Source organism: Bacillus inaquosorum KCTC 13429 (assembly GCF_000332645.1).
Taxonomy (GTDB): domain Bacteria; phylum Bacillota; class Bacilli; order Bacillales; family Bacillaceae; genus Bacillus; species Bacillus inaquosorum.
The window spans coordinates 288,358-343,179 of sequence record NZ_AMXN01000005.1 but is presented as its reverse complement, the minus strand read 5'-3'; the positions used below and the strand labels follow the sequence as shown (position 1 = coordinate 343,179).

The window sequence follows — 54,822 nt, the reverse complement described above, 5'->3', positions numbered from 1 at the left end:
GTAGGACGCCGCCAAGCTTTTATCTTAAATTATTATCATCGCGGGGTGGAGCAGTTCGGTAGCTCGTCGGGCTCATAACCCGAAGGTCGCAGGTTCAAATCCTGCCCCCGCAACCAAAATATATAAATGAAATAAGGAGTGCCCGAAGGGTGCAACCAAAATCATTTTATACAAATATGGTCCGGTAGTTCAGTTGGTTAGAATGCCTGCCTGTCACGCAGGAGGTCGCGGGTTCGAGTCCCGTCCGGACCGCCATTATTGTAAACGAAACGATCATGTTTTCGTTTTTTTTGTGTTTTCTTTTACTGTATCTTCTGCTTGGTGTCATAGCCAAGCTTTCTTTATATGGGCAACATCTTGGATATTCCAGCAAAATTCGATACACTAGGAAGAGCACATATAGGCATAAGCAGGTTGAAAAGGGGGGTTGGTTCATGGATGAATTTGATTTGATACATAGCATTACTCCGCGGACCATTCACCATTCTTCCGTTGATGTAGGAATTGGTGATGATGCAGCGCTCTACACTGCGAAACACGGTGTTCAGGAAATTGTTTGTGTCGATACTATGGTAGAAGATGTGCATTTTAAATTACACTATTCCTCACCTGAAGATATCGGGTATAAGGCGTTAGCTGTTAATATAAGTGATATTGCCGCGATGGGAGGTATTCCAAAATTTTATTTGGTATCACTTGCGGTACCTTCAAAATGGACGGAATCTGAAATCAAGGCGATGTATGAAGGAATGAATGAACTGGCGAAACTATATCATATGGATCTGATTGGCGGCGATACAGTCTCTACCTCTGACAAATTAGTCGTTACAGTCACTGTAGTCGGTGAAGTTGAAAAGGGACGGGCCTGTTTGCGCAGCTTGGCAAGACCGAATGATATTGTGTTTGTAACCGGTGAAATCGGTTCATCTGCAGCAGGACTTTCTTTATTATTAGAGGAGACTAATCCTCAAAACTCAGCTATTGACACGGCTTACTTTATCAACAGGCATAAACGGCCTCAGCCAAGAGTAAGCGTCGGCAGATTATGCTCGAGTTTTAAGCGGGCAGCTTTGAATGATATCAGTGACGGATTAGCTAGTGAACTGAATGAACTTGCAGAAGCCAGCTGTGTTTCAATTGAAATTGATGAGAGCATGCTTCCAGTCCATTCCGATTTGCCTAAGCTTCATCCTAACTGGAAAGAATGGGCTTTGTTTGGCGGTGAGGATTTTGAGCTGACAGGGACGATTTCAAAGGAAGAATGGGAAGTGTTGAAGCAGGAGTGTGAAACACGTCAACTGCCGATTACAAAGATTGGCCATGTCAGAGAAAAAACAGAATCCAATGTGATCCTAAAAACAGATAAAACAACAATGACCTTAGAGAAAAAAGGATATAATCATTTTAAATAAGACGGGTGACTCGTGTGAAGCAATTAAAGTGGAGAACTGTAAATCCTGAAGAAACAAAGGCGATTGCTAAGCTGACAGCATCGTTTGCTGAACCGGGAGACGTCCTAACATTAGAGGGCGATTTAGGAGCCGGAAAAACGACTTTTACGAAAGGTTTTGCGGAAGGACTTGGAATTACACGTGTTGTAAACAGTCCGACTTTTACAATTATAAAAGAATATAACGATGGTACACTTCCTCTTTATCATATGGATGTGTATAGAATGGAAGACGAAAGTGAAGATTTGGGGCTTGATGAATATTTTCACGGACAAGGTGTCTGTCTTGTTGAATGGGCCCATTTAATTGAAGAACAGCTGCCGCAGGAGCGACTGCAAATTGTCATTAAAAGAGCTGGTGATGATGAGCGGGAAATGACCTTTACTGCTGTCGGGAATCGGTATGAAATGCTTTGTGAGGAGATAAGTAGACATGACAATATTAGCGATTGACACATCAAATTATACGTTGGGCATTGCGCTGCTTCGAGGAGACACCGTCATAGCAGAACACATTACATATTTGAAAAAGAACCACTCTGTAAGAGCGATGCCTGCTGTTCATTCATTGCTGAATGATTGTGATATGACACCACAGGATCTTTCTAAAATTGTCGTTGCCAAAGGCCCCGGTTCATACACAGGAGTAAGAATAGGTGTGACGCTTGCCAAAACACTTGCCTGGTCTTTACATATTCCGATTGCTGCTGTATCAAGCCTTGAAGCGCTAGCGGCAAATGGACGGCATTTTGACGGTCTGATCAGTCCTATCTTTGATGCAAGACGGGGACAGGTGTATACAGGTCTGTATGAATACAAAAACGGGCTTTTGGAGCAAGTTGTTGCTGATCAAAATGTGATGTTAGCCGAGTGGCTGGAGATGCTAAAAGAAAAGGATCGCCCAGTTTTGTTTTTAGGTCATGATACTTCTATTCACAAGCAGTTGATAGAGGATGTGCTTGGGACAAAAGGGATCATTGGAGCTGCTGCTCAGCATAACCCGCGTCCATCAGAATTGGCTTTTTTAGGGGCGGAAAAAGAAGCAGCTGATGTTCACGGGCTTGTCCCGGAGTACTTGCGGCTGGCAGAAGCTGAAGCGAAATGGATTGAAAGTCAAAAGTAGGGTGATAGGATGAAAACAAAAGCGGCGGTCAGAAACATGCAGCTTGATGATATTGATCATGTATACGAAATCGAAACATCCTCTTTTACGTCTCCTTGGACGAAGGATTCGTTTTATCATGAGCTGATGGAAAATCCGTATGCTCATTATCTTGTGATTGAAAAGGACGGCCATGTTGCTGGGTATTGCGGGATTTGGATCGTGATGGACGACGCCCAAATTACAAATATAGCGATAAAACCGGAGTATCGCGGCCAGTCTTTAGGAGAAACGCTTTTTCGCTCAGCGATTGAACTGTGCAAAGAAAAAGACGCAAGACGGCTTTCGCTTGAAGTGAGGGTTTCTAATCATCCTGCTCAAGGCTTATATAAGAAGTTCGGGATGCAGCCCGGCGGAATAAGAAAGAACTATTATACTGATAACGGGGAAGATGCGTTAATTATGTGGGTGACGATAAATGAGTGAGCAAAAAGAGATTTACGTATTGGGAATTGAAACAAGCTGTGATGAGACAGCGGCAGCTATCGTAAAAAACGGAAAAGAAATCATGTCGAACGTAGTGGCCTCACAAATTGAAAGCCATAAGCGCTTCGGAGGCGTTGTTCCGGAAATTGCTTCAAGACATCATGTTGAGCAAATCACTTTGGTCATAGAAGAAGCTTTTCGTAAAGCCGGCATGACGTATAGTGATATTGATGCGATTGCCGTAACTGAAGGTCCGGGACTGGTGGGAGCGCTTCTTATCGGAGTGAACGCTGCTAAAGCATTGAGCTTTGCGCATAACATTCCATTAGTTGGCGTCCATCATATAGCCGGTCATATATACGCGAACCGTCTTGTAGAAGAGATTGTGTTCCCGGCACTGGCATTGGTCGTTTCAGGGGGCCATACGGAATTGGTTTATATGAAGGAACACGGATCATTTGAAGTTATTGGGGAAACTCTCGATGATGCAGCAGGAGAAGCTTACGACAAAGTGGCGCGAACGATGGGACTGCCGTATCCGGGAGGACCGCAAATTGACAAGCTTGCTGAAAAAGGGAATGACAATATTCCGCTTCCTCGCGCATGGCTCGAAGAAGGCTCTTACAATTTCAGCTTCAGCGGGTTGAAGTCTGCGGTGATCAATACGCTTCATAATGCGTCTCAAAAAGGACAAGAGATTGCTCCGGAAGATTTGTCTGCCAGTTTCCAAAATAGCGTGATAGATGTCTTGGTGACAAAAACGGCGCGTGCGGCAAAGGAATATGGTGTCAAACAGGTCCTTTTAGCCGGAGGGGTAGCTGCAAACAGAGGACTCAGAGCCGCATTAGAAAAGGAATTTGCCCAGCATGAAGGGATTAAGCTCGTCATTCCTCCGTTAGCGTTATGTACGGATAATGCTGCAATGATTGCTGCGGCTGGTACAATTGCTTTTGAGAAGGGCATTCGCGGTGCATATGATATGAATGGCCAGCCTGGCCTTGAATTGACTTCTTATCAAAGTCTCACGACATAATGGCGTGAGGCTTTTTATCTGTTATTAACAGATAATTCTCAATTTATCCACATATCTGTTAGTAATTATGAAGATATCGATGGATAAAGGGCTGAAGACACTGTTAATAAAGTGGATAAATTCAGAATATTTTGTGGATAATGTGTATAAAGCGCTTATTTCGTTTGCTTGTAAGGTTATTTTCTGTGGATAAAAAGCACCTCTAAAAAGAGGTGCTTGACTTTTTTAAGATTCTTCTGTGGATAGTTCTTCCCACTCGGACAAAAGAGTTTCCAGCTCCTGATTAAGCTTCTCGTTGTCTGCATGGATCGCTTGTACCTTTTCATGGTCTTGATAGACTTCAGGATCACAAAGCAATTCATCATTGTGACTAATGTTTTCTTCAATGTTTTGAACAGCGGTTTCAATTTCTTCAATCCGACGGAGCCGTTGGCGCTCTTTCTTTTTCCATTCTTTTTCTTCTTCATATGAACGTTTTGAGTCGGACTTTACCGCAGCAGGAGTTTTTTCGGTTTCCTCTTGCTGATTCATTTTCTCCAGTTCAAGCTGCTCTGTTTTTTTCTCGGTATAATAATCGTAATCTCCCAGATACTCCTCTATATGGTTTGGAGAAAGCTCCAATACTCTTGTGGCAATTCTGTTAATAAAATATCTGTCATGTGAGACAAATAACAGTGTGCCTGGATAATCAATCAGCGCGTTTTCGAGAACTTCTTTACTGTCTAAGTCCAGGTGGTTCGTCGGTTCATCAAGGATGAGAAAATTAGCTTTTTGAAGCATCAGCTTAGCAAGAGCCAATCTTGCTTTTTCGCCTCCGCTCAGTGAATGGACGGGTTTCAGCACATCATCTCCGGAGAATAAGAAATTGCCGAGACAAGTTCGGATTTCTTTCTCCGGAAGACCAGGGTACTCATCCCACAGCTCATCAAGGACGCGTTTAGAGGAAGTCAGTTCAGCCTGCTCCTGATCATAGTAGCCGACACTGACATTCGAGCCGTATGAGATTGTTCCATGATCTGGCTTTAGGGTGTCCATTAATGTTTTCAGCAATGTTGATTTACCGATTCCGTTAGGGCCGACAAGCGCGGCGCTTTCTCCTCTTGTGAGCATGAACGACACTTCTGTTAAAAGCGGCGGCTGGTTTTCATAGCTGATTGTGAGATCTTGAACGCGCAGGACTTCGTTTCCGCTCTGTTTTGTAATATCAAAATGAAAGTTTGCGGATTTTTCATCGCCGAGCGGTTTTGACATGACTTCCATTCGCTCCAGCTGCTTTCGGCGGCTTTGTGCTCTTTTTGTGGTAGAAGCTCTCGCCAGATTTCGGTCTACGAAGTCCTGAAGCTTTGCGATTTCATCCTGCTGCTTTTCATATATTTTAATATCTTTCTCATACTGCGCGGCTTTTTGGTCGAGATAAGCGCTGTAGTTGCCGTGATACTTTTTGCTTTCAGCTCTTGATACCTCGTATACTTGGTTTACCACCTTGTCCAAAAAGTAGCGGTCATGCGAAACGATCAGAATGGCGCCTGAATAGCCCTGCAAATAATGTTCAAGCCAGGTTAGCGTATCAATATCGAGATGGTTTGTCGGCTCATCGAGAATGAGTAAATCAGGCTGTGTTAACAGAAGCTTACCAAGGGCCAGCCTTGTTTTCTGACCTCCGCTGAGGCTTTGCACCTGTGTTGAATCGTCAAAATGGCTGAAGCCGAGACCATGCAGCACAGATCTGACATCTGCTTCATATTGATAGCCGCCTTTATCTCTGAATTCCTGCTGAAGCCGGTCATAGGTTTTCATGATGCTTTCCAATTCACCGGGATCAGCTGCCGCCATTTTTTCTTCGATAGCCCGCATTTCCTTTTCCATTGCTTTTAAGTGGTCAAAAACAGTCAGCAGCTCTTCTTTTATGGTAAGCTTAGAATCCAAGCCCGTATGCTGGGCAAGATATCCCATTGTAATATCTTTCGGTTTAATAATTTCGCCCTTTTCATACGAAAGCTGGCCTGCGATAATTTTAAGCAGCGTAGATTTTCCCGCGCCATTTCTTCCTACAATGGCAATGCGATCACGATTTCTGACTTCCAGCTTTATATTGTTTAAAATAGTATCAGCGCCAAACGATTTGGATAGCTGATTAACTTGTAAGATCATCATATTATTTCACCTCTGCTATAATAAGTTAAGTGTAGCTTATGAACCAGAAGTCAGCAAACAATACATTGGCCGAATAAGACATAGAGAAGAAAATAGTGTATGATCTGTTTAAGGAGAGTTTTAATATGAATGGATTTTCTCATTTTAATGAACAGGGCAGAGCCCAGATGGTGGACATCAGCGAAAAATCTTCGACTGTCCGTACTGCGGCAGCTGTTTCAAGCGTACACATGAAGAATGAAGTGTACGAGAAAATACAAAGTCATGATATCGGCAAAGGAGATGTACTGGCTGTTGCGCAGGTGGCAGGTATTATGGCCGCAAAGCAAACGTCGAATATCATTCCGATGTGCCATCCGCTTTCACTGAGCGGGGTAGATATATCGTTTGACTGGAAAATAAAAGAAGCAGAAGTTATACTTCATATAAAAGCACAGGTCAAAACGAAAGGGAGTACAGGTGTGGAAATGGAAGCGCTCACTTCTGCATCGGTGTGCGCTCTTACCGTTTACGATATGTGCAAGGCCCTTGATAAGGGAATGGTCATCGGCCCTACTTTCTTGCTGGAGAAGACAGGCGGGAAAAACGGTGACTTTAAAAGAGAACTATCCGAGTATAATTTGGAGGACCAAAAATGAATAAGGATCAATCAAAAATTCCGCAGGCGACGGCAAAACGGCTGCCGCTTTACTATCGCTTTTTAAAGAATCTGCATGCGTCAGGAAAGCAGCGTGTATCATCCGCTGAACTCAGTGATGCCGTAAAGGTTGATTCTGCCACGATTCGCAGGGATTTTTCCTATTTTGGAGCTCTTGGCAAAAAAGGATATGGATATAATGTGGATTATTTGCTGTCATTTTTCCGAAAAACGCTTGATCAGGATGAGATGACAGACGTTATCTTGATTGGTGTCGGGAACTTGGGAACGGCATTTCTTCACTATAATTTCACAAAAAATAATAACACAAAAATTTCTATGGCTTTTGATATAAATGAGAGTAAAATAGGAACTGAGGTAGGCGGCGTGCCTGTCTATAACCTTGATGACCTTGAACAACACGTAAAAAATGAATCAGTTGCCATTCTTACAGTGCCAGCAGTTGCCGCTCAATCCATTACAGACAGATTGGTCGCGTTAGGAATCAAGGGAATTCTTAATTTTACGCCGGCCCGTTTGAATGTGCCGGAACACATTCGAATTCATCATATAGATTTAGCTGTAGAGCTTCAGTCACTGGTTTATTTCTTGAAGCATTATTCAGTTTTAGAGGAAATCGAATAGAGGGAAAGGAGGAGCCCAAATATGCCGATCGGTCCTGGAAGCCTTGCTGTTATCGCAATCGTTGCTCTGATTATCTTCGGTCCCAAAAAGCTGCCTGAGTTGGGGAAAGCTGCGGGAGACACACTTCGTGAATTCAAAAACGCTACTAAAGGATTAACGAGTGATGACGAGGAAAAAAAGAAAGAAGATCAGTAAGTTAGGATGACACGAATGAAAGTGAATCAAATGTCGCTGCTGGAGCATATTGCTGAGCTTCGAAAACGGTTGCTGATTGTAGCGCTGGCGTTTGTCGTTTTCTTTATCGCGGGATTTTTTTTAGCGAAGCCGATTATTGTATATCTGCAAGAAACAGATGAAGCGAAGCAGCTTACGCTTAACGCGTTTAATCTGACAGACCCGCTTTATGTGTTTATGCAGTTTGCGTTTATCATCGGCATTGTCCTGACTTCGCCGGTTATTCTTTATCAGCTTTGGGCTTTTGTGAGCCCAGGCCTCTATGAGAAAGAGCGCAAAGTAACGCTCAGCTACATTCCGATCTCTATTTTGCTGTTTTTAGCGGGCTTATCTTTTTCATATTATATTTTATTTCCTTTTGTTGTTGATTTTATGAAGCGGATTTCTCAGGACTTGAATGTCAATCAGGTGATTGGAATTAATGAGTATTTTCATTTTCTCCTGCAGCTGACGATTCCGTTTGGACTGTTGTTCCAAATGCCAGTCATCCTCATGTTTTTGACCAGGCTTGGAATTGTGACACCAATGTTCTTAGCGAAAATCAGAAAGTATGCGTATTTTACGCTGCTGGTGATCGCTGCCCTGATTACACCGCCTGAGCTTTTGTCCCATATGATGGTCACTGTCCCGCTTTTGATTTTATATGAAATCAGTATTCTTATATCGAAGGCCGCTTATCGGAAAGCGCAGAAAAGCAGTGCTGCCGATCAGGACGTGTCTTCCGGGCAATAATAAAAAATCCATTTCTCATTGAGAAATGGATTTTCTTTATTTCTGGTTCTTTTTGATTTTAAAAGAAAAGGCGAACATCTTAAAAGAAATGCTGATGTTGTAAGCGGCGAACACCATCAGCAGGATGGAGTAAAATGACCACATGCTGCCTGGTGAGCTTGCGGCAAGATAAGTAAAGATGCACCCTACGGCAAAATAGATCATTCCCCAAACTACCGGGTTTCTCATAAAAATAATCCTCCAATAATCAATTGCATTTGTGTGCTCTGCTGTTCAAGGTACTTCTGAACAGGCTCAAGCTGCATGATGACGACAAATGTATTCATCATGACATGGGCGAATATCGGCACCCATATCCGTTTGGTTCTCGCATACAAGAAGGCAAAGGTAAAGCCCATTGCTGTATAAAGAAGAAGATGCTTTAAATCAGCGTGAACAATACCAAAAATAACCGAGCTGATCAGTCCGGCAAAGAAGAAATTCGTTTTTTCGTACAGTGTGCCGAAAATGATTTTTCTGAAGATGATTTCTTCTAATATAGGCCCGACGACAGAAGAAACCATAATCATGAGCGGGACTGCCTGAATGACATCCAGAATAGCTTGTGTATTTTCTGATTCTCTTCCGATGCCAAATACATAATATTCAATAGAGCCTGCTAATCCTTGCGAGAAGAGGGCAATGAAAAAACCGGCTATCGCCCAAAGGATAGAAAGTCCGACGGAGTCTTTCCGGCCGTTTCTCAGCGTTGTTTTCGGAACAGTTCTCAGAATGAGCAGAACGACAACGAGACAGGCGATAAAGCTGATAACGGACCATAATCCTTGTGCGTGCAGCATATTCTCATTTGTAGGCTGTCCTCCGGCATAACCGAATTTAAATAACAAGGGAATCCCGATTAATGCGGAAAACTGCATGATGATATATGTCAAAATAATAAACCAATACTGTTTTCTCAAATGGTATGTACTCCTTTGTTAAATGGGTTTCGTTCATCTACAGCTATTGTAACATAATCGGAACGGGGGTGAAAAAGCTAAGGGAAAAGGGAGCTGAAAAGAATCATGTAAGCGTGAAAAAATTTTTATCTTATCACTTGAAATTGGAAGGGAGATTCTTTATTATAAGAATTGTGTTAGCACTCTTTAGTGTCGAGTGCTAAAATTACATATTCATACTATTGAGGAGGTTATTACATTGTTAAAGCCATTAGGTGATCGCGTTGTCATTGAACTCGTAGAATCTGAAGAAAAAACTGCCAGCGGAATTGTGTTGCCGGATTCTGCAAAAGAAAAACCGCAAGAAGGCAAAATCGTGGCAGCTGGTTCAGGTCGCGTGTTAGAAAGCGGAGAGCGCGTTGCTTTAGAAGTAAAAGAGGGCGACCGCATTATCTTCTCAAAATACGCAGGTACTGAAGTGAAATACGAAGGTACTGAATACTTAATCTTACGTGAAAGCGACATTTTAGCTGTTATCGGCTAATTCTTAAATAAACAATACTTAAAACATTTGAGGAGGTCTTGTAAACATGGCAAAAGAAATTAAGTTTAGTGAAGAAGCTCGCCGCGCAATGCTTCGCGGTGTCGATGCACTTGCTGATGCTGTAAAAGTAACTTTAGGACCAAAAGGACGCAACGTGGTTCTAGAGAAAAAATTCGGTTCTCCGTTAATCACAAATGACGGTGTAACAATCGCTAAAGAAATCGAGCTTGAAGACGCGTTTGAAAACATGGGTGCTAAGCTTGTTGCTGAAGTAGCCAGCAAAACAAACGACGTTGCCGGTGACGGTACAACAACTGCGACAGTTCTTGCGCAAGCTATGATCCGTGAAGGCCTTAAAAACGTAACAGCAGGCGCTAACCCTGTAGGCGTGCGTAAAGGTATGGAAAAAGCTGTAGCGGTTGCGATCGAAAACTTAAAAGAAATTTCTAAGCCGATCGAAGGCAAAGAGTCTATCGCTCAGGTTGCTGCGATCTCTGCTGCTGATGAGGAAGTCGGAAGCCTTATCGCTGAAGCAATGGAGCGCGTAGGAAACGACGGCGTTATCACAATCGAAGAGTCTAAAGGCTTCACAACTGAGCTTGAAGTTGTTGAAGGTATGCAATTCGACCGCGGATATGCGTCTCCTTACATGGTAACTGACTCTGATAAGATGGAAGCGGTTCTTGACAATCCTTATATCTTAATCACAGACAAAAAAATCACCAACATTCAAGAAATCCTTCCTGTGCTTGAGCAGGTTGTTCAGCAAGGCAAACCATTGCTTCTGATCGCTGAGGATGTTGAAGGCGAAGCACTTGCAACACTTGTTGTGAACAAACTTCGCGGCACATTCAATGCAGTTGCTGTTAAAGCTCCTGGCTTCGGTGACCGCCGTAAAGCAATGCTTGAAGACATCGCTGTCCTTACTGGCGGAGAAGTCATCACAGAAGATCTTGGCCTTGACCTGAAATCTACTCAAATCGCTCAATTGGGACGCGCTTCTAAAGTTGTCGTTACAAAAGAAAACACAACAATCGTTGAAGGCGCTGGCGAAACAGACAAAATTTCTGCCCGCGTGACTCAAATCCGCGCTCAAGTGGAAGAAACAACTTCTGAATTCGACAGAGAAAAATTACAAGAGCGTCTTGCGAAACTTGCTGGCGGCGTAGCTGTCATCAAAGTCGGCGCTGCGACTGAAACTGAGCTGAAAGAGCGTAAACTTCGCATCGAAGACGCCCTGAACTCAACTCGCGCAGCTGTTGAAGAAGGCATCGTATCCGGCGGTGGTACAGCACTTGTAAACGTATATAACAAAGTCGCTGCAGTTGAAGCTGAAGGCGATGCTCAAACAGGTATCAACATCGTGCTTCGCGCGCTTGAAGAGCCAATCCGTCAAATCGCGCACAACGCTGGTCTTGAAGGATCTGTCATCGTTGAGCGCCTCAAAAACGAAGAAATCGGCGTAGGCTTCAACGCTGCAACTGGCGAATGGGTAAACATGATCGAAAAAGGTATCGTTGACCCAACAAAAGTTACACGCTCAGCTCTTCAAAACGCTGCGTCTGTAGCTGCAATGTTCTTAACAACTGAAGCTGTTGTCGCTGACAAGCCAGAAGAAAACGCTGGCGGCGCAGGAATGCCTGACATGGGCGGCATGGGCGGTATGGGTGGCATGATGTAATAAAGGTGTAAAAACCTTATTATATCAACGTATAAAATGATAATATGCTTTTCTTGTCCTCAGATTTGTCCTGGTTTTCTAAAAATGGGGCATATCATGCAAGAACAGTTCTTACTATAGGAGAAGGTCTTTCATCAGTTTGCTAAAACTGTTGGGAGGCCTTTTCTTCTATATTGGAGGCCATGTATAGATAATAAATGTGGTATTAATATCTGTATGTCCAAGCCGCTGCTGTATCAATATTCTTTTTAAAATTTTGTGGTGATATTTGATTAGTTTCAATAAATTAAAAATATTGTCGGCACAAAAGAAAAATCCACTTATATAATATAGAAGGAATACTAAGAAAAGTGCCTAATTTGGGTATACTGTCACGAAAATCATATGGTTGTATATGCTTTATGACCGTTATAATGTTATTCATTTTCTTTCTTACAAGGGAATAGGTAACACAAGAATTAATAGCGGTTCAGTTTACGTGTCGTTTATAAGATGTATATCATTATAAAACATTAGTGTACTATTTAACTTATTAATATTTCATATTCAAAAAGAAATGTCATATCATTTATAAATGAGATTAATATAAAGGAAAATTTAGATGACAATTGTGGCTAAGTAAAAATAGGAGTTAATAAGATTAATCTTGGTCTGTCGATGATTGAGGAGAATAAACTTAACGGGTTGGGAGTATAAGAAATTGAAATAGTCTGAGCATATCCATAAATAAAAGTTTTTAACTTTTTATAATCCCATGAAAAAAAGCCGCTTCACAAAGTGAGCGGCTCTACTTATTATTGCTTTTTCAAGGCGTTTTTTAAAGCTTCATACACACCATTAATGCCAGCACTAGTCCCAGTAAATACAAACTTATTCTTTTCAGGAATGTAGCTACCTCCGTAACCTTCCCATACAGAACTCCTATGAGACCAATCAATAGTGCCTAATTTTTTAATTTCACCTATCCAATCGATATTATTTTGATTATAAATCACTTCGTTTAAGTACTTACCAATCCCTTGTAGCGTAGCCGCTGTGCCAATAATGTACTTTTCTCGATTAGAAGCATCTTCTGGTAATACTTCAAATAGTAAATTAATAATCTCGTCAAGAGTATTGTGGAATTCATTATAAGTTTCCATGTTTAATTTGCTTTCTTTATCTTTATTTGCACCTGTAATTATATAACACAACATGTTTCTTAATGTGGAAAGAACCATAATTTGATTATTATTGCTCCGAATTTGGGTTTTTTCAGTTTCGATATTCAATCTTAATAATTGTTCGTTATTTTTAGCTAAATCTTTAGCTAATCTATTGTACTGGTCACTTGAATCAAAATTCAATGCAATTGATTTGTTAGGCTTCCCTGCTAAAAGATTTAAATCATGGAACAATTGTTGTTCTCCTTTTTGATCGATTCCAGTGAAAATTACGACAGGAATAGTCATATTCTCTAAAAGAATAAGCTTCTCTATAAGCCTATCTTTTTCATTTTTGTTACTTGAATTTTCAATATTCCCTTTTAAAGTAGCAATTGCTAATTTAATTGCTTCAGATCGATGTTGTCCATCATTTATAGAAAAAATAGTACTGATATCAACATCAATAGTGGATAATTCTTCATTATATTGAATGTCATCTTTACATGTTACCGTAATAGCACTTAAAAAAGTCATTCTTTTTTTATCAATGCCGTCTAAAATATACTTTGCAATTGATTTAACGCGTGGCTTATTTAATTTACGCTGGACTTCTGGAAAAACCTTAAAGAAACTTTCAAGTTTATTGAAAGGAATCATTGTTACATAAGTATCCTTTCCAAATTGACTTCCTTTTGAACCTTTAAATGAAATTTTAATAGAGTTTGCTACAGACATTTTACCACCCCAAAATTGTTATGTGTTAAATTTATCACTTATATGCATTTATTTCAATTTATTTTTTGTTTTTTGTTGTATATTTTTCAAAGCCGCTCAGAAAAACATGTACAGCCGCACAGGTGGAAATGTTTAACGATATTTAATTGTATTTGCTGTTATATAAATAATTGGTTTTAATTTCTTATGAAAAGTTTGACAAATTAAAAAACCTGTTGTTTAATATTGGTGACGAGCGGCTCGTAATTATGTGAGGAGTATATTAATATATTAACAAATTCTTACGATAGAAGAGGTCAGTTTGTATTTTGTTGGAATTTATAAAGTCATTTGATAACAACAATACAAAACGAAGATTTTTAAGTGCAACGAAGATAATTACTCTAGTATTGGAAATCAGCATAATTATTCGGTTCTTGAAGGAAGTGGTTTATGAATAGGGTTTAGTTAAATAACATACCTCGCACTCTACTGTAATTAGGGAATGAGCTTTTATAAGACCTACAGCTCCCTTTGTTGTCATGTGGAGTTCTGTTCATAAATTTATTAGATAAGATTAATAAAATTACAGTAAGTATAGGTCCTAAATAAAAGATATGAAATGATTTTAATTCTTGTGTCTAGAGCCAATTGGTGAAGACTGAAAAAATCACTCTTAATCAAACGTCAGAGAAATTTGTTGGCATTTTTATGTATAGTGAACTAGTTGAGTGAAGAGTTTGCAAGGTATGAAATTTTTAAGTCTAAGACTACATAAGAAAGAGAGTGGCATATATGGGGGTAAAAATAGATAAAGCAGTTTACACTAAAACAAAAGAACTCATGACGAATATAGAAGCAGATAAACAGGAATTGAATGGGGAAAAGTTCACATGTCCTTATTGTAATGTAGAATTATCATTCAGAAGATCGGGGAAGAGACAATTAGAAAATAGAGTGATTGACGTATCTCCTTATTTTCGATTGGAAAAAGGCATCGAACATGAAGAACAATGTGAATATAATACATTTGGACAGATTGAAATTATAGCCCGTAAACCAATGGCATTGAAAGAATTCATGGAAAAAAAGAAAAATGATCAATATGCTATAAGGCTGCAAGTTGTCAAGAAAGCGATGGCAGAACCTCCAGAAGAAGAGGTAGAAGGAACAACGGCAAATCCAAAAGGGAAAGGGGATGCTGCGAATAAGAATTATAAAAATAGTGGATCAATAACACCTTATCTAAGTAGAATGAAAGATATTATGATCCTGCGTTCTAAAATGGAAAAGAATACGGATGTTAAGAAACATTTAAAGTTAGAATATAAAAGTAAGACGATTAGTTGGGATAAATTTTATTTTGGTCCTGAATATAAAGATTTCCTAGTATTATCGAAGTATTTCAGAAATAAACCGGAGCCGAAGCACCCTATCTGTATAGAGGGAATGGTAAAGGATTATCAAATAAGAACGGACAAAAAGAATAAAAAATATTATTCTTTTATGTTAGAAAAACCTTATGTAAAGGATATTGATACAGAAGGATTTAGGCATGTTCCAAGTGTGAGTTTGAATATCTATGAGGAACATGAAACGTTAATCGATTATATGGAAGATAATTATAAAAAACATAATAAACAAATAATCGCTTATGGAGATCCTTATGTAAAGGTCAATACTTCAACACAGAATAATGTAAAATATCATAATATTACGATTTGGATTAATCGGACAGCCCAAGTTCATTTATTTAATAATGTTTATGTAAAATTATTTGGAGAATAAAAAAAGGCCATCTTATGGATGGTTTTTATTGTACTATTAATTACAACTCCCTTATATCTAGCTCCCCAATCCCCAGAATCCATCTGGATAAGCAACACTAAAAAAATTCCTGAAGTTGTCCTCGCCTTTTTTAAATTGTATTTTTCCTCATTTAATGTTTTGGTTAAAAACGTTGGTATTACAAGTTTCTTTAATATCTATTTTCTTTTATTATATATCAGATGAATGGGCGGCATGATGTAAAACCGACAAAAAACTCTTGATAAACAAGGGTTTGTCGGCAACGGACGTCATTTTTGATGCCCTTTTGATGCCATTTATAAATTTTCGAGGCTTCTCATGAGTTCACCGAGCTTGTGAGAGGCTTCTTTTTTTCTGTCTTTTGTAGTTTGATTTTTTCAGCACTGTTCTATATCGATTTTTAATAGTTTTGATAAATGGTAGGTAATCCCGATATGAACTATTCAATTGACCAAAATACAAAATTCTACCGGCTCAGGTTCCTGCTTACGTCTTCTTTGACAAACGGCTTACTGTTACTTCAGTAAACTACGTTTCTGTTATGAGACAAAAAAGGTATGAAAATTATTCGTCCCAACCTATGTTACTTCTCTCTCTATTGCAGACGACCATATTGGTATACTCTCATACGACAAAAAAAGACCAGTTATCTAAATAATAGTGCCACCAACACTCTTAGACGGTTTCCCCTAGGAAAGTACTGTCAAAGAGAAATCCTGTTAAAATGTCTATTTGTGCTGCTTTTTTTATCTACTAAAAGACAATGTTTTCCTTGCAATAAGGAAACTCGTCTTTTATGGTAAAGCGACAGAATAATGACATCCGATCCCCAATAATTCACTGTCGATAGAGTTAGATTCTTGATAAAATCCGTCCCTACTTTATAGAGACAGACAACCCAATTATCAACTCTGATATTATCAAGGAGGACTTAATAGTGCATTTCTCAAAAATGATAGATCGTTTGGCTTTATATGATTTACACAGAAAAAGAAGCAAAGATAAACATTTTTCTGCTGCTTGTAAAGCCGATGTAGATGATAGAGAGGAATTTTTCACTGCAAATATAGCTGATGTTTCAATTGATTTGAATGAATCTAAAAAAAATTATAGGGTTGGAACATTTAGTTATGAATCCTTAATTCAATCTGGGAATCTTGTTAATGATACTTTAAAAGGGGAGGTTTTTTTAAACGACAATGATATAGATCCACCCAATGTCATCTTTGTACACGGCTGGCGCATGGATTCGTACAATAGAATCAAAAAAATATTTCATAATCGTATAATGAACGATTTAGGCTGGAACATGTATTATTATTCTCTTCCATACCATTTTGAAAGAGAACCGGAAAATTCGCTGTATAGTGGCGAGTTGATGATTAGTGCAAATATTGATCGTACAATTGAGTCGACAAGACAGGCCATTGTAGATTTACGTGCGTTAATTCACTGGATAAAAGCAAATAAAAAAGGACCTGTTATCATAGTGGGAGTAAGCTTAGGGGGATGGGTTACTAATCTAATTGCAACCCTAGAATCCCAAATTGATGTAGTGGTATCAGCTTTTTATGCCAATCGCCTTTCTTATTCAATATGGAACACGATCCCAGGTAAATTCATAAGAGAAGAATTAGAACAAAATGGTGTGACCTATGAAGATTTAGTGACGTATTGGAATATCACAGATCCTAGTCAAGCCTTGCCTAAAGTTAATAAAGATAACATTCTGCTGATTTCTGCTAAACATGATCAGTATATTGACTTAAAAGATGCAGATTATTTATGGGAAAGTTGGGGGAAACCCACAAGATATGTTTACAATTGTGGTCATTCTGGTATTGTTCTTTGTCGCAAAAAACTGGCAAATGATACGCTTTCCTTTATACGAGAAAGAATACATACGGGAAAAACTGGTTCAGTACATTTGTAGATCTTAATAAGAAAGGAAATGCCAACTGCGACTTCAGTTGGCATTTCCTATTTATAATAAAGAAACTGAGTGAGATAGCTGACAGGACTACTATGCGTACTAGTCGTTTTCATTAGTCACCCTTGCCAGTTGTTCCACCTCACCCCGAATCCCAATAGCAGGCTCCCAAGAATCAATTAAACGAATCGCTTTTTGATTGAATTCCATCGATTTCGTTTCCTCTCCTTTACGGTACAACAACTGTGCCATCCCATAATAATAATAGATCAATTCAACCTGATTCGCGTTTTGTTTGTCATAAAGCATCTGCTCAAAGGCTTCTTCCGCTTTTTCAAACTGATCACACTTCACGTAAGCAACACCCAGATTGAAATAGGCTTCTATCGTTTTTTCGCCGCCGTACGTGGAGCTTATCTCATTTGCCGCTTCGTATAATTGAATGGCTTCTTCATCATGACCTCTCACAAAGCTTAGGTCTCCGCGAACGAGTAGAACTCTGTGTTGAATCGTTGGAGAAATCGGTTGATCTTCGATTTCGTTTAAAATCGTTGCTGCTTTTTCTTGTTGCCCGGCTTTTAAAAACAGCCTTGCTTTGAGTGCGTGTCCCCATACTTTTAAATCGTGGGCATCGAGATCTTCTGCGTCTGATTGTTCCAGAATCTTCAGTCCGGCCTCAATTTGCTGAAGCGCCCCATCTAAATCATTGACTTCCATCAGTGCCCAGCCTGCTGTGTCGATTCGGAAGAATGCTTCTCGTGTGTGTTGGCCTAATTGGTGGGCGGCATCGGCGGCTTTGCGTCCGTATTCGATTCGCAGGGGCAGGTTGATTCTGCTTAGAAAATGGCTGATGCGGGTGATGAGTTCGATTAGGGTTTCTTTTTGTCCGGTTTCACTTGTCCATTGGATGACCTTTAAGATGTTTGGCCATTCTTTTTTCATTTGATCTAAATTCCTTCCCAGAAGGTAGCTCCAATAGATAGAGTTGGGCTGTTCCCGTTTTAAATGGGTTTCGGCATAATCAATATAATAGTGAGCCCAGCGGCTGCGGGCTTCTTTTTCATATTCATGCTGTTCGGACAAGTGCTGTTCTCCGTAAGCGACAACGGTTTGATGCGCTAAGTATTGTGTCCTTCCCTCGCTTCGTTCCGGCTGAATCAGGGCATATGACCGCATTTGTTCCATAGCGTAATGAAAACGGCGGGCGTCTAATCCGGCCGCTGCCGCCAGACTTTTATCATCCGGCGGCTTGCTGAAAAAGCAAAGTGCCTGCCATAGCTTTCGCGTATCTTCGTTGCATCTGTCCCATGTGCGGCCAAAGAGGAACTCAAACAATTCCAGCAGTGTGTAGCCTGCTTTTCCAAGCTCATGAATCAACTGCTGAGCGGGTATGTCATCGTCTGACATATAGGCAATGCTGAGTGCCATGGCTTTCGGGTTTCCGGCAGTCGCTGAAATGAATTCGTTTTTCAGGTCAGATGATAGATGGAACAGCTGCTCCAGCTTTTCCCGTTTATGTGGAAGGTTGCATGTTTGTAAGCAGCGGTGCACTTCTTGCTGAAAAAATTCAAGGGCATCTGTTTGGTCAAGGCCGCTCAGCTGGATGGCCGCCATTTCTCCGAAGCTTTCTCGATAGGTTTGCTTTACGTTTTCCCGTGCTGTAAGGAGAACTTTTACGCCTTGCGGAAGGCTGGTGATAAATTCGTGAATGTCACGTTCTGCGGTATCAATGCTGTCAACGATCAGCAGTACCGGTTTTTCTTTTGTGTAATTGGCTAACGCATTGCGGACGACGAATCGTTTTTCATTGATTGATTTATCGATTTGTTCAGCGCGTCCGAGCTGATAGGCGATCGTATTTAAAAAATCGCTAAAGCTTAAACCTTTCCAATCGGCGCTGACCCAGATGATGCTGTTGAATGCCGGCCAATCTGAAGAATTGCCGACACAGGAATAGGCAGCTTCAAGAGCGATTGTGGTTTTACCCATGCCGGCCCAGCCTGTGATTAAACAGACTGGTGACGGAGAAAGCATCCATTGTCGTATTGCTTCCATATCAAAGCTGCGTCCGATGAAGTTTCCGGACCAGCGTGACGGTAAGTTATGCGTGATAGGCTGTTCTGTAAGTGCATTCGTTTCTTGGCTGGTTCTGTCATGAAACAGCCGCTTTACTGCTAGTTCAATATCGTTATCACTTGGAGCTCCGAATGACCCGTCTTTTCGCAGCGTTTTAGCTTTTTTCAAACAAGACGCTGCCCATACAGGCAATGCGGGTTTGATAACAGGGATGGTGGTGGTTTCCAGCAGGCCGGTCAGCCACTCGATATCCAAGTCGGTCTTTTCGAGAATGATCCAGATCATTCCGAACAGTTTTCCGTCGTCAATTCTTCCGGGAATATAGTTTGCACCCATCTGTCCGATCCAGCTTTTGATCGTGTTAGAGGAGACCCCCAGCTGGAGTGCGATTTTATCTATATAAGAATGTCCTGTTTTTTCATTCTTTTTCCTTCTGACTTTATAATCAGGATGAAGTTTTAGTGATTTGACGCCAGGTGCCAGCAGTTGTGCAAATTGTTTTCGGTTTTCAAGTTCAGCCATAAGCCTGCACCTCCTATTAGTACTATTTTATCAATCCAGCGTTTTTTGTATATGAGAAAATAGTAAAGTACAGTGCGGCTGTCCTTTTATACAGCAGAAAAGGCTGTTGAACGTGCTGAAAAGCAGATAAAATGAGGGCAGTAACAGAGAAAACAAAAATGTATGCACTTACATTTTTGTTTTTTAAAGAAAGGAATTTGCCAAATGACTCACACAGTACCTCAAAGCATGAAAGCGGCTGTTATGCACAACACAAGAGAGATCAAAATTGAAACATTGCCTGTGCCTGACATCAATCATGATGAAGTGTTGATTAAGGTGATGGCTGTCGGGATTTGCGGATCAGATCTGCATTACTATACAAATGGCAGAATAGGCAACTATGTAGTGGAAAAACCATTTATCCTTGGCCATGAATGCGCGGGAGAAATTGCCGCTGTCGGATCGTCTGTCAATCAATTTAAGGTGGGAGACCGTGTCGCTGTTGAACCGGGTGTCACGTGCGGACGCTGTGAGGCGTGCAAGGAAGGACGCTATAACCTTTGTCCGGATGTACAGTTTTTGGCTACACCGCCGGTAGATGGCGCGTTTGTTCAATATATTAAAATGCGTCAGGACTTTGTTTTTTTGATCCCAGACTCACTTTCCTATGAAGATGCGGCTTTGATTGAACCGTTTTCTGTCGGCATTCATGCAGCGGCGAGAACGAAGCTTCAGCCGGGATCAACAATTGCGATTATGGGAATGGGCCCTGTGGGGTTAATGGCTGTTGCGGCAGCTAAAGTATTTGGGGCAGGCACAATTATCGTGACCGACTTAGAGCCGCTGCGGTTAGAAGCTGCGAAAAAAATGGGAGCGACTCATATTATCAATATCCGTGAACAGGACGCGCTTGAAGAGATTAAAACGATCACAAATGATAGAGGCGTTGATGTTGCTTGGGAAACAGCGGGGAATCCAGCGGCATTGCAATCCGCACTGGCTTCTGTGCGTCGGGGCGGGAAACTGGCGATTGTCGGTTTGCCTTCTCAGAACGAGATTCCGCTCAATGTGCCGTTTATTGCGGACAATGAGATTGATATTTACGGGATCTTCCGTTATGCCAATACGTATCCAAAGGGAATCGAATTTCTTGCTTCCGGCATTGTGGACACGAAGCATCTTGTAACCGACCAATATTCGCTAGAGCAGACGCAAGAGGCGATGGAGCGTGCGCTTCAATTTAAGAATGAATGTTTAAAAGTGATGGTGTATCCAAATCGCTGAGTGAACAGGGAGGGTCTTTGTATTCTCCCTCTTGTTTACTGGAAATGAAAACGGATTCTTGGGGTGGGAAATGATGATTGAAACAGAAAAAGTCACGACATTGAAGGCGAAGCATCACGGTCTGTCCTGGTTTGAACGAATCGGATATGGATTCGGCGATATGTCATATAACATTATTTTTCAGTTTGTAAACGCATACTTATTATTCTATTATACAGACGTCGGCGGCATTCAGCCTGCGGTGATCGCCACTTTGTTCCTTGTTGTGAGGGTGCTGGATGCTATTTTTGACCCGATTATGGGATTGATTTTAGACAAAACGAACACAAGGTGGGGAAAGGCAAGGCCATATCTGTTGTGGGTGGCATTCCCTTTTGCGCTTTTTACCTTTTTATGTTTCACGACGCCTCATTTCGGTGAGACGGGGAATATGGTATATGCGTACATCACCTATATTCTGCTTGGGATGTCCTTTAGTATGCAAACGATTCCGGTGAACAGCTTAACGGGGCGGATGACGAATTCTGTGGAGGAACGAACGGTTCTGACAACAACCCGGATGATTTTGGTGTATATCGGCATTCTTTTATCTATTTCCTGTGCGACACCGCTTGCAACTGCTATCGGAGGAGAGAATCAGGCGTTTGGATTTCAGATGACAGCGCTTATCTATGCGGCGGTCAGCATCGTTTTGAATCTATTCAGTTTCTTTACTGTGCGGGAGCGGATTCAGCCAAAAAAGAGAAAAAAACAAGGGATCAAAAAGACGTTATCCGTTTTATTCCGAAACAAACCTTTGCTTATATTAATTTCATCATTTTTGGCTTTTGCAATCGGGTTTAATATTAAGCTCAGCACGATGGTGTACTATTTTACGTATAACGTAAACCATAAAGAATTTGTATTTTTGGGAACCGTTTTATTTTTCGGAGCAGCGCTGATCAGCAATTTGTTTATCCCTTTCTTTTCTGAGAAGTGGAGCAGAAAACAAGTCATGATCATCACGGCAGGTCTATCGCTTATTTCTTATGCCGGCCTGCACTTCACGCCGTATTCTTCTATTACACTCATTTTTATTTGGCTTTTTGTTTCCGGATTTTTCACAACGCCTTTAAATACGCTTGCTTGGGGGATGGTTGCGGATTGTGTCGATTATGCGGAATGGAAAACCGGAGTTCGCGCGGATGGTGTGGTGATTTCCAGCATGAGCTTTATTAATAAGCTGGGTGTTGCGTTAGCCGGGTCATTTTCGGCCATTTATTTAGGAATTGCCGGGTATGTCGCGAATGCAGACCAGACAGTCACGTCATTGAATGCGATTAAAAATATGAATGCTTTAATTCCGGGATTATTCATTTTGCTTTCTATTATTCTCATTGCCTTCTATCCTTTAACTGAAAAAAGATATAAGCAAATCATCTCTGAGCTGGAGAAAAGGTCTGCAAAATAAATATATGTAAAATTTTTAATATTCAATGTTGTATTTATGGCAGAAAGTAATATACTGAGACTGTAATCTAGACTTTATAAATGAGTGTGATAATATGCGTAGTCATTCTGTAGTTTGTATTGGAGAATTGTTGATCGACTTCTTTTGTACCGATGTTGATGTTGATTTAATGGAAGGACGCAATTTCTTAAAAAGTGCCGGAGGTGCACCGGCGAATGTGTCAGCAGCCATTGCCAAGCTGGGCGGAGATGCCGCTTTCAGCGGAAAAGTAGGCAAGGATCCGTTTGGGTATTTTCTAAAGCAAACATTGGATGCTGTACAGGTCGATACCTCTATGTTGGTCATGGATGAGAAAGCGCCTACAACGCTTGCTTTTGTTTCATTAAAACAAAATGGGGAGCGCGATTTTGTTTTTAATAGAGGCGCGGATGCTTTGTTTACGCTGGAGGACATTGACCAGGAAAAACTAAACAAAGCGAAAATCCTTCATTTCGGCTCGGCAACGGCCCTGTTATCAGATCCGTTTTGCTCAGCCTATTTACGTATCATGTCGATTGCGAAAGACAATGGGCAGTTTATTTCGTTTGACCCTAACTATCGTGAGGATTTATGGAAGGGAAGGGTCTCAGAGTTTGTAAGTGTCGCAAAAAAAGCGATTGCTTTAAGTGATTTTGTGAAAGTCAGTGACGAGGAGCTTGAGATTATCAGCGGTACGAAGGATCATGAAGAGGGCGTTGCGATCCTTCATGAGATCGGTGCTAAAATTGTCGCTGTGACACTTGGGAAAAGCGGAACGCTTCTTTCGAATGGAAAAGATCATGAAATCATTCCAAGCATTCCGGTTACATCAATTGACTCAACAGGAGCGGGAGATGCTTTTGTCGGTGCGGCTTTATATCAATTGGCAAACACGGATCAGATTCAATCTGTTGATGCTGATTTTGCGAAGTTGCGTGAGATGGTGTCATTTGCCAATAAGGTGGGAGCTCTTGTGTGCACTAAAATTGGAGCGATTGATGCACTGCCCAGCATGAAAGAAATTGAAGTTTCTCTATAAAACATCGGGGATGTTTCTTGAAAGTCTTTGGACTTTTGGGAAGCATCTTTTTTTGTTTGCCTACTCTCGTTCAGGCCATTTTCGGGCACCGGCTTGGACAATTCCCAGCAGCAATTGACGCCGCTCCTTTAAAGAATTGATGGCAGTTTGGAATGTTTGCTTTGATAAAGTTGGTATGCCTGATTCTTGAAGCTTTGTGATATCTGGTTCCGGCGGTGCTTGTTCAGCCGGATGGATATAGGCTGTATGGACGGTATCCAAGTAGTTTTTGATACTTGACCGCGTTTCTTTGATGTGAAGCTGGTTCGGCTGATATTGATCAGGAATGCCGTATTTCAAAATGGTTAATGCTTCATCCAATACGGTGACAGCTATAATGGATGATTCCTCACGCTGCGTGCTATGGTAAAAATGAAGGATAGGGAAGGCGTTATGCTGAGCGGTCAGCTTACCCAGCTCTGATGAGAATGTGATAAGAAGGAAATCAATGTCGTGAAAATCTTTACCGTTCCATGCAGTCTGGACAATTTCTGTTCCGTCATGCCCAAGACTTAATACACTTTGGGCAAATGATCGCTTTTGATTAACCGCACTCAAGACGGAAATTAAATACGTGACAGAAAATGTGATGGTAAGAAGGCCTTGAGCTGTTTCAAGGACAGTGACAAGCCTCCAGAGGTCTCCGTTCGGTGCGAGGTCGCCATTTCCTAATGTAAACATGACATAGCCGGTAAAATAAATTCGGTCTGACCAGGATGCCGGTTCTTTCGATTGAGTTCCGACGAGTGAATGAGGGTCACTCGAGAAAATCAAAACCCACCCGCTCCAAAATAAACTGATCCATATCACTAACGTTAGGCATAACAGCAGAGGACCTGCCGTGCTGAGAACCTTTGCATGGTCTCCGCTGATTTGCGGCAGCCTTTCCACAGCCATGCAGACAGACATCTTGTGATGGGGCCTGCACCGCTCTCTAACCATAATGTAGTCCATAAAAAATCAATCATTCCCGCTGTCAACAATATAAGGCCTGCAATGACATAAACCTCATTCAATTTTGTTGCCTCCCCTAAGCCAGCCATCATTTATTTTCCTTTTCTATTTCCTTTTATCTCAATTCTGAAACAATTGTTCCGATGTCTGATAAGAAAGTCATTGCAGAAAAGATAGGAAAAGTTACTCAACACTTACTCATTTTATCGATATGAGCAGATGAACAGAAACTCACAGGAATTTCGACTTGATTTCCACATTTTTATGAAGAAAAAAGTTCATTTTCCCCTTGAATTGGTAATTTTGCTTTTATTGAGTAAAAAATTTTCAGAAATTTATATTGACTGAAAGCGTTTTTATAATTATGATAATATCAGATATAACAAAAATGTCACTATGATATCACTACAATAGAACTATGAAGTGACTATAAAATAACAAGTTATGAAGTATATGTGCAAAGAAATACCCACTGTTCTTTTAGCGGAAAATGAAATCGCTTCCAAGAGAACTTACATGCTAAGAAGAAGGGAAGGTTATGAGGCCATTGGAGAAAAACATGATGAACTTTTTTCTGCAGCCTGCTTACGACATATGAGGAAGGCAGCAGCCCTAGAATAAGTTTTTGAAATACGCATTGACCGATTTTGAAAAAGACTGGGGGAAACAGTATGAATAAACAAGGCAATCAAATGTCATTTTTACGTACAATTATTTTAGTCTCGACTTTCGGCGGTCTCCTCTTCGGTTATGATACCGGCGTGCTCAATGGAGCTTTGCCGTATATGGGAGAGCCAGACCAGCTTAACCTCAATGCCTTCACAGAGGGGCTTGTCACCAGTTCACTTCTTTTTGGAGCCGCGCTCGGTGCTGTGTTTGGCGGCAGGATGTCTGATTTTAACGGCCGCCGCAAAAATATTTTGTTCCTCGCTGTTATATTTTTCATTTCAACGATCGGGTGTACGTTTGCTCCAAATGTAACGGTCATGATTATTTCCCGTTTTGTGCTTGGCATTGCAGTCGGTGGTGCATCAGTTACGGTTCCTGCTTATTTAGCGGAGATGTCTCCTGTGGAAAGCAGGGGGCGGATGGTGACGCAGAATGAATTGATGATTGTATCAGGACAGCTTTTGGCCTTTGTTTTTAATGCAATCCTTGGAACAACAATGGGAGACAACTCCCATGTGTGGAGATTTATGCTGGTCATTGCGTCGCTTCCAGCTGTATTTCTGTTTTTCGGCATGATCAGAATGCCTGAGAGTCCTCGCTGGCTCGTTTCTAAAGGGAGAAAAGAAGATGCTTTGCGGGTATTGAAAAAAATCAGGGATGAAAAGCGGGCTGCATCTGAGCTGCAAGAAATTGAATTCGCTTTCAAAAAAGAAGATAAGCTTGAAAAAGCAACGTTTAAAGATCTTTCAGTCCCATGGGTGCGCCGGATTGTGTTCATTGGAATCGGGATTGCGATTGTACAGCAAATTACAGGTGTAAACTCGATTATGTATTATGGGACTGAAATTTTAAGAGATTCTGGTTTTCAAACGGAAGCCGCTTTAATCGGAAATATCGCGAATGGCGTGATCTCGGTATTGGCAACATTCGTTGGAATCTGGCTGTTAGGGAGAGTAGGCCGCCGGCCGATGCTGATGACAGGCTTGATCGGTACGACAACGGCATTATTGCTGATCGGGATATTCTCACTTATACTCGAAGGATCACCGGCACTTCCATATGTGGTCCTGTCATTAACGGTTACATTCCTTGCTTTCCAGCAGGGGGCAATTTCACCAGTGACGTGGCTGATGCTTTCTGAGATTTTCCCGCTTCGCCTTCGCGGTCTGGGAATGGGCGTCACAGTATTCTGTCTGTGGATGGTGAATTTTGCAGTCAGTTTCACTTTCCCGATATTGCTGGCCGCCATTGGCCTGTCCACAACGTTCTTTATCTTCGTTGGATTAGGAATTTGCTCTGTCCTGTTTGTGAAGAAGTTTTTACCGGAGACGAAAGGGCTTTCGCTTGAGCAGCTGGAGGATAACTTCCGCGCTTATGATCGCGGCGAGGCGAAGAAAGAGTCTGGCGCTGAAGTGATTGGATAAGATAAAAAAGAATCCGCATACGGGCGCGGATTCTTTTTAGTTTCAAATTAGTTAGGTCTGACAAGGATTTTGACTTGGTTTTTCTCTTTTATAAGAGACCCGAAGCCTTCCTCGATCAAATCGTCTAACACGATTTTTTTCGTTACGAGTTTGTCAGCTGAGAAATAGCCTTCTTTCATTAATGACAATACAGCCGGGAAGATGTCGCGGTATCCGATAATTCCTTTTACTGTACGTTCTTTGATTACGATATCGTTCGGGTGGATTTCAGCGCCTTTTTCCCAAATGCTGACGATGACTGTTTCACCGGCAATTGTAGTGGATTGGATCGCTTGCCGTAATACAACTGGAACGCCTGTGACTTCGAATGATACGTCAACACCGCCGCCGGTACGCTCTGCAATCTCAGCGACTACATCGTCTGTTTTGGACGGATCAACGATGATGGCTCCAAGCTCCTCAGCTTTTTGCTGGCGTTCAGGTGAAAGCTCAACAGCGTAAATATCAGTCGCACCAGCAGCCTTCAGCGCTTCAATCACAAGAAGTCCGATCGGGCCGCAGCCGAATACAGCCGCTTTGTCGCCGGCTTTGATTTTGCTTGAGCGGACAGCATATAAAGCGACCGCAGAAGGCTCAACGAGCGCACCTTGTTCATATGATAATTCATCAGGAAGCTTGAACAACAGCTCTTCATCTACAGAGACGTATTCAGAGAAACCGCCGCCTCCGCCGGCTAAGCCGAGGAATCCCATTTGTTCATCAAGGTTGTAAGCACCCTGGTGGCCGTGTGTCGCAAAAATCGGTTCGACTACGACGCGGTCTCCTGCTTTATAGTTTTCAACGCCTTCTCCAACTTCAACAACTTCACCGGAGAATTCATGGCCCATGGTGACAGGTGCTGTTTCATTCGTTAATGGATGCGGTTTGTCAACCGGAATAAAGATCGGGCCGCCCAGATACTCATGTAAATCACTGCCGCAGATGCCGCACCATTTGACTTTGATCTTTACTTTTCCCGGCTCTGTTTTTGGCTCTTCGATATTTTCAATACGGATATCCTTTTGGTTATGCCATCTTGCTGCCTTCATGGATTACCACTCCTATATCTTTTGATATGAGTAATTCCGCATCGGTCAATATGAACTGTTCACAAAATCGCCATTTTTAAAACCAAAAAAGAAATGAAATTTTTATATAATATAATCTACGTTTTTTTGAAAAAAGAAATTTTGAAGAAAAAAGAGTCTCGCACACTCTTTTTTCTTTATATGAGAGTATTAATCGTTTACATAGCTATGAATTTGGTTTGAACAATACGGTAATGGTTCGTTCATATTGAATGCGACAACTACTCTATCAACAATTATAACGCTAACACTGCAATTAGAATAGGATAATCTTCCATGGTTTATTTTAGCAGGGATCACTTTTTTGACTTTGTAACATTACTGTAAGGATATTGAAATAAAAAAATCCTGGTTCATCGTGTATAATTTTCCTAGATGTTAACAAACAGGGGGACGAAATGTTGAAGAAAGTCATTTTAGCCGCTTTTATCTTAGTAGGAAGTACTTTGGGAGCTTTGAGTTTTTCATCAGATGCCAGTGCGAAACATGTGAACGGAAATATTACTTGGTATAATGGAGTCGGGAAAAAAGGCTCTTCAGGTAAAAAACTTGGACATTGGGATTGTGCGACCAAGATCGGATTTGATGTTCCTAGAAACGGGACAAAAATCAGAGCTTATGCAAAAGCGAAACCTAAAAAGGTGATTACGGTTTACAAAAATGATGTTGGCAGAATGCCTAATGCAGTCCTGGATGTAAGCCCTAAAGCGTTTAAAGCGCTTGGATACCCATTAAGCAAAGGAAAAGTAGCGGGACATTACAGCTATTAATCTACATATATAATCTGTAAAGCAAGAAGTCACATTCTTGCTTTTTCTATTGGTGGAGATAAAAGATGAAAAAAAGAATCATATTATTGTTAACTGTTGTGATAGCAGCCGTTGTGGCGGGTTTTGCGTTTTATGTTGTAAAGGATAAAGGCCATGAGACCGCTGCTGATGTTTCAGTAAATACGGAAAGCGGTGATAAGCTGCTTGTTTCGATTACGAATACCGATCTGCTGACGAAGTATTATGAAAATGATAAGGTGATTCATGAGGAGAAGCTGACCAGCTATCCGGCATTTGCCTTGGATCAAAAGCAGCAGGTGCTCTATTATACGGGCAATAATGATCAAAATGAAATGAGGCTTTTTAAGCTGGATCTAAAGTCTAATAAAAAGACGGTGCTTTATAAAGGTGCGGAGAGTGCCGACAGCCTGTTTTTATCAAAGGACCGTTCAACCATCTATTTCCGTTTAGGAAAAGCGGACGAAAGCAATTTCCGGATCGCATCCTTTGATCTGAAAACAAAGAAGTATAAAAACCTTTATCCTGCCGCGAATGATCAGGATGACAGCGTCAGCAGCTTCTTTTATAACAAAAAAACAGATTCATTTGCATTGCTTCATTATTCTGTAGAAGAAGACTACAAGAAAACAGATGAAGCGAACGAAAAGGGGATCGATCCTGAACCGACAACGATTCATTTTGCTGCAGGCCATCAAAACAAATTTGATGAGCTGAAGAGCCTTGACCAGTTTATCAGCGATATTGCTGTTTCTGATGATGATAAACGTATATTGTTTACATCATATACACAAAAAGGCACAGAGCAAACCGCTTCTATTCAGATGTTGAATGCGGACACGAAAAAATATGAAAACATCATTTCAAATCAAAAATCATTTAAGCTGTTAATAGACGCACAGCCGCAGTTCTCTAAGGATGGAAAGAACATTTATTTTCTTGCCGAAGCCGAGGGGGCTAAAAAACTGAAGGATGAAACAGGGCGTGAAGCTAAGGTGCGGACGATTTATTCCTATAACCTTGAAAATAAGACGTTTAAAAAAGTGTGGGAAAATCCGAACGGCATCATCAACAGCTTTTCTGTCATCAACTAATAAAAACCACTCGGCATGGGCTGAGTGGTTTTTTAATGGACGAGGTCGAGGTGCAGGGCTAATGATCCGAGCCATTTAAAGAGATGGATAAGAGGTATCGACAAAAACAGAAGTTCAACATAAGAGTTGATTGCAAGGTTCAGCTTTTTGAACGTAGCCCTTTTTTTAGGACTTTTTGCTGCTGGTTTGTGATCACGTTATCACTCCTTCGGTATCCATATTATACCATAATGATAAAATAAAAAGCCCTAAACATTTACAGTTTTGGGCTTCTTTCTAAGCTACGGCCTCTTGCAATGAGAGGCCTTCATTCTGGATATAGAATCTGCGTCTCCGTTCGGGGATTGTTTGCTTGCAGGAGACTGCATTTATTATAGGGAAGAGCTAGCTTGTTTTCGTTTGGCTGTTGTTTTGGAGATTCACTAATGAACGGATGCCGTCAACCATTTTACTTCCGCACAAAGGGCACAATGGCGTGTCACTGCTGGCGAAGTTTTTTCGGGTCCAGCCGTTACAGTCTTCTTTTGTGCATTCCCATGTACTCACATCTTCTTTAGGCAGCGGTTCTTGATTACGTTTGTTATAGTAAGACATAAAGTCACTTCTTCCCTCATGTATTTTACTGCACATTTCTTATTGTCTCATACTTTTCCCTAATCTCCTAATTCCTTTTTCTTTATGACTTTCCAATCAGTCCATCTAAGAAGGAGAGGAGTGTGCTGTTAAAAGCGTCCGGTTCTTCTAAAAACGGGCAATGGCTGCTTTTTGAAAAGGTGACGAGCGTCGAATTTGGAATGAGGTCATGCAAGTGTTCTCCAGCAGCAGTAGAGAAAAATTTGCGGTCTTCCCCGAAGCACAGCAATGTCGGCACATTGATGTTTTGAAGGGTGCCGCGGTAATCAGCAGCCGTTTGGTTAAATAAAATCGTACTTGAAATCGCAGCCGGCTGTTTGAGGATTTCTGCCAGCATCCATTCTGTTTCTGTCTCAGCAGGCGGTTCTGCGAACATATTATGGATGAAGTTTTTGTAGAATGGCAGCGGTTCAGTCTGAATGGCGTGCATCGCCGTTTTTAGACCGTCAAAATCAAACGGACCGTGCTCCCAGCCCTCCCATTGGTAGTCGGAAGCTGATTGATCAATAATGACAGCGGCTTGTATGTTATCATTCCCAAATTGATTGAGATAATCCCATACGACAAAAGCACCCATTGACCAGCCGGCAAGCACGGTACGGTCGAGCTCCATTGCTTTTAGAAATTCCCTTACGTCACGGGCATATTGGGAAATGGTGTGTCCGTGCAGGACTTTGTCGGATTCGCCGTGTCCTCTAAGATCGAGACGAATACACTGATAATTGGCAGAGAGTGCTGAGAACTGTTTGTGGAAAAATTGTCCGCTCATCAGCACTCCGTGTATAAACAGGATCGGTGTACCGCTCCCGTGCGTTTCATAGTACAGTCGTGTCTGATCTTCTAATGTGATGTAGGGCATTTTTACTCCTCCTCTAGTTTCCGTCTTGAGAATGACTGGCTGCTGTTGAACTGACGATGACAGCTGTCGCGGCTGCCTGCTGTGCCTGAATGGCGGTTTCGATGGCTGTGTACAGTCCTGATTCCATCAGCAGATTTTTCTCCATATGCTCACTGAGATATAGGCTGACAGCAATTTTGAAGTTCAATTCCTTTTTCCATTTGAATCGTTTTTCTTGGTTCAGCTCGTCTGTGATGGCCAGAACAGTTTTGATATCAGGCTCTTCCAGAAATGTGAGCAGGGCAAGATCAGGGTAATGGACATCCTTTGGTTTTTTGTGAGATTCAGTGATGGTTTGGAACAGCTTTCTGCATTGCAAAACAAGCGTTTCAGCGTCTTTTTCAGCGTGCAGGGCTAGGATGTGGCTGGTTTGGTGTAAGTGCTGGCCTTTGCGAAATCCGCCAGCTGGCAGCTGCTGATAGCACGTTTCTGCTTTATTCAGCGCCTGTAATTCTTTCCCGTTCCCGGCCAGTAATACGGCAAGCGGGACATTTTGAGTTGACGTGAGGAAATAGTGATGTTTTTTCATCTGCTGATAAACAGAGAGCCCCATGTTCATCTGTTCTTTTTGATTGATCGCTTCGGACTTGCCGGTGAGTATGATAAGGGCGGAAAGGTAAGTGAAAATGTCCCGTTTGTATCCAAGCCTCACCATCTCATTGTATCTGTCAATAAAAGTAAGGAATGCTTGTTTGGCTTCCTGCTGAAAATGAATGTCCAGAATGGAAGCAACAGTAAAGCGGTGGTGTGAATTGAGTGTTGAGAAGCTGCCGATGTTTGATTTGATATAGCTGCTCAAATCATAAAAGCGCTGAAAATCAAACTCTCTTTTATTCACAATATATGCAGAAGAAATGAACATTAATATCTGATCGTGTGAAACTTTCCATTTTAATTTTGATTTTAATTCGGCATAAATGGAAATGTATCGCTTTGTTTTTTTATTTAGGTCGTTTGTCAGCATAAAAAGCAGCTCCTTTTTGCTGTTTTTACCTTATACGATAAATGGGGCCAAAAGTTTCATAAAGAAAAAAACTTGCCTGCAAGAGGCAAGTTTGTCGGGTTATTTACGGGGATCTGTTATATCCATCGGTCTCATCATGTCATAGTCTTCATGCTCGAGAATATGGCAGTGCCATACGTATCGTCCGCTGTACGGCCCGAATGTCACGGCGATTCTCAGGACTTCACCGGCGTGAGCTTGAATGGTGTCTTTCCACCCCTTTTCACTTGGAGGCGGCGGAACAGCCGGGCCGGTATAGGACAATTCCCCTCTTTCTTGATAACGTGCGATATCAAACGGACGCCGGTCTAATACACGGAAGGAGACTAGATGCAGGTGGATTGGATGTGTTCCGCGTGTCGGGTTGATGATGGACCATATCTCAGTTGTGCCGGCTTTTGGTGCTTCTGTAACAGGATCGTGCCAGCGTTTGTTATTGAGAAGAAGGACGGGTCTGCCGTATTCGTCCTGAGTGCCTGCCAGTTTCAGTGTTCTGATGTTTTGTATTCTTTCATTCTGCACTGAAGGGTATGAGGCGAGGTACTTCGGCTTTCTGCTTTCGTCTTTTTGTTGCAATGGCTTTGTGACTCTGAATTGCATGACATTCGCATCTGTTTCGGGATTGACGTCACCGCCGCAGCCTTCGCTGTTTGCCAAAATGATCGATTGTCCTTCATAGGCTGTGAAGTCAATGATGATATCATAACGCTCAGCAGGCGCAAGACTAAAAGAGTTCAGTTTAACAGAACGAGGCAGAAGCCCTCCGTCTGAACCGATCTGAATAAATTCTCCGCCATTATCGAGTGACAGGTTATAGGTTCTCGTATTAGAGGCGTTGATGACGCGGAAGCGGTATTTCCTCGGTTCGACCTCCAAGTATGGCCATGCCTTCCCGTTGACGAGTATGGTTTCTCCGCAAAAAGCCGGAACGATTGATGGGTTAGGCAGTGACGGGGAAGGGTTTTCAGGCCCGCTTGGATAAAACAAAGAACCGTCCTCATTGATCGTGCGGTCCGTGATAAGAAGCGGCACGTCGTATTCGCCGGAAGGCAGCTTTAAGCGTTTTTCCTTTGGATCGTGAATAATATAAGCGCCGACAAGTCCGGCATAGACATTCAGCCTAGTCAGCGCCATGGCGTGATCGTGATACCACAAAATAGCCCCGCGTTGCTGATTCGGATAATGATAAACCTCTCGTTTAAAATAAGGGCCTGTTTGTTCAAAGTCTTTGGAAAACCAGGCCTCCGGATACCCGTCACTATCATCAGGCGTGACGCCTCCGTGTAAATGAACGACAGTCTTTACCTCGGGCTCTTCATGCTGGCTGTCACTATGATGAATGGTGTGGTCGATCGGAAGAAAATGCTCTGACGGAAGGTTGTTCATCCATTTCACATAAACGTTTTCGTTTCTTTTAACCTCAATGGTAGGCCCGGGAAATAAGCCGTTGTAGCCCCACAGGCGGGTCGGGGGGAGATCGCGGTGAAGCTGATGAGTGCATTCCTCCATGGTGACTTCGTAGTAAGTCTTTTCTTTTGTTTGCTGCACCGGCTTTAGTGTATCTGGGATTGGGAGAGCATCCGCAAATTTTTCAAGTGTCATTTTCATCGTCCTTATCTAAATTTTCCAAATTGGTACTATAGTTAATGACAATAAGGACGTGATGGTTACAAAAAAATTTGTGTGTCGCTCCTGCTCGAAGAAGAAAATAACAAAATCCTAAACGGCAGACCGTTTAGGATTTGATCAGCATTAAGGCAGGATGTCGGGCTGCTGCTGTGTGACTGGCTTGGCTGCCGCTTTCTCGCTCACCTTGCGTTTTCTGAACGCAAGATAAGAAATCAGAACGATTCCCGTGATGACGCCTGTCAGCAGCAGCTCGTCTCTCATGGAATCAATAAACGCCATAGATACTAAAATTCCGCAGATGGCGATGATGGTCAAGTAGGTTAGGAAAGGAAAGAGCCACATTTTGATCTTCAATGCTTCCGGGTTTGTTTTTTCGAGTTTTTTTCGCATTCTCAGCTGGGAAACAGCGATGACGAGATAGACGAGCAAAGCAATGGCGCCTGATGAGTTCACTAAGAATAAAAAGACTGTGTCCGGTGAAAAGTAGTTCATTACGACCGCGATATAAGAGAAAAATGTTCCGGCGACAATGGCTTGTACGGGAACGCCTTTTTTGCTCAATTTCATAAAACGGCGCGGCGCTTCGTTTCTTTCTGCGAGTGAATACAGCATTCTGGATGTGGTGTACAAACCTGAATTCAGGCAAGAGAGTACGGCTGTGAGGACGATAAAGTTCATAATCTGCGCGGCTGCCGGCACTCCAATATGCTCAAGTACAGCGACGAAAGGGCTTTCTAATATATTCGCTGAATTCCAAGGCAAAAGCGCCACAACAACGGCGATAGAGCCAACGTAAAAGACGATGATGCGCCATACAACGGATCGGGTCGCTTTTGTCACGGATTCGATTGGGTTGGATGTTTCTCCCGCTGCAATGGCAACAATTTCTGTTCCCATAAAGGAGAAGATGACAACAACAATGCCGAGCAATACGGAGCTGATGCCTTCCGGGAAAAATCCGCCTTTGCCTGTAATATTGGATAAACCGACTGGTTCACTGCCTGGCGCAAAGCCAAAAATAAAGGCAAAACCAACGATTAGAAAAGCGATGATGGTAACAACTTTAATGAGGGAGAACCAATATTCGAACTCACCGAATGACTTAACGGAGTAGATATTTGTCAGGGTGAGCAAGATCGTCAAGATCAAACTTGTCAGCCATAGCGGAATATCTTGGTACCAGTATTGAATAATGCCTGCGCCGGCGATTGCTTCGATCGCGATCACAATCACCCAGAAAAACCAATACAGCCATCCGATTGTAAATCCTGCCCACGGTCCGATGGCATCGTGAGCGTATTGAGAAAACGATCCGCTTGTCGGGTTTACGGCAGACATCTCACCGAGCATTCTCATGATAAAAATCACCAATAATCCGGCTAACGCGTAAGAAATAATGGCACCGGGCCCAGTAGAGTGAATCACTGAACCGCTGCCTACAAATAGGCCGGCTCCGATCACGCCGGCGATCGAAATCATTGTCATATGGCGGGTCTTTAATTCTTTTTTTAATCCTGATTGAGACTGGTTCATAGGTTGCCTCCTTTAAGAATGAAGTCATTACTGAATATTATGATAATTGAAACTCTATCATAAATATACAGTTTGTCGAAAATTCGTGTAAGAAAATATAACAGCTTATTTCAAATTTGTAGTGTTTTGTTGGCGATGTTTTCAGCAGATATGCTTGGAATAAAAGAAAAAATGTTCCGTTAATTATTCATTTTTGCAGTTTGGTATAATTTTAAAAATATGGAAGGCTGCCAGAAGCGTTGGCATCATTGAAATTGAAGGGATTTTCAGATGAGAAAATAAATTGGTTTAGAGAAAAAGTGTTCTATCGTCACTATTTTTCTGTGGCTGGTGAATCATGTTTCTGTAGACCCACTGCGGTTCAGCTTTGTATCATAATAATAGGAATACACGTGCGGAGAGGAGGTTTTGTATGGAGAGATATGATGAACTGAAAAAGGGAGAATCCGGGGCGCTGGTCAGCATTGCCGCGTATCTTGTCCTGTCCGCGATTAAGCTGATTATCGGTTATCTTTTTCACTCGGAAGCACTTACGGCAGACGGGTTAAATAACACAACTGACATTATTGCTTCTGTTGCTGTGCTGATCGGCCTGCGTATCTCTCAAAAGCCTCCTGATGAAGATCATCCATACGGCCACTTCCGTGCGGAAACAATTGCATCACTTATCGCATCGTTTATTATGATGGTTGTCGGACTGCAAGTGCTATTCAGCGCCGGAGAATCTATTTTTTCTGCTAAACAAGAGACGCCGGATATGATTGCGGCTTGGACGGCAGCGGGCGGGGCAGCCCTGATGCTTGTGGTCTACCAGTACAATAAAAGGCTGGCCAAAAAGGTGAAGAGCCAGGCGCTCCTTGCCGCAGCTGCTGATAATAAATCAGATGCGTTTGTCAGTATCGGCACGTTTATCGGAATTATAGCAGCGCAATTCCACCTTGCTTGGATTGATACTGTGACGGCGTTTGTGATCGGTCTTCTCATTTGCAAAACGGCATGGGACATTTTTAAAGAATCATCTCACTCATTGACAGATGGCTTCGACGTAAAGGACATTTCGGCTTATAAACAGACGATCGAAAAGGTCTCCGGAGTGAGCCGGTTAAAAGACATTAAAGCGAGATACTTGGGCAGTACGGTTTACGTAGATGTGGTAGTTGAGGTATCGGCAGATTTAAATATTACGGAAAGCCACGATATTGCCAATGAAATTGAGCGGAGAATGAAGGAGGAGCATGCAATTGATTATTCGCATGTTCATATGGAGCCTTTAGAACGCAAATAATTGAGCTTCCTGTCACAGGAAGCTTTTTTTGTGTGTTTTGGCCTGCTTTTATTGGAAACAATTTGCTAGAATCGTTTTTTTATACAGATTGTTTTTTGTGGTAAAGTTAGGTTACGATATGATGAATTTTGTAGATGACTAGGAGGAAAAGAATGGCATATCATGAAGACCTGCATCCTTTGCTGGGGAAAGCAGTTGACCATATTAATAGAGTAATGGTTGGAAAACGAGACATCGCCATACTCAGTTTAGCAGCCATTCTTGCCAAAGGGCATGTGCTGCTTGAGGATGTGCCCGGAGTCGGAAAAACGATGATGGTCCGCGCACTGGCAAAGTCAATCGGCGCCGACTTCAAAAGAATCCAGTTCACTCCGGATTTGCTGCCATCTGATGTAACAGGCGTATCCATCTATAATGCGAAAACGATGGAATTTGAATACCGTCCTGGCCCGATTATGGGAAATATTGTGCTTGCCGATGAAATCAACCGTACCTCTCCGAAGACACAGTCTGCTTTGCTTGAAGCGATGGAAGAGGGAAGCGTAACGGTAGATGGCCATACGATGCCGCTTGCCGCCCCGTTTTTTGTGATGGCAACGCAAAACCCGGTCGAATATGAAGGGACCTATCCTTTGCCGGAAGCCCAGCTTGACCGTTTTTTATTCAAACTCCGCATGGGTTATCCGTCCTTTAATGAGGAACTGGACGTCTTATCTCTTCAGGAAAAAAGCCATCCGATTGAGACACTTGAACCGGTTATTACAAAAGAAGACTTCATCCGTTTGCAGCGGGAAGTTCAAAATGTCCGCGCTGATGACAGCATAAAAGAATATATTGTTGAAATTGTGCAGAAAACGAGACAGCATGTCTCTGTTCAATTAGGCGTCAGTCCGCGCGGATCAATCGCTCTAATGAAAGCGGCCCAAGCATACGCGCTGCTGCATCATCGCGACTATGTCATTCCGGATGATATTCAATATTTGGCTCCTTTTACGCTTCCGCACCGGATGCTGCTGCAGCCAGAGGCGAAATTTGAAGGGATCCAGGCAGAAACGATTGTACGGGAGATCATGTCAACTGTGAAGGTACCGGTTCAAAGGTCGTCGATCCGCTGATGAAGAAGAAATTGCAATGGCTGGTATATGGATGGAAGCTGATTGTATTAACGTTATTGACGGGTGCTGTTTTTTCCTACGCAATGTTTCAGGGCGGCTTTGTCAGCTGGTTTTTGTTTTACGCATTTCTCCCTTTTGTGGTGTATGCCGGGCTTCTGGCGCTGTACCCACTCCGATCTTTTCAGGCTTCACGGCAAATGGCCAAAACACAATTGCATGCGGGGGACAAGCTGGGCGTGTCGGTAACGCTGAGAAGAAAGCTGCCGTTTCCCCTGATGTATATGGTGATTGAAGATTGCCTGCCAGAAGGAATCGAGTCATTGAACCGAGACGAAGCCGCGGCCAAACGGCTCGTTTTTCCTTGGTTTAAACGGAGTATGACAATGTCGTATGAATTAGATCGGGTACCGCGCGGGGAGCATCATTTTCATGCTGTCAGGGTGCGGACCGGGGATGTTCTCGGCCTGATTGAAAAAACAGCTTTTTATGAGCTGGAAGACACCTTGTTTGTTTATCCATCCTTTCAGCGTCTTCCTTATCAGGTGAATGAGAAGCATCAGGAAGACGGGGTAAGCGGTTCTTCTCCGATTCATCAGCACCCTTCCGCAGTCGCAGCAAGTGTGCGGAATTATCAGCCGGGAGACCGGTTTGCTGCACTAGATTGGAAGACTTCTGCACGGCGAAACCAGCTGATGACGAAGGAATTTGAACCGTCTCGAAGCAAAAACCTGTTTCTTCTGATGGACCGATTTTCCTCGGAAGCATTCGAAGAGGTCGTTTCTGTGACAGCTTCGATTCTTCATTCTGTTTTAAAAAACGGCGCGGGGGCAGGCTTGGCCTCAGTCGGAAAGGAAAAAAACATTTTTCCTATTCAGGAGGGGGAGCAGCATTTTAAGCACATGCTTCGTCATTTAGCCGTCGCTCATTGTGATGCGGCTGACCCGGTAAGCCGATATGTACGGGAGGAGCTGGGGAAGCCGTCTGTTCGCCAGGCTGACAAAGTGATCGTCACGGGACAGTTCACGGAAGATTTGCTGAACATAGCAGAAATCGGGGGCGGCCGGGTGACAGTGATACTGGCAAAAGAGAAAGCTGCTGAGCTTTCTCAAGCTGAAAACGTCATGATCGAACGCATGATGAAACGTCAAATCAGAGTTCAGGTCATGAGGTGCGGACAAGTTTCGCGTGTTGTTTAGAAAGAGAGGTGACGGGTGCACATGCCGCACGATGACCAGAAGGGAAGCCGTTTGAGCTTGCTGTTATTTTATTTTCTGGCGTTTTTATTGCTGTGGGAGTGGCTCAGGCCGCTTGACAGTTTTACAGATACGAAACATACGGGCTTTTTTATTGTGTTTATCGGCTTGACGTTTCTGCTGACCTTTTTCAGGATGAGGTGGTTTGTCACCGTTCCTTTTTGTGTCATATTTACGTTGATCTCGATACACATCCTGTTTTATCAAGGATCTATATTTGACTTGAGCTGGGTCAGCTCTTTTTTTAAGGATGTCTATTTGAATATCACGCTGATTCAATCAGGGCAATGGAATGACATGATTCCTTCGTTTCGGACCCTGCTGTTTTTTGTGCTGCTGTGGCTGCTGGTCTATCTCCTTCATTATTGGGTGATTTACCAGAGAAGAATCTTGTTTTTCTTTATGATGACAGTAGCGTATATTACGATTCTTGATACCTTTACACCATATGACGCCACTTTTGCCGTCATCCGTATCGTGCTGATCGGCTTCTTTATGCTGGGTCTTTTATACTTAGAACGCATCAAGCTGATGGAAAGAATCAAACTGTCAAAAACATCTGTCTTGAAATGGTTTCTTCCTTTATCTGTATTGATTTTGGCTGCGGTGGGATTCGGACTTTCCGCTCCGAAATCAGATCCGGCTTGGCCTGATCCGGTGCCTTTCCTCAAAAAAATCACCAATCAAGACCGTGTGTCGGCTGGAGAAAGCAAAATCGGATACGGGAACCATGATGAATCACTCGGCGGCCCGTTTCAGCAGGATAATACCCCTGTTTTTACATGGCAAGGAAAAGAGCGAACGTATTTCCGCGTGGAAACGAAGGATACGTATACAGGAAAAGGCTGGATTGAAACAGACACAGGCATGTCATATCAGCTAAGCGGAGGAAAAGTTGAAAATCTGTGGTTTGACCACAAGGTTTCGACAGAGCGCAGCACCGTCCGAGTAAAAGTCGATGATCACTACGGGTATAACCATGTGATGTATCCGATCGGTGCGGTAACCATTCAGCCAAAGCAGGCTGTCTCACTTGAAATGAACGGGAACACGGAACAAATTTCTCCGATCAGTGAACAAGCCGGTGAGATCAGAAATATGGGAAGCTATACAGTAACGTACAATTCTCCGGTCTACAAGCTGGATGAGCTGAGAAAGGTAAAAGTGAGAAACAACAGTGAGGAATACACATTCAGCGACCGCTATATGCAACTGCCGGATTCACTGCCTGAGCGGGTGAGAACTCTTGCGATCGAGCTGACCCAGGATCACGATAATATGTTTGATAAGGTGAAAGCAGTTGAGGAATACTTAGGATCAAATGAGTTCACATATGAAACAGAAAACGTGACCATCCCTAAGAATGATGAGGATTATGTCGATCAATTTCTGTTTGAAACAAAGATGGGCTACTGTGACAACTTTTCTTCCGCTATGGTGGTGCTCCTGCGTTCGGCCGGCATTCCAGCCCGCTGGGTAAAGGGGTATACGTCCGGCGAATATAAAGAAGCAGGAAACAAAAACGGCAGCATCTACGAAGTGACAAATAACAACGCCCATTCCTGGGTAGAGGTGTATTTCCCGGAACAGGGCTGGGTCACATTTGAGCCGACTAAAGGGTTTACAAATCCGGCTGAGTTTACTTCTACTGACACAAAGGATTCCGGCAGCGAGAGCAGCAGCTCGCCGGAGAAAACAAAAGAGGAGCAGAAAGAAGAGAAAAAACAGCCGGGAAAAGAGGAAAAACAAAAGGAAAAACGGGAGCCAGTTGGTTCTGAAAAGCCGTCCGCTTCACATGCAAATGCCGGTGCAGGATGGTATGTAGCGCTTGCACTTCTTGCAGTCCTCCTGTTGGCAGCGGTATTGCTGTATGTTTTCCGTTCGTTATGGATGCCTGTTTTCGTGGTGAGAAAATTGAAGCGGCGCAGCGATCAGCACGTGTTTTTTGAAGCATATGGCGCTCTCCTGAAACAGATGAAGAGAAGAGGACTGCCGAAACAAGGCAGTGAAACGCTGCGTGATTATGCGAAACGAATCGATGGAAAACATGGCTCAGAAGACATGTCAAAGCTGACATCAAGCTATGAACGGGCGCTATACAGAAATGAAGATTCGGCGAAGCTTTGGAATGAATCCAGAGAGTTATGGGAAAATTTAATTAAAAGAAGATGGTCTTGACCGCTTATCAACGTGTTGTTAGAATTAGTGAATATTATCGGAGTCTGGGAGCGAGTTGCCGGACTCCGGCAAACGGCCTTGCCAAAGAGGGCGGAGCGGCTTCATATCTGTCCTCGTTTTTTTCTGTGTCAAAAAACTTAGAGGAGATTAGGTGACAACCATGACAAAGTTAGTGAATGAAATGATTCTTGTCCTTGATTTCGGCAGTCAGTATAACCAGCTGATTACACGCCGTATCCGTGAATTCGGGGTATACAGCGAGCTGCATCCCCATACATTGACGGCTGAAGAAATTAAAGAAATGAATCCAAAAGGAATTATTTTATCCGGCGGTCCAAACAGTGTGTATGATGAAAACTCTTTCCGCTGTGATGAGAAAATCTTCGAGCTTGATATTCCTGTTTTAGGAATTTGCTACGGCATGCAGCTGATGACCCATTACCTTGGCGGTAAAGTTGAAGCGGCAAGCCAGCGTGAATACGGAAAAGCAAACATCCGTATCGAAGGCACACCTGATTTGTTCAAAGATCTTCCGAACGAACAAGTGGTTTGGATGAGCCACGGCGATTTGGTTGTAGAAGTTCCTGAAGGCTTCACTGTTGACGCGACAAGCCATCACTGCCCGAACTCAGCGATGAGCAAAGCGGACAAAAAATGGTACGGCGTTCAGTTCCACCCGGAAGTGCGCCACTCTGAATACGGCAATGATCTTCTGAAAAACTTTGTATTCGGCGTTTGTGATTGTGAAGGCAAATGGTCAATGGAGAACTTTATTGAAATTGAAATGCAAAAAATCCGTGAAACGGTCGGAGACAAGCAGGTTCTTTGCGCGCTAAGCGGCGGCGTTGATTCCTCTGTTGTTGCTGTTTTGATTCATAAAGCGATCGGCGACCAGCTGACTTGTATCTTTGTAGACCATGGTCTTCTCCGTAAAGGCGAGGCCGAAGGTGTTATGAAAACATTCAGCGAAGGCTTTAACATGAACGTGATTAAAGTAGACGCAAAAGACAGGTTCTTAAATAAACTAAAAGGCGTTTCTGATCCTGAGCAAAAACGCAAAATCATCGGTAATGAATTCATTTACGTGTTCGATGATGAAGCGGACAAGCTCAAAGGCATCGACTACCTTGCACAAGGAACGCTTTACACAGATATCATCGAGAGCGGTACTGCAACGGCGCAAACGATCAAATCTCACCACAATGTCGGCGGGCTTCCTGAAGACATGCAGTTTGAACTGATCGAGCCGTTAAACACGCTCTTCAAAGACGAAGTGCGCGCGCTTGGCACAGAGCTCGGCATTCCTGATGAAATCGTATGGCGCCAGCCTTTCCCAGGACCGGGACTCGGAATCCGCGTTCTCGGCGAAGTAACAGAAGAAAAACTGGAAATCGTTCGTGAATCAGATGCGATTTTGCGTGAAGAAGTTGCAAATCACGGGTTAGAGCGTGATATCTGGCAATACTTCACTGTTCTTCCTGACATCCGCAGCGTTGGTGTTATGGGTGACGCGAGAACATATGATTACACAATCGGAATCCGCGCCGTTACATCAATCGACGGCATGACATCTGACTGGGCGCGTATCCCGTGGGATGTGCTTGAAGTCATTTCTACACGTATCGTGAATGAAGTGAAGCATATTAACCGCGTGGTGTATGATATTACAAGTAAGCCGCCTGCGACGATTGAGTGGGAGTAAGTAAATAGCTAATAGAAAAACGTCCCTTTTATAAAAGGGGCGTTTTTTTGTTAACTTTTTGAAACCGTTTCGGCAGTTTTCATATCTAACAACATAGGAGGTGGATAAGGTGAAGGAAGAAAGATTGATTACAAAGGCGAGAAAAGGAAATGCTCGGGCCTTTGAAAAGCTTATGATGGCACATCAGGAGACTTTATACAAAACAGCCTATCTCTATTTAAGGAATAAAGAAGATGCACTTGATGCTGTACAGGAAACGGCTTATAAAGCTTTTATCAGTATAGAAAAATTAAAAGAGCCAAAGTACTTTTTAACGTGGCTTACTCGAATACTGATTCATTCCATTTTTGCCATGAATAAAAAGAAAGGAGAATTGGTCCCATTTGAGAAACATCATGATACTGGAACCGATCAAGCAAATATTGAGGAATACATAGATTTGCGAAATGCGATTGATTCACTTGATGAACATGTTCAGCTCACGATTCAGCTATATTATTTTCAAGATTATTCGATTTCAATGATAGCTGAACAAACAGGAATGGCAGAAGGCACGATTAAAACACATTTACATAGAGCGAGAAAAGCATTGAAACAGGAGCTGGAAAAGGAGGATCAAAACATATGGACAAACACCAAGTGAAGCAGATATTTGATGACATAGAAGTGCCAAAGAAAGAGCTAAAAAAAGCAATACATCAAGCTGTCGTCCGTGCTGAAAATGAAAATAACACAAGGCGCCGTTTTAAATGGGGACGAACAATTACAAATGGAATCGCTGTTGCTGCTGTGGTATGTATACTGTATTTAACGTCCGGTCTTTTTCTGCCATCTGTAAACAAAGCGATGGGAAGCATACCCATTGTCGGCCAAATTTATAAGGAGTTTCAAGATAAAGTTGGCCTATCATTGTTTAAAAGCAATTTGGTCACAGCTCTGAATCAAAAAGCTGAGTCAAGGGGAATCACTGTGTCTGTAAACAGCTCCTATTACGATGCCGGACAGCTTGTCTATAATTTCACTGTTGATAACTTCCAGTCTGATGAAAAAGAGATCAGCTATAATGTGGACGAAGCGAATTTTAACGACAATGTTTCAATCAACTATGATTCCTTAATGCTCAAAAAATTAAATAACAAACAATACGCAGGACAATTAAGGATTTATACAAATGGTACTGAAATAAAAAATGGGGATACCGTGCCTTTTGTTATTACTCATATCAATGAAATACAGGGAAATTGGAGATTTAAACTGCCTATTACCAAAAAGAATGCGAACTATTTAGAAAGCTCAAAAGTTGTATCGGCTTATCATAATCGTTATCAATTTTCCAATATTCAAGTGGAAAACGGGAAACTTGGATCTGTCCTTCAATTTACAATAGATTATCAAGGCATAGCAAAGCATGATACGGTTGAAATTAACGAAGTCAAAGATGATTTAGGAAACACATATGAGATGTCAGCGTCAAACATCGAACTTGGAGAACGCAAAAAAGTAAACGAGAGAACGGTAAGAGCAAAAGGCCAAACACAGTTAAAATCACCAATCAATCCAAAAGCGAAAAAGCTAACATTAATAGCAGATATTAGATCTGAGGCTGAGGGTAGTGAAATAGTCCCGCTAAATGCAGGGATGCCGTATCGTCTTTCTGAAACAAAACATCAAAACATAGGGATTGAAATCAAGAACATTAAACAAGAAGGGAGGAAAGTATTGGTTCATTACCGCTTCACAGGAGTTGATACTTCAAGTATGTCAAAAGATGACTTAGTGAATATAGGTGAAATGATTGGCCTTGGTGATATGAAAAAAATGCAATCATGGTCTGATCCAATGGCTTATTATGAAGAAGGTTATTATTTGAAATGGAATAAAGCTGAAGTGCAAAATATGGACACAGCCGAAATGCTATCTACTTTTGAACTGGATGACGCATATCTTGATAAGCTGTCTTTAAAGCATTTTGAGTTTAATGAATACGGTCTGTATATTGATAAAGGCGTTTTAAATGACCTGATTCAACTAAAGCCATTCTCGTTTACTGTACCAGTGCATCAGGTGAGTCAGCCTACAAGATAAAATCATTTTTAGTTGAAAAACCGTATGAAGTCATACATACGGTTTTTATCATTGTTGCCAATTTAGTCAATAGACGAATAAACCAATTTTTTTAATAAGTAATGTTCGTTGTTTATATTGTCAATTCAAAATGAAGTTGGTACAATAGACACAGAAATCAAATAAGATGAATTCGTATAATCGCGGGGATATGGCTCGCAAGTCTCTACCAAGCTACCGTAAATGGCTTGACTACGTAAACATTTCTTTCGTTTGATATAAATAAAACACGTTTATTTATTCAAACTGAAACCCGTCTGTAGTCAAGCGTCCCAAAATGTATTGGGGCGTTTTTTATTTGGCGTTTTCAGGGCAGGATAAATAGCAAAGAGTGAAGGGAGTCAAATAGCTTGAAAAAGTTTTTTCAGTTTGATGAGCTGGGCACCAGCTATCGCAATGAAATCATTGGCGGATTAACGACTTTTTTATCTATGGCATATATTTTGTTCGTCAATCCGATTACGCTTGCTTTGGAGAGCGTGAAAGATTTTCCGGAGGCGCTGAGAATTGACCAAGGTGCGGTCTTTACAGCGACAGCGCTGGCGTCAGCAGCAGGCTGTATCTTAATGGGATTGATAGCGAGATATCCGATTGCCATCGCGCCCGGTATGGGGCTGAACGCGTTTTTTGCGTTTTCTGTCGTCCTCGGTATGGGCATTTCATGGCAGGCAGCTTTGTCTGGTGTTTTTATTTCAGGTCTTATTTTCGTTGCTCTTTCTTTAACAGGTTTTCGTGAAAAAATCATCAACGCCATTCCGCCTGAGCTTAAATTGGCAGTCGGCGCGGGTATCGGCCTGTTTATTACATTTGTTGGATTACAAGGTTCAGGAATCATTACAGCGAATCCTTCTACACTCGTCACCATCGGAAACATTCACAGCGGCCCTGTGCTGTTAACGATTTTCGGTGTGATTGTAACGGTTATTTTAATGGTGCTTCGCGTTAACGCAGGCGTGTTTATCGGGATGCTGTTAACAGCGGTGGCCGGCATGATTTTCGGTTTGGTTCCGGTTCCGACTCAAATCATCGGCAGTGTGCCGAGCCTTGCGCCGACTTTCGGACAAGCATGGATTCACCTGCCGGATATTTTCTCCGTCCAAATGCTGATCGTCATTTTAACTTTCTTGTTTGTCGGTTTTTTTGATACAGCGGGTACACTTGTTGCTGTGGCGACTCAAGCTGGTTTAATGAAGGAAAACAAATTGCCGCGTGCGGGCCGTGCGCTTTTAGCTGATTCATCTTCCATTGTAATCGGTGCCGTGCTTGGTACGTCTACTACAACCTCTTACGTTGAATCAAGCTCAGGTGTCGCTGCGGGTGCCCGTTCAGGATTTGCGGCTATTGTAACAGGTATTCTCTTTTTACTGGCTACGTTTTTCTCACCGCTTCTGTCAGTCGTTACATCAAATGTAACAGCTCCGGCGCTGATCATTGTCGGTGCATTGATGGTGGCGCCGCTTGGCAAAATCGCTTGGGATAAGTTCGAGGTGGCCGTTCCTGCTTTCCTTACCATGATCATGATGCCGTTAACGTACAGCATTGCGACTGGGATTGCCATCGGATTTATTTTCTACCCGATTACGATGGTGTGCAAAGGAAAAGCCAAAGAGGTTCATCCGATCATGTACGGACTGTTTGCCGTATTTATCCTGTACTTTATCTTCTTAAAATAAGGAATGAAAACCAGCTGCCGGTGCAGCTGGTTTTTTTGTTGCAAAAGGTAAAACCATTTCATACGATATACCGTCATGTAGATGTGCCGCCATGCTTTACTTAAATGGAAATGACTTGACTGTTCAGGAAGGCTTCGGTACCTTATATAAGTGTTTTATTTTCTTACTGAATGGTATTCCGCCGTATTTTTTTGATAGGAGTTGCTGACATGACGGAAGAAAGAAAAGAAACGTTTGAAGAAGAAGTTAACCAGAGTGAAAGAATAGATGCAGATGAAGAACCGCTATCGAGAATGTCCAGAAAGGCGAGCCGACAAAGCAAGCAGAAGCAAAAACAAAAGCAGAAACCGCACCAGGAACGCGGTGAATCAACTGCTAAAGAAAAGTTTGCGTCTGTATGGGCAGCCATCAACAGATATTGCGGTTTTGCGTTCTCGATTTTAAAATCACCGGCGAAAACCGTCGTGGCGGATGGTTTTTCTCATTATAAGTATGGGCTGATTTCAATGCTTATATTCAGTGTGGTCTTTTCAATCGGGAACTGGTTTCAGTTAAAGGCGAGCTGGAATCGGCCGCTCGGGTTTGGAGAACGCCATCACGCTTTCTATGACGGATTTTTAGTCGTTCTTGTGTATTTGCTCCTCTTTTTCGCGGTAATGGTCTTAGCGGTATGGGCCGTCTCCCGCTATATGATGAAGCAGAAGGTGACGTTCAGAGAAGCGGCTGCCGGTTTGGGTTCATTGCTTGTACCGGTGATTGCTGTTTCAATCCTTTGGCTGATCTTTGCGATCGTGAATATCCCGATGCTGACAGTTCTGTTTACAGTGCTGATCTTGTTTTCGATCTTTTTTATGATGGCGCTGTATGTGCAGCGTTTGTATCAGGCGGCACACGATGCACCGATTGACTATATCTATTGTGTATTTGCTGTGGTTGCGGTAGCGCTGCTGTTTACGGCGGTGACTTGGCCGTTGATTTCTGAGTATTTCACGGCGTCGCTGATTCCGCTTTAATGAAAAAAACCGGCTGTTTATAGCCGGTTTTTTTATGTCACACTTTTTACAAATATATCTAAAAAACACAGTTGATTTGTAGGATTAATCCATGTATGATAGGGAAAATGCTGTAAACGTCCAGCGCACAAACCTTTATGTTTAAGGAGGATGATGGACATGGCCGATTTACTTCGCCGAGCGATTAATCGGAAGAAACAATTTTTAAAAACCAAATTACTGCTCTCGGAATTTTATCAGGGAAGAGGGGAACAGCTGGCTGATTATACGCTGAGTGAGCTTGAGAAAGAATACAAGTCCCTTCTGAAAATGAAAAAAGAGATCTGACAATATATGAGAAGAGGTGAGTCTGCTGAAAAGCGGGCTTTTTTGTTTTGATTTTGAAAAGGTGAGAAAGAGGGTAAACTACTACTGTTCAACCTGACAAAGTGTGTCGAAATATTTTCCTTAGGCTTACGGCCGCAACGGATTGTAAACGACTCGTTTCTCTAGTAGAATATGAATGCTTTATGCAAGCTGAAGAGTAGGGGGATGAAATAAAATGATGCAAACCATCTTATCAAATGGGATAGCCATGGTTCTCATAATTCTCATTATTAATATTGTCTATGTGTCATTTTTTACGATAAGAATGATTTTAACGCTGAAAGGCCAGCGGTATTTAGCGGCCGGCATCAGTACGATTGAAATACTGGTTTATGTGACAGGACTGAGCCTGGTGCTCGATAACTTAGACCAGATTCAAAATGTAATCGCGTACGCGCTCGGTTACGGTCTTGGCGTGATTGCCGGCATGAAAATAGAAGAAAAATTGGCACTTGGCTATATTATGGTCAACGTGATTACGAAGGAGCTTGATCTTGATCTTCCGAAGCAGCTTCGTGAAAAAGGCTACGGCGTGACGAACTGGGTGGCAGGCGGGCTTGAAGGCGACCGCACAGCCCTTCAGATTCTGACACCGAGAAGATATGAACTCCAGCTGTATGATACGATTAAAACACTTGATTCAAAAGCCTTTATTATTGCATATGAACCAAAAACAATTCACGGCGGCTTCTGGGTCAAAGCGGTGAAGAAGAGGAGAATTAAAGAATAATGGCAAAGCCGAAGAAGAAAAAGTTTGAAGTGACAGAGCAGCAAACCATTGATGCGGTGCTTCAGCAAATGAAAGAAGAAGGATATCTGCCTGTACGGCGAATGGAAGAGCCTATTTTTATGGAAAAAAAGGAAAATGGGTCAATTCAGATCGTTCCGTGCGGGAAAAAAATCGTATTTGAAGGGAAATTGATCTAAACACGAACATTAGTAGAATGAATTTTTGTATCGTTCGATAATATCGTTGACATTATCCATGTCCGTTGTTAAGATAAACATGAAATCAAAACACGACCTCATATAATCTTGGGAATATGGCCCATAAGTTTCTACCCGGCAACCGTAAATTGCCGGACTATGCAGGAAAGTGATCGATAAAACTGACATGGATATATCGCAGAAGCGAACGACTGACGATACATGTACCATGCCCGGTTTGTATTGCTTCCTCATAAGTGCAATGCAGAGCGGGTATTTTTTATTTTCTGAAAACTAAAGCATTAGAAGGTGGGAACAGAATGCAGCCGCTAGTAGGAATCATCATGGGAAGCACTTCCGATTGGGAGACAATGAAAAACGCATGCGATATTCTTGACGAACTCAATGTTCCGTACGAAAAAAAGGTCGTTTCCGCTCACCGGACGCCTGATTTGATGTTTGAATACGCTGAAACTGCCAGAGAGAGAGGCATCAAGGTGATTATCGCTGGTGCCGGAGGAGCAGCGCATCTGCCGGGGATGACGGCGGCGAAAACAACACTGCCGGTCATCGGAGTTCCGGTTCAGTCCAAGGCGCTAAACGGAATGGATTCACTTCTTTCCATCGTCCAAATGCCTGGAGGCGTGCCTGTTGCGACAACAGCCATCGGCAAAGCGGGCGCTGTGAACGCAGGCCTGTTAGCGGCGCAAATTTTGTCAGCTTTTGACGAAGATCTTGCCCGTAAGCTGGATGAGAGAAGAGAAAATACAAAACAGACGGTGTTAGAAAGCAGTGATCAGCTTGTCTAATCAAATCATCTATCCGGGAGCTGTAATCGGCATTATCGGCGGCGGCCAGCTTGGAAAAATGATGGCTGTGTCCGCCAAACAAATGGGGTATAAAGTCGCAGTCGTTGATCCGGTGAAAGATTCGCCGTGCGGGCAGGTTGCGGATGTCGAAATTACCGCTCATTATAATGACCGTGAAGCGATTCGAAAATTGGCTGAAATCAGCGACATCATCACGTATGAGTTTGAAAACATCGACTATGATGCGCTGTATTGGCTAAAAGATCATGCGTATCTCCCGCAAGGAAGTGAGCTGCTGCTCATTACCCAAAACCGTGAAACGGAGAAAAAAGCAATTCAAGCCGCGGGCTGTGAAGTAGCGCCGTACAGCATCGTCAAAACAAAGGATGAACTGGAACAGGCGGTACAGGAGCTGGGGCTTCCCGCAGTGCTCAAAACATGCCGCGGCGGATACGACGGCAAAGGACAATTTGTCATCAAGGAAGAGGCGCAAATTGAGCAGGCTGCCGCTCTTTTAGAGCACGGAACTTGCATTCTTGAAAGCTGGGTTTCTTTTGAAATGGAACTGTCGGTTATCGTCGTCAGATCGGTAAACGGCGAAATTTCAACATTTCCGGCAGCTGAAAACATTCACCACAACAATATTCTTTTTCAATGCATCGTGCCTGCACGGGTGGAGGAAGGAATTCAGAAGAAGGCTGCCGAGCTGGCCGTTAAGCTTGCAGAAGAGCTTAACCTTGTCGGACCGCTTGCTGTTGAAATGTTCCTGACAGAAGACGGAGAGCTCTTGGTCAATGAACTGGCGCCAAGGCCGCACAATTCAGGGCATTATACGCTGGACCTTTGCGAAACGAGCCAGTTTGAACAGCATATCAGAGCGATATGCGGCCTTCCGCTTGGGAAAACAGATTTGCTGAAGCCAGGCATGATGGTGAATCTTCTCGGTGATGAAGTGAAGCTTGTGGAGGAAGAGCCGGAGCTTTTAAAAGAAGCAAAGCTATATATATACGGAAAACACGAAATCAAAAAAGGCCGCAAAATGGGGCATATTACATTTATGAAGCAGCCTGAAGACCACTGGATTCAGGAGATCACAAATAAATGGATGAATAGAGACGGAGGACAAGCAGAATGATCGAACGTTATTCAAGACCTGAAATGTCCGCGATTTGGACGGATGAAAACAGATTTCAAGCGTGGCTAGAGGTGGAGATTCTTGCCTGTGAAGCATGGGCGGAGCTTGGCGTCATTCCGAAAGAAGACGTAAAGGTCATGCGCGAGAACGCGTCATTTGACATTAACCGCATTTTAGAAATCGAACAGGACACGCGCCATGACGTTGTCGCTTTTACACGCGCCGTTTCCGAATCACTGGGCGAGGAAAGAAAATGGGTGCACTACGGCTTAACGTCAACTGACGTTGTTGATACTGCTCTTTCTTACTTATTAAAACAGGCAAACGATATTCTGCTCAAGGACCTTGAGAGATTTGTTGACATTATAAAAGAAAAAGCGAAAGAACATAAATACACAGTCATGATGGGGCGCACACACGGCGTACACGCTGAGCCTACAACATTCGGCTTAAAACTTGCGCTTTGGCATGAAGAAATGAAACGCAATCTTGAGCGTTTCAAACAAGCGAAAGAAGGCATCGAGGTCGGGAAGATTTCCGGCGCTGTCGGCACATATGCGAACATTGATCCATTTGTTGAGCAATATGTATGTGAGAAGCTCGGATTGAAAGCAGCACCGATTTCGACTCAAACCCTTCAGCGTGACCGCCATGCTGACTATATGGCGACACTTGCTTTGATCGCGACAAGCATCGAGAAATTCGCAGTGGAAATTCGCGGACTGCAAAAGAGTGAGACACGCGAAGTTGAGGAATTTTTCGCGAAAGGGCAAAAGGGTTCATCTGCAATGCCGCACAAACGCAATCCAATCGGCTCTGAAAACATGACAGGCATGGCGCGCGTCATTCGTGGCTACATGATGACGGCTTACGAAAATGTTCCATTATGGCATGAACGCGATATTTCTCATTCTTCAGCAGAACGGATTATTCTTCCGGATGCGACAATCGCGCTGAACTACATGCTGAACCGCTTCTCTAACATCGTGAAGAACTTAACGGTCTTCCCGGAAAATATGAAACGCAACATGGACCGCACACTCGGCCTTATCTACTCTCAGCGCGTGCTGCTTGCTTTGATTGACACAGGCCTGACTCGTGAAGAAGCCTATGATACAGTGCAGCCGAAGGCAATGGAAGCGTGGGAAAAACAAGTGCCGTTCCGTGAGCTTGTGGAAGCGGAAGAGAAAATCACTTCCCGTCTTTCTTCGGAAAAAATTGCTGACTGCTTTGATTACAACTACCATCTGAAAAATGTTGATCTGATCTTTGAACGTTTAGGTTTAGCATAGAAGAAGCTGTTAGGCGGCTTCTTCTATGCCGCCGCAGTTTGAAAATTCCCAACATTCGGATTAGGAGGCCTTCCGTGAATATTGTGAAAAAAGAACTTTTATACGAAGGAAAAGCAAAAAAGATCTACAAAACCGATGACGAAAACACGCTGTATGTCGTGTATAAAGACTCCGCCACTGCCTTTAACGGCGAGAAAAAAGCAGAAATCAGCGGGAAAGGGCGCTTAAATAACGAGATTTCAAGCTTAATTTTCAAACACCTTCATGCTAAAGGCATTAACAACCATTTTATCGAGCGCATTTCAGAAACAGAGCAGCTCATTAAAAAGGTAACGATTGTGCCGCTTGAAGTCGTCGTCAGAAATGTTGTGGCAGGAAGCATGTCCAAACGTCTCGGCATTCCAGAAGGCACGGAGCTTGAACAGCCGATTATCGAGTTTTACTACAAGGATGACGCGCTGGGTGATCCGCTCATCACAGAAGATCATATTTGGCTCTTAAAAGCGGCGACTCCTGAACAGGTAGAAACCATTAAGTCCATTACAAAAACAGTAAATGAAGAGCTTCAAACCATTTTTGACGATTGTCATGTCAGATTAATAGATTTCAAGCTTGAATTCGGTCTAGATGCAGACGGGCAAGTGCTTTTGGCGGATGAAATTTCACCTGACACATGCCGCTTGTGGGATAAAGACACGAACGAAAAGCTGGACAAAGATTTATTCAGACGCAATCTGGGAAGCTTAACCGACGCATACGAAGAGATTTTCAAAAGACTGGGAGGCATTCATCATGTATAAAGTAAAAATTTATGTCAGCTTAAAAGAAAGTGTACTAGATCCACAAGGGAGCGCTGTCCAGCATGCCTTGCACAGTATGACTTACAACGAGGTTCAAGATGTGCGCATCGGGAAATACATGGAGCTTACCATTGAAAAATCAGACCGTGATCTTGACGCGCTCGTAAAAGAAATGTGCGAAAAACTTCTTGCGAATACAGTGATTGAAGATTACAGATACGAGGTTGAGGAGGTAGTCGCACAGTGAAATTTGCGGTGATTGTGTTACCCGGCTCCAACTGTGATATCGATATGTATCATGCTGTAAAGGATGAGCTCGGCCATGAAGTGGAATACGTCTGGCATGAGGAAACAAGCCTTGACGGCTTCGACGGCGTATTAATCCCGGGAGGATTTTCTTACGGCGACTACTTGAGATGCGGCGCTATCGCCCGATTTGCGAATATTATGCCAGCTGTCAAACAGGCGGCGGCTGAAGGAAAACCTGTTCTTGGCGTCTGCAATGGATTCCAGATTTTACAGGAGCTTGGCCTTCTGCCAGGCGCAATGAGACGCAACAAAGATTTGAAGTTCATTTGCCGTCCGGTTGAATTAATTGTGCAGAACGACAAAACATTATTCACATCTTCCTATGAAAAGGGACAATCGATTACAATCCCGGTTGCCCATGGAGAAGGAAATTTCTACTGTGATGACGAAACGCTTGCTTCATTGAAAGAAAACAATCAAATTGCTTTCACATACGGCTCCAATATTAACGGAAGTGTCAGCGACATTGCCGGTGTCGTGAATGAGAAAGGCAACGTATTAGGCATGATGCCTCACCCTGAGCGCGCGGTCGATGAACTGCTTGGAAGCGCCGACGGTCTTAAATTATTTCAGTCTATCGTGAAAAATTGGAGGGAAACTCATGTCACTACTGCTTGAACCAAGTAAAGAACAAATAAAAGAAGAGAAACTGTATCAGCAAATGGGTGTCAGTGATGATGAGTTTGCATTGATTGAATCCATTCTTGGAAGATTGCCGAACTACACAGAAATCGGGATTTTTTCTGTCATGTGGTCAGAGCATTGCAGCTACAAAAACTCAAAGCCGATTCTGCGTAAATTCCCGACAAGCGGAGAGCGCGTGCTGCAAGGTCCGGGGGAAGGCGCCGGAATCGTTGATATCGGTGATAACCAAGCGGTTGTGTTCAAAATTGAATCACATAACCACCCATCAGCTCTCGAACCTTACCAAGGCGCTGCGACTGGCGTAGGCGGCATTATCCGTGACGTATTCTCAATGGGTGCCCGTCCAATCGCTGTATTGAACTCTCTTCGATTTGGTGAACTGACTTCACCGCGCGTGAAGTACTTGTTTGAAGAAGTAGTAGCGGGAATCGCCGGATACGGCAACTGTATCGGGATCCCGACAGTCGGCGGAGAAGTGCAGTTTGACAGCAGCTATGAAGGAAATCCGCTCGTCAACGCAATGTGCGTCGGATTAATTAATCATGAAGACATCAAAAAAGGCCAGGCAAAGGGTGTCGGCAACACAGTGATGTACGTAGGAGCGAAAACAGGGCGTGACGGAATCCACGGCGCTACGTTTGCTTCTGAAGAAATGTCTGATTCGTCTGAAGAAAAACGCTCTGCTGTTCAAGTGGGCGACCCGTTTATGGAGAAGCTTTTGCTTGAAGCATGTCTGGAAGTCATCCAATGTGATGCGTTAGTCGGCATTCAGGATATGGGAGCTGCCGGTTTAACAAGCT

Annotated in this window: 49 protein-coding genes, 2 tRNA genes, 3 pseudogenes and 2 riboswitches (1 of these 56 only partly in view); of the genes and pseudogenes, 41 read left to right on the top strand and 13 right to left on the bottom strand. The window is 42.8% G+C overall.

The window, feature by feature from the left end:
• Positions 1 to 39: 39 nt before the first annotated feature.
• The 7 genes from BSI_RS06250 (at position 40) to tsaD (ending at position 4,071) form a co-directional block, all read left to right on the top strand.
• Positions 40 to 116 (top strand) — tRNA-Met (locus tag BSI_RS06250).
• A 62-nt stretch (positions 117 to 178) separates the two neighbouring features.
• Positions 179 to 255: transfer RNA gene (locus BSI_RS06255), tRNA-Asp, on the top strand.
• Positions 256 to 434: 179 nt separating this feature from the next.
• The gene (gene thiL / locus BSI_RS06260) at positions 435 to 1,412 is read left to right on the top strand and encodes a thiamine-phosphate kinase (protein WP_004397837.1); all 978 of its coding nucleotides are present in this window, start codon (positions 435 to 437) and stop codon (positions 1,410 to 1,412) included.
• Positions 1,413 to 1,426: 14 nt separating this feature from the next.
• Positions 1,427 to 1,903 (top strand): tRNA (adenosine(37)-N6)-threonylcarbamoyltransferase complex ATPase subunit type 1 TsaE, encoded by a 477-nt coding sequence (gene tsaE, locus BSI_RS06265; RefSeq protein WP_004397836.1) that lies wholly within the window; start codon positions 1,427 to 1,429, stop codon positions 1,901 to 1,903.
• Positions 1,884 to 2,573 (top strand): tRNA (adenosine(37)-N6)-threonylcarbamoyltransferase complex dimerization subunit type 1 TsaB, encoded by a 690-nt coding sequence (gene tsaB, locus BSI_RS06270; protein WP_004397834.1) that lies wholly within the window; start codon positions 1,884 to 1,886, stop codon positions 2,571 to 2,573. The genes tsaE and tsaB overlap by 20 nt, the downstream gene beginning before the upstream one ends.
• Before the next feature lie 9 nt (positions 2,574 to 2,582).
• Complete coding sequence (gene rimI / locus BSI_RS06275) at positions 2,583 to 3,038, top strand: ribosomal protein S18-alanine N-acetyltransferase (RefSeq protein WP_004397832.1); 456 nt, start codon at positions 2,583 to 2,585, stop codon at positions 3,036 to 3,038.
• Positions 3,031 to 4,071 carry a tRNA (adenosine(37)-N6)-threonylcarbamoyltransferase complex transferase subunit TsaD gene (gene tsaD, locus BSI_RS06280; protein WP_004397830.1) on the top strand — a complete coding sequence of 347 codons (1,041 nt, stop codon included), beginning with the start codon at positions 3,031 to 3,033 and terminating at the stop codon, positions 4,069 to 4,071. Before rimI ends, tsaD begins: the two co-directional genes overlap by 8 nt.
• 225 nt (positions 4,072 to 4,296) lie before the next feature.
• On the opposite strand, the gene BSI_RS06285 is transcribed toward tsaD, so the two are convergent.
• Positions 4,297 to 6,225 (bottom strand): ABC-F family ATP-binding cassette domain-containing protein, encoded by a 1,929-nt coding sequence (locus BSI_RS06285; protein ID WP_004397826.1) that lies wholly within the window; start codon positions 6,223 to 6,225, stop codon positions 4,297 to 4,299.
• A gap of 125 nt (positions 6,226 to 6,350) precedes the next feature.
• Between BSI_RS06285 and moaC the strand changes: the two genes are divergently transcribed.
• Genes moaC through tatCy form a run of 4 tightly spaced genes read left to right on the top strand, consistent with a single transcriptional unit; the run spans position 6,351 to position 8,473 of the window.
• The gene (moaC, locus tag BSI_RS06290; RefSeq protein ID WP_003243499.1) at positions 6,351 to 6,863 is read left to right on the top strand and encodes a cyclic pyranopterin monophosphate synthase MoaC; all 513 of its coding nucleotides are present in this window, start codon (positions 6,351 to 6,353) and stop codon (positions 6,861 to 6,863) included.
• Positions 6,860 to 7,507: a redox-sensing transcriptional repressor Rex gene (locus tag BSI_RS06295; protein WP_003225686.1), complete on the top strand. Its 648-nt coding sequence runs from the start codon at positions 6,860 to 6,862 to the stop codon at positions 7,505 to 7,507. Before moaC ends, BSI_RS06295 begins: the two co-directional genes overlap by 4 nt.
• Before the next feature lie 21 nt (positions 7,508 to 7,528).
• On the top strand, positions 7,529 to 7,702 hold the full coding sequence (gene tatAY / locus BSI_RS06300) for a sec-independent protein translocase protein TatAY (RefSeq protein ID WP_003225684.1): 174 nt from the start codon (positions 7,529 to 7,531) through the stop codon (positions 7,700 to 7,702).
• Between the two features lie 6 nt (positions 7,703 to 7,708).
• On the top strand, positions 7,709 to 8,473 hold the full coding sequence (gene tatCy, locus BSI_RS06305) for a sec-independent protein translocase protein TatCy (RefSeq protein WP_015252680.1): 765 nt from the start codon (positions 7,709 to 7,711) through the stop codon (positions 8,471 to 8,473).
• A gap of 36 nt (positions 8,474 to 8,509) precedes the next feature.
• On the opposite strand, the gene BSI_RS06310 is transcribed toward tatCy, so the two are convergent.
• Positions 8,510 to 8,701, bottom strand: a complete 192-nt coding sequence (locus tag BSI_RS06310; RefSeq protein ID WP_003225680.1) for a YdiK family protein — start codon at positions 8,699 to 8,701, stop codon at positions 8,510 to 8,512.
• Positions 8,698 to 9,432, bottom strand: coding sequence for a CPBP family intramembrane glutamic endopeptidase (locus BSI_RS06315; RefSeq protein WP_004397818.1), 735 nt, complete (start codon positions 9,430 to 9,432; stop codon positions 8,698 to 8,700). Before BSI_RS06315 ends, BSI_RS06310 begins: the two co-directional genes overlap by 4 nt.
• A gap of 238 nt (positions 9,433 to 9,670) precedes the next feature.
• Here BSI_RS06315 and groES point away from each other — a divergent pair, with 238 nt between their 5' ends.
• Positions 9,671 to 9,955: a co-chaperone GroES gene (gene groES / locus BSI_RS06320; protein ID WP_003155970.1), complete on the top strand. Its 285-nt coding sequence runs from the start codon at positions 9,671 to 9,673 to the stop codon at positions 9,953 to 9,955.
• A gap of 46 nt (positions 9,956 to 10,001) precedes the next feature.
• Positions 10,002 to 11,636 carry a chaperonin GroEL gene (groL, locus tag BSI_RS06325; RefSeq protein ID WP_004397771.1) on the top strand — a complete coding sequence of 545 codons (1,635 nt, stop codon included), beginning with the start codon at positions 10,002 to 10,004 and terminating at the stop codon, positions 11,634 to 11,636.
• 794 nt (positions 11,637 to 12,430) lie between these two features.
• Here the strand turns inward: groL and BSI_RS06330 are convergent.
• Positions 12,431 to 13,516 (bottom strand): DNA sulfur modification protein DndB, encoded by a 1,086-nt coding sequence (locus BSI_RS06330; RefSeq protein ID WP_004397770.1) that lies wholly within the window; start codon positions 13,514 to 13,516, stop codon positions 12,431 to 12,433.
• A 774-nt stretch (positions 13,517 to 14,290) separates the two neighbouring features.
• On the opposite strand from BSI_RS06330, the gene BSI_RS06335 reads away from it, so the two are divergent.
• The 3 genes and pseudogenes from BSI_RS06335 (at position 14,291) to BSI_RS23110 (ending at position 17,237) form a co-directional block, all read left to right on the top strand.
• On the top strand, positions 14,291 to 15,283 hold the full coding sequence (locus tag BSI_RS06335; RefSeq protein WP_004397769.1) for a hypothetical protein: 993 nt from the start codon (positions 14,291 to 14,293) through the stop codon (positions 15,281 to 15,283).
• 836 nt (positions 15,284 to 16,119) lie between these two features.
• Positions 16,120 to 16,403: pseudogene (locus tag BSI_RS23115) on the top strand (abhydrolase domain-containing 18); the annotation flags it as partial.
• A gap of 144 nt (positions 16,404 to 16,547) precedes the next feature.
• Complete coding sequence (locus tag BSI_RS23110) at positions 16,548 to 17,237, top strand: alpha/beta hydrolase (protein ID WP_109571635.1); 690 nt, start codon at positions 16,548 to 16,550, stop codon at positions 17,235 to 17,237.
• Between the two features lie 99 nt (positions 17,238 to 17,336).
• Here the strand turns inward: BSI_RS23110 and BSI_RS06345 are convergent, their stop codons facing one another.
• A complete protein-coding gene (locus BSI_RS06345) occupies positions 17,337 to 19,832 on the bottom strand; it encodes a tetratricopeptide repeat protein (protein WP_004397764.1) in 2,496 nt (831 codons plus the stop codon).
• Positions 19,833 to 20,036: 204 nt separating this feature from the next.
• Between BSI_RS06345 and gutB the strand changes: the two genes are divergently transcribed.
• From gutB to BSI_RS06360, 3 genes are all read left to right on the top strand, one after another.
• Entirely contained in the window at positions 20,037 to 21,098 is a 1,062-nt protein-coding gene (gutB, locus tag BSI_RS06350; protein WP_032732208.1) for a sorbitol/xylitol/iditol dehydrogenase GutB, read from the top strand.
• 73 nt (positions 21,099 to 21,171) lie between these two features.
• Positions 21,172 to 22,548 (top strand): MFS transporter, encoded by a 1,377-nt coding sequence (locus BSI_RS06355; RefSeq protein ID WP_004397757.1) that lies wholly within the window; start codon positions 21,172 to 21,174, stop codon positions 22,546 to 22,548.
• A 94-nt stretch (positions 22,549 to 22,642) separates the two neighbouring features.
• Entirely contained in the window at positions 22,643 to 23,605 is a 963-nt protein-coding gene (locus tag BSI_RS06360; protein ID WP_032732206.1) for a carbohydrate kinase family protein, read from the top strand.
• Positions 23,606 to 23,665: 60 nt separating this feature from the next.
• Here BSI_RS06360 and BSI_RS06365 read toward each other — a convergent pair.
• A pseudogene (locus BSI_RS06365) lies at positions 23,666 to 24,660 on the bottom strand (potassium channel family protein).
• A gap of 609 nt (positions 24,661 to 25,269) precedes the next feature.
• On the opposite strand from BSI_RS06365, the gene iolT reads away from it, so the two are divergent.
• Positions 25,270 to 26,691 carry a myo-inositol transporter IolT gene (gene iolT, locus BSI_RS06370; protein WP_004397750.1) on the top strand — a complete coding sequence of 474 codons (1,422 nt, stop codon included), beginning with the start codon at positions 25,270 to 25,272 and terminating at the stop codon, positions 26,689 to 26,691.
• Between the two features lie 47 nt (positions 26,692 to 26,738).
• Here the strand turns inward: iolT and bdhA are convergent, their stop codons facing one another.
• Positions 26,739 to 27,779: a (R,R)-butanediol dehydrogenase gene (gene bdhA, locus BSI_RS06375; RefSeq protein ID WP_004397748.1), complete on the bottom strand. Its 1,041-nt coding sequence runs from the start codon at positions 27,777 to 27,779 to the stop codon at positions 26,739 to 26,741.
• Between the two features lie 437 nt (positions 27,780 to 28,216).
• On the opposite strand from bdhA, the gene walM reads away from it, so the two are divergent.
• Together walM and BSI_RS06385 are read left to right on the top strand one after the other, a co-directional pair.
• Complete coding sequence (walM, locus tag BSI_RS06380; protein ID WP_004397746.1) at positions 28,217 to 28,588, top strand: cell wall metabolism protein WalM; 372 nt, start codon at positions 28,217 to 28,219, stop codon at positions 28,586 to 28,588.
• A 65-nt stretch (positions 28,589 to 28,653) separates the two neighbouring features.
• On the top strand, positions 28,654 to 29,700 hold the full coding sequence (locus tag BSI_RS06385; RefSeq protein WP_004397744.1) for a type IV pilin N-terminal domain-containing protein: 1,047 nt from the start codon (positions 28,654 to 28,656) through the stop codon (positions 29,698 to 29,700).
• A gap of 32 nt (positions 29,701 to 29,732) precedes the next feature.
• Here the strand turns inward: BSI_RS06385 and BSI_RS0121355 are convergent.
• From BSI_RS0121355 to gabP, 6 genes and pseudogenes are all read right to left on the bottom strand, one after another.
• Positions 29,733 to 29,896 (bottom strand): annotated as a pseudogene (locus BSI_RS0121355) (hypothetical protein).
• 188 nt (positions 29,897 to 30,084) lie between these two features.
• The gene (locus tag BSI_RS06390; protein WP_003234008.1) at positions 30,085 to 30,294 is read right to left on the bottom strand and encodes a cold-shock protein; all 210 of its coding nucleotides are present in this window, start codon (positions 30,292 to 30,294) and stop codon (positions 30,085 to 30,087) included.
• A gap of 82 nt (positions 30,295 to 30,376) precedes the next feature.
• Complete coding sequence (locus BSI_RS06395) at positions 30,377 to 31,192, bottom strand: alpha/beta fold hydrolase (protein ID WP_004397741.1); 816 nt, start codon at positions 31,190 to 31,192, stop codon at positions 30,377 to 30,379.
• Between the two features lie 13 nt (positions 31,193 to 31,205).
• Positions 31,206 to 32,195 carry a DUF4003 family protein gene (locus BSI_RS06400; protein ID WP_004397740.1) on the bottom strand — a complete coding sequence of 330 codons (990 nt, stop codon included), beginning with the start codon at positions 32,193 to 32,195 and terminating at the stop codon, positions 31,206 to 31,208.
• A 99-nt stretch (positions 32,196 to 32,294) separates the two neighbouring features.
• Positions 32,295 to 33,836 (bottom strand): outer spore coat copper-dependent laccase CotA, encoded by a 1,542-nt coding sequence (gene cotA, locus BSI_RS06405; RefSeq protein WP_004397739.1) that lies wholly within the window; start codon positions 33,834 to 33,836, stop codon positions 32,295 to 32,297.
• A gap of 150 nt (positions 33,837 to 33,986) precedes the next feature.
• Positions 33,987 to 35,396, bottom strand: a complete 1,410-nt coding sequence (gabP, locus tag BSI_RS06410; RefSeq protein WP_004397738.1) for a GABA permease — start codon at positions 35,394 to 35,396, stop codon at positions 33,987 to 33,989.
• A gap of 412 nt (positions 35,397 to 35,808) precedes the next feature.
• Between gabP and mneS the strand changes: the two genes are divergently transcribed.
• The 19 genes from mneS to purL all read left to right on the top strand — a co-directional run.
• The gene (gene mneS, locus BSI_RS06415; protein ID WP_004397737.1) at positions 35,809 to 36,681 is read left to right on the top strand and encodes a manganese transporter MneS; all 873 of its coding nucleotides are present in this window, start codon (positions 35,809 to 35,811) and stop codon (positions 36,679 to 36,681) included.
• 152 nt (positions 36,682 to 36,833) lie between these two features.
• On the top strand, positions 36,834 to 37,796 hold the full coding sequence (locus BSI_RS06420) for an AAA family ATPase (protein WP_004397736.1): 963 nt from the start codon (positions 36,834 to 36,836) through the stop codon (positions 37,794 to 37,796).
• Positions 37,796 to 38,992, top strand: a complete 1,197-nt coding sequence (locus BSI_RS06425) for a DUF58 domain-containing protein (protein WP_004397735.1) — start codon at positions 37,796 to 37,798, stop codon at positions 38,990 to 38,992. The genes BSI_RS06420 and BSI_RS06425 overlap by 1 nt, the downstream gene beginning before the upstream one ends.
• A 21-nt stretch (positions 38,993 to 39,013) precedes the next feature.
• Positions 39,014 to 41,227 (top strand): DUF4129 domain-containing transglutaminase family protein, encoded by a 2,214-nt coding sequence (locus BSI_RS06430; protein ID WP_004397734.1) that lies wholly within the window; start codon positions 39,014 to 39,016, stop codon positions 41,225 to 41,227.
• Positions 41,228 to 41,387: 160 nt separating this feature from the next.
• Positions 41,388 to 42,929 (top strand): glutamine-hydrolyzing GMP synthase, encoded by a 1,542-nt coding sequence (gene guaA, locus BSI_RS06435; RefSeq protein ID WP_019257661.1) that lies wholly within the window; start codon positions 41,388 to 41,390, stop codon positions 42,927 to 42,929.
• 109 nt (positions 42,930 to 43,038) lie between these two features.
• The gene (locus tag BSI_RS06440; RefSeq protein ID WP_004397732.1) at positions 43,039 to 43,572 is read left to right on the top strand and encodes a sigma-70 family RNA polymerase sigma factor; all 534 of its coding nucleotides are present in this window, start codon (positions 43,039 to 43,041) and stop codon (positions 43,570 to 43,572) included.
• The gene (locus BSI_RS06445) at positions 43,554 to 45,014 is read left to right on the top strand and encodes a DUF4179 domain-containing protein (protein WP_004397731.1); all 1,461 of its coding nucleotides are present in this window, start codon (positions 43,554 to 43,556) and stop codon (positions 45,012 to 45,014) included. Before BSI_RS06440 ends, BSI_RS06445 begins: the two co-directional genes overlap by 19 nt.
• Positions 45,015 to 45,166: 152 nt before the next feature.
• Positions 45,167 to 45,268, top strand: a riboswitch (purine riboswitch).
• A 135-nt stretch (positions 45,269 to 45,403) separates the two neighbouring features.
• The gene (gene pbuG / locus BSI_RS06450; RefSeq protein WP_004397730.1) at positions 45,404 to 46,726 is read left to right on the top strand and encodes a hypoxanthine/guanine permease PbuG; all 1,323 of its coding nucleotides are present in this window, start codon (positions 45,404 to 45,406) and stop codon (positions 46,724 to 46,726) included.
• Between the two features lie 209 nt (positions 46,727 to 46,935).
• Positions 46,936 to 47,739 (top strand): DUF6574 domain-containing protein, encoded by an 804-nt coding sequence (locus BSI_RS06455; RefSeq protein WP_004397728.1) that lies wholly within the window; start codon positions 46,936 to 46,938, stop codon positions 47,737 to 47,739.
• A 159-nt stretch (positions 47,740 to 47,898) separates the two neighbouring features.
• Entirely contained in the window at positions 47,899 to 48,066 is a 168-nt protein-coding gene (locus tag BSI_RS06460) for a Fur-regulated basic protein FbpA (protein ID WP_004397726.1), read from the top strand.
• Between the two features lie 214 nt (positions 48,067 to 48,280).
• The gene (locus tag BSI_RS06465; RefSeq protein WP_004397724.1) at positions 48,281 to 48,835 is read left to right on the top strand and encodes a DUF2179 domain-containing protein; all 555 of its coding nucleotides are present in this window, start codon (positions 48,281 to 48,283) and stop codon (positions 48,833 to 48,835) included.
• Positions 48,835 to 49,032 carry an NETI motif-containing protein gene (locus BSI_RS06470; RefSeq protein WP_003219403.1) on the top strand — a complete coding sequence of 66 codons (198 nt, stop codon included), beginning with the start codon at positions 48,835 to 48,837 and terminating at the stop codon, positions 49,030 to 49,032. The genes BSI_RS06465 and BSI_RS06470 overlap by 1 nt, the downstream gene beginning before the upstream one ends.
• 78 nt (positions 49,033 to 49,110) lie before the next feature.
• Positions 49,111 to 49,212: riboswitch (purine riboswitch) on the top strand.
• Between the two features lie 140 nt (positions 49,213 to 49,352).
• Positions 49,353 to 49,841 (top strand): 5-(carboxyamino)imidazole ribonucleotide mutase, encoded by a 489-nt coding sequence (gene purE / locus BSI_RS06475; RefSeq protein ID WP_004397721.1) that lies wholly within the window; start codon positions 49,353 to 49,355, stop codon positions 49,839 to 49,841.
• The gene (purK, locus tag BSI_RS06480) at positions 49,834 to 50,976 is read left to right on the top strand and encodes a 5-(carboxyamino)imidazole ribonucleotide synthase (RefSeq protein ID WP_004397720.1); all 1,143 of its coding nucleotides are present in this window, start codon (positions 49,834 to 49,836) and stop codon (positions 50,974 to 50,976) included. The genes purE and purK overlap by 8 nt, the downstream gene beginning before the upstream one ends.
• Positions 50,973 to 52,268 carry an adenylosuccinate lyase gene (gene purB, locus BSI_RS06485; RefSeq protein WP_004397719.1) on the top strand — a complete coding sequence of 432 codons (1,296 nt, stop codon included), beginning with the start codon at positions 50,973 to 50,975 and terminating at the stop codon, positions 52,266 to 52,268. The genes purK and purB overlap by 4 nt, the downstream gene beginning before the upstream one ends.
• Positions 52,269 to 52,342: 74 nt before the next feature.
• Positions 52,343 to 53,068 (top strand): phosphoribosylaminoimidazolesuccinocarboxamide synthase, encoded by a 726-nt coding sequence (gene purC, locus BSI_RS06490; RefSeq protein ID WP_004397718.1) that lies wholly within the window; start codon positions 52,343 to 52,345, stop codon positions 53,066 to 53,068.
• Positions 53,061 to 53,315: a phosphoribosylformylglycinamidine synthase subunit PurS gene (purS, locus tag BSI_RS06495; protein ID WP_004397717.1), complete on the top strand. Its 255-nt coding sequence runs from the start codon at positions 53,061 to 53,063 to the stop codon at positions 53,313 to 53,315. Before purC ends, purS begins: the two co-directional genes overlap by 8 nt.
• Positions 53,312 to 53,995, top strand: coding sequence for a phosphoribosylformylglycinamidine synthase subunit PurQ (gene purQ / locus BSI_RS06500; protein WP_004397716.1), 684 nt, complete (start codon positions 53,312 to 53,314; stop codon positions 53,993 to 53,995). Before purS ends, purQ begins: the two co-directional genes overlap by 4 nt.
• Positions 53,979 to 54,822, top strand: the 5' portion of a protein-coding gene (gene purL / locus BSI_RS06505; RefSeq protein ID WP_004397714.1) for a phosphoribosylformylglycinamidine synthase subunit PurL. It continues 1,385 nt past the right edge of the window; 844 of the gene's 2,229 nt are visible here — the first part of the coding sequence; the start codon lies at positions 53,979 to 53,981; the stop codon falls past the right edge of the window. The genes purQ and purL overlap by 17 nt, the downstream gene beginning before the upstream one ends.

Excerpts from the sequence above, each read along its gene's own strand:
- thiL (WP_004397837.1), top strand. The coding sequence starts at position 435 with ATGGATGAATTTGATTTGATACATAGCATTACTCCGCGGACCATTCAC.
- tsaB (WP_004397834.1), top strand. The coding sequence starts at position 1,884 with ATGACAATATTAGCGATTGACACATCAAATTATACGTTGGGCATTGCG.
- rimI (WP_004397832.1), top strand. The coding sequence starts at position 2,583 with ATGAAAACAAAAGCGGCGGTCAGAAACATGCAGCTTGATGATATTGAT.
- tsaD (WP_004397830.1), top strand. The coding sequence starts at position 3,031 with ATGAGTGAGCAAAAAGAGATTTACGTATTGGGAATTGAAACAAGCTGT.
- BSI_RS06285 (WP_004397826.1), bottom strand. The coding sequence starts at position 6,225 with ATGATGATCTTACAAGTTAATCAGCTATCCAAATCGTTTGGCGCTGAT.
- moaC (WP_003243499.1), top strand. The coding sequence starts at position 6,351 with ATGAATGGATTTTCTCATTTTAATGAACAGGGCAGAGCCCAGATGGTG.
- BSI_RS06295 (WP_003225686.1), top strand. The coding sequence starts at position 6,860 with ATGAATAAGGATCAATCAAAAATTCCGCAGGCGACGGCAAAACGGCTG.
- tatAY (WP_003225684.1), top strand. The coding sequence starts at position 7,529 with ATGCCGATCGGTCCTGGAAGCCTTGCTGTTATCGCAATCGTTGCTCTG.
- tatCy (WP_015252680.1), top strand. The coding sequence starts at position 7,709 with ATGACACGAATGAAAGTGAATCAAATGTCGCTGCTGGAGCATATTGCT.
- BSI_RS06310 (WP_003225680.1), bottom strand. The coding sequence starts at position 8,701 with ATGAGAAACCCGGTAGTTTGGGGAATGATCTATTTTGCCGTAGGGTGC.
- groL (WP_004397771.1), top strand. The coding sequence starts at position 10,002 with ATGGCAAAAGAAATTAAGTTTAGTGAAGAAGCTCGCCGCGCAATGCTT.
- BSI_RS06330 (WP_004397770.1), bottom strand. The coding sequence starts at position 13,516 with ATGTCTGTAGCAAACTCTATTAAAATTTCATTTAAAGGTTCAAAAGGA.
- BSI_RS06335 (WP_004397769.1), top strand. The coding sequence starts at position 14,291 with ATGGGGGTAAAAATAGATAAAGCAGTTTACACTAAAACAAAAGAACTC.
- BSI_RS23110 (WP_109571635.1), top strand. The coding sequence starts at position 16,548 with ATGGATTCGTACAATAGAATCAAAAAAATATTTCATAATCGTATAATG.
- BSI_RS06345 (WP_004397764.1), bottom strand. The coding sequence starts at position 19,832 with ATGGCTGAACTTGAAAACCGAAAACAATTTGCACAACTGCTGGCACCT.
- gutB (WP_032732208.1), top strand. The coding sequence starts at position 20,037 with ATGACTCACACAGTACCTCAAAGCATGAAAGCGGCTGTTATGCACAAC.
- BSI_RS06355 (WP_004397757.1), top strand. The coding sequence starts at position 21,172 with ATGATTGAAACAGAAAAAGTCACGACATTGAAGGCGAAGCATCACGGT.
- BSI_RS06360 (WP_032732206.1), top strand. The coding sequence starts at position 22,643 with ATGCGTAGTCATTCTGTAGTTTGTATTGGAGAATTGTTGATCGACTTC.
- iolT (WP_004397750.1), top strand. The coding sequence starts at position 25,270 with ATGAATAAACAAGGCAATCAAATGTCATTTTTACGTACAATTATTTTA.
- bdhA (WP_004397748.1), bottom strand. The coding sequence starts at position 27,779 with ATGAAGGCAGCAAGATGGCATAACCAAAAGGATATCCGTATTGAAAAT.
- walM (WP_004397746.1), top strand. The coding sequence starts at position 28,217 with ATGTTGAAGAAAGTCATTTTAGCCGCTTTTATCTTAGTAGGAAGTACT.
- BSI_RS06385 (WP_004397744.1), top strand. The coding sequence starts at position 28,654 with ATGAAAAAAAGAATCATATTATTGTTAACTGTTGTGATAGCAGCCGTT.
- BSI_RS06390 (WP_003234008.1), bottom strand. The coding sequence starts at position 30,294 with ATGTCTTACTATAACAAACGTAATCAAGAACCGCTGCCTAAAGAAGAT.
- BSI_RS06395 (WP_004397741.1), bottom strand. The coding sequence starts at position 31,192 with ATGCCCTACATCACATTAGAAGATCAGACACGACTGTACTATGAAACG.
- BSI_RS06400 (WP_004397740.1), bottom strand. The coding sequence starts at position 32,195 with ATGCTGACAAACGACCTAAATAAAAAAACAAAGCGATACATTTCCATT.
- cotA (WP_004397739.1), bottom strand. The coding sequence starts at position 33,836 with ATGACACTTGAAAAATTTGCGGATGCTCTCCCAATCCCAGATACACTA.
- gabP (WP_004397738.1), bottom strand. The coding sequence starts at position 35,396 with ATGAACCAGTCTCAATCAGGATTAAAAAAAGAATTAAAGACCCGCCAT.
- mneS (WP_004397737.1), top strand. The coding sequence starts at position 35,809 with ATGGAGAGATATGATGAACTGAAAAAGGGAGAATCCGGGGCGCTGGTC.
- BSI_RS06420 (WP_004397736.1), top strand. The coding sequence starts at position 36,834 with ATGGCATATCATGAAGACCTGCATCCTTTGCTGGGGAAAGCAGTTGAC.
- BSI_RS06425 (WP_004397735.1), top strand. The coding sequence starts at position 37,796 with ATGAAGAAGAAATTGCAATGGCTGGTATATGGATGGAAGCTGATTGTA.
- BSI_RS06430 (WP_004397734.1), top strand. The coding sequence starts at position 39,014 with ATGCCGCACGATGACCAGAAGGGAAGCCGTTTGAGCTTGCTGTTATTT.
- guaA (WP_019257661.1), top strand. The coding sequence starts at position 41,388 with ATGACAAAGTTAGTGAATGAAATGATTCTTGTCCTTGATTTCGGCAGT.
- BSI_RS06445 (WP_004397731.1), top strand. The coding sequence starts at position 43,554 with ATGGACAAACACCAAGTGAAGCAGATATTTGATGACATAGAAGTGCCA.
- BSI_RS06455 (WP_004397728.1), top strand. The coding sequence starts at position 46,936 with ATGACGGAAGAAAGAAAAGAAACGTTTGAAGAAGAAGTTAACCAGAGT.
- BSI_RS06460 (WP_004397726.1), top strand. The coding sequence starts at position 47,899 with ATGGCCGATTTACTTCGCCGAGCGATTAATCGGAAGAAACAATTTTTA.
- BSI_RS06465 (WP_004397724.1), top strand. The coding sequence starts at position 48,281 with ATGATGCAAACCATCTTATCAAATGGGATAGCCATGGTTCTCATAATT.
- BSI_RS06470 (WP_003219403.1), top strand. The coding sequence starts at position 48,835 with ATGGCAAAGCCGAAGAAGAAAAAGTTTGAAGTGACAGAGCAGCAAACC.
- purE (WP_004397721.1), top strand. The coding sequence starts at position 49,353 with ATGCAGCCGCTAGTAGGAATCATCATGGGAAGCACTTCCGATTGGGAG.
- purB (WP_004397719.1), top strand. The coding sequence starts at position 50,973 with ATGATCGAACGTTATTCAAGACCTGAAATGTCCGCGATTTGGACGGAT.
- purS (WP_004397717.1), top strand. The coding sequence starts at position 53,061 with ATGTATAAAGTAAAAATTTATGTCAGCTTAAAAGAAAGTGTACTAGAT.